The sequence below is a fragment of the Novipirellula herctigrandis genome (assembly GCA_007859835.1).
GTDB classification, from domain to species: Bacteria; Planctomycetota; Planctomycetia; order Pirellulales; family Pirellulaceae; genus Novipirellula_A; species Novipirellula_A herctigrandis.
The window spans coordinates 249,428-307,098 of the sequence record SJPJ01000002.1; the positions used below are offsets into that span (position 1 = coordinate 249,428).

43 protein-coding genes (2 of these 43 running past the window's edge) are annotated in these 57,671 nt (G+C 52.4%); 21 read left to right on the forward strand and 22 right to left on the reverse strand.

Annotated elements, in window-relative coordinates; translation table 11 throughout:
• The 5 genes from CA13_RS31735 to CA13_RS31755 form a co-directional block, all read right to left on the reverse strand.
• On the reverse strand, nt 1–1,707 hold the 5' portion of the coding sequence (locus CA13_RS31735) for a glycoside hydrolase family 97 protein (RefSeq protein ID WP_146404138.1). Its footprint begins 297 nt before the window's first position; only the first 1,707 of its 2,004 coding nucleotides appear in the window; its start codon is at nt 1,705–1,707; the stop codon falls past the left edge of the window.
• 174 nt (nt 1,708–1,881) lie between these two features.
• Nucleotides 1,882–3,231 (reverse strand): radical SAM protein, encoded by a 1,350-nt coding sequence (locus tag CA13_RS31740; RefSeq protein ID WP_146404139.1) that lies wholly within the window; start codon nt 3,229–3,231, stop codon nt 1,882–1,884.
• 66 nt (nt 3,232–3,297) lie between these two features.
• Nucleotides 3,298–3,717, reverse strand: a complete 420-nt coding sequence (locus CA13_RS31745) for an OsmC family protein (protein WP_146404140.1) — start codon at nt 3,715–3,717, stop codon at nt 3,298–3,300.
• A gap of 109 nt (nt 3,718–3,826) precedes the next feature.
• A complete protein-coding gene (locus CA13_RS31750) occupies nt 3,827–5,359 on the reverse strand; it encodes a vWA domain-containing protein (protein ID WP_419195227.1) in 1,533 nt (510 codons plus the stop codon).
• Between the two features lie 168 nt (nt 5,360–5,527).
• Complete coding sequence (locus CA13_RS31755) at nt 5,528–6,724, reverse strand: amidohydrolase family protein (protein ID WP_146404598.1); 1,197 nt, start codon at nt 6,722–6,724, stop codon at nt 5,528–5,530.
• Between the two features lie 118 nt (nt 6,725–6,842).
• On the opposite strand from CA13_RS31755, the gene CA13_RS31760 reads away from it, so the two are divergent.
• The 4 genes from CA13_RS31760 (at nt 6,843) to CA13_RS31780 (ending at nt 12,517) form a co-directional block, all read left to right on the forward strand.
• Nucleotides 6,843–9,068 (forward strand): protein kinase domain-containing protein, encoded by a 2,226-nt coding sequence (locus CA13_RS31760; RefSeq protein ID WP_419195228.1) that lies wholly within the window; start codon nt 6,843–6,845, stop codon nt 9,066–9,068.
• Between the two features lie 382 nt (nt 9,069–9,450).
• A complete protein-coding gene (locus CA13_RS31770) occupies nt 9,451–10,311 on the forward strand; it encodes a DUF1571 domain-containing protein (RefSeq protein ID WP_146404143.1) in 861 nt (286 codons plus the stop codon).
• A gap of 134 nt (nt 10,312–10,445) precedes the next feature.
• Nucleotides 10,446–11,117 (forward strand): HdeD family acid-resistance protein, encoded by a 672-nt coding sequence (locus CA13_RS31775; RefSeq protein ID WP_146404144.1) that lies wholly within the window; start codon nt 10,446–10,448, stop codon nt 11,115–11,117.
• A gap of 2 nt (nt 11,118–11,119) precedes the next feature.
• The gene (locus tag CA13_RS31780) at nt 11,120–12,517 is read left to right on the forward strand and encodes a glycerate kinase type-2 family protein (RefSeq protein WP_419195229.1); all 1,398 of its coding nucleotides are present in this window, start codon (nt 11,120–11,122) and stop codon (nt 12,515–12,517) included.
• A gap of 34 nt (nt 12,518–12,551) precedes the next feature.
• Here the strand turns inward: CA13_RS31780 and CA13_RS31785 are convergent, their stop codons facing one another.
• Both CA13_RS31785 and CA13_RS31790 read right to left on the reverse strand, forming a co-directional pair.
• On the reverse strand, nt 12,552–13,898 hold the full coding sequence (locus CA13_RS31785) for a beta-ketoacyl synthase N-terminal-like domain-containing protein (RefSeq protein WP_146404145.1): 1,347 nt from the start codon (nt 13,896–13,898) through the stop codon (nt 12,552–12,554).
• 123 nt (nt 13,899–14,021) lie between these two features.
• Nucleotides 14,022–15,167, reverse strand: a complete 1,146-nt coding sequence (locus tag CA13_RS31790; RefSeq protein WP_146404146.1) for an N-acetyltransferase — start codon at nt 15,165–15,167, stop codon at nt 14,022–14,024.
• 101 nt (nt 15,168–15,268) lie between these two features.
• On the opposite strand from CA13_RS31790, the gene CA13_RS31795 reads away from it, so the two are divergent.
• The 3 genes from CA13_RS31795 to CA13_RS31805 all read left to right on the forward strand — a co-directional run bounded on the left by CA13_RS31795 (nt 15,269) and on the right by CA13_RS31805 (nt 19,524).
• On the forward strand, nt 15,269–16,129 hold the full coding sequence (locus CA13_RS31795) for a TrmH family RNA methyltransferase (protein WP_146404147.1): 861 nt from the start codon (nt 15,269–15,271) through the stop codon (nt 16,127–16,129).
• Between the two features lie 264 nt (nt 16,130–16,393).
• A complete protein-coding gene (locus CA13_RS31800) occupies nt 16,394–18,118 on the forward strand; it encodes a pilus assembly protein N-terminal domain-containing protein (protein ID WP_146404148.1) in 1,725 nt (574 codons plus the stop codon).
• A 92-nt stretch (nt 18,119–18,210) separates the two neighbouring features.
• Nucleotides 18,211–19,524, forward strand: a complete 1,314-nt coding sequence (locus CA13_RS31805) for a hypothetical protein (protein ID WP_146404149.1) — start codon at nt 18,211–18,213, stop codon at nt 19,522–19,524.
• Between the two features lie 174 nt (nt 19,525–19,698).
• Here the strand turns inward: CA13_RS31805 and mqnC are convergent, their stop codons facing one another.
• From mqnC to CA13_RS31820, 3 genes are all read right to left on the reverse strand, one after another.
• Nucleotides 19,699–20,865 (reverse strand): cyclic dehypoxanthinyl futalosine synthase, encoded by a 1,167-nt coding sequence (mqnC, locus tag CA13_RS31810; protein ID WP_146404150.1) that lies wholly within the window; start codon nt 20,863–20,865, stop codon nt 19,699–19,701.
• Nucleotides 20,862–21,665: a menaquinone biosynthetic enzyme MqnA/MqnD family protein gene (locus CA13_RS31815; RefSeq protein ID WP_146404151.1), complete on the reverse strand. Its 804-nt coding sequence runs from the start codon at nt 21,663–21,665 to the stop codon at nt 20,862–20,864. Before CA13_RS31815 ends, mqnC begins: the two co-directional genes overlap by 4 nt.
• Before the next feature lie 93 nt (nt 21,666–21,758).
• Entirely contained in the window at nt 21,759–22,439 is a 681-nt protein-coding gene (locus tag CA13_RS31820; protein ID WP_419195230.1) for an RluA family pseudouridine synthase, read from the reverse strand.
• Nucleotides 22,440–22,749: 310 nt separating this feature from the next.
• Here CA13_RS31820 and CA13_RS31825 point away from each other — a divergent pair, with 310 nt between their 5' ends.
• From CA13_RS31825 to CA13_RS31870, 10 genes are all read left to right on the forward strand, one after another.
• The gene (locus CA13_RS31825; protein WP_146404152.1) at nt 22,750–24,150 is read left to right on the forward strand and encodes a DUF6513 domain-containing protein; all 1,401 of its coding nucleotides are present in this window, start codon (nt 22,750–22,752) and stop codon (nt 24,148–24,150) included.
• A gap of 131 nt (nt 24,151–24,281) precedes the next feature.
• Nucleotides 24,282–25,739 carry an anthranilate synthase component I family protein gene (locus tag CA13_RS31830; RefSeq protein ID WP_146404153.1) on the forward strand — a complete coding sequence of 486 codons (1,458 nt, stop codon included), beginning with the start codon at nt 24,282–24,284 and terminating at the stop codon, nt 25,737–25,739.
• Nucleotides 25,736–26,029, forward strand: coding sequence for a DUF167 domain-containing protein (locus CA13_RS31835; RefSeq protein WP_146404154.1), 294 nt, complete (start codon nt 25,736–25,738; stop codon nt 26,027–26,029). Before CA13_RS31830 ends, CA13_RS31835 begins: the two co-directional genes overlap by 4 nt.
• A gap of 138 nt (nt 26,030–26,167) precedes the next feature.
• Nucleotides 26,168–27,667, forward strand: a complete 1,500-nt coding sequence (locus tag CA13_RS31840) for a hypothetical protein (protein WP_146404155.1) — start codon at nt 26,168–26,170, stop codon at nt 27,665–27,667.
• 604 nt (nt 27,668–28,271) lie between these two features.
• Nucleotides 28,272–28,670 carry a hypothetical protein gene (locus tag CA13_RS31845; protein WP_146404156.1) on the forward strand — a complete coding sequence of 133 codons (399 nt, stop codon included), beginning with the start codon at nt 28,272–28,274 and terminating at the stop codon, nt 28,668–28,670.
• A gap of 41 nt (nt 28,671–28,711) precedes the next feature.
• Entirely contained in the window at nt 28,712–28,891 is a 180-nt protein-coding gene (locus CA13_RS31850) for a hypothetical protein (protein ID WP_146404157.1), read from the forward strand.
• Between the two features lie 124 nt (nt 28,892–29,015).
• Nucleotides 29,016–30,071 carry a metal ABC transporter solute-binding protein, Zn/Mn family gene (locus tag CA13_RS31855; protein ID WP_146404158.1) on the forward strand — a complete coding sequence of 352 codons (1,056 nt, stop codon included), beginning with the start codon at nt 29,016–29,018 and terminating at the stop codon, nt 30,069–30,071.
• A 2-nt stretch (nt 30,072–30,073) separates the two neighbouring features.
• Nucleotides 30,074–30,847 carry a metal ABC transporter ATP-binding protein gene (locus CA13_RS31860; protein WP_146404159.1) on the forward strand — a complete coding sequence of 258 codons (774 nt, stop codon included), beginning with the start codon at nt 30,074–30,076 and terminating at the stop codon, nt 30,845–30,847.
• Nucleotides 30,844–32,157, forward strand: coding sequence for a metal ABC transporter permease (locus CA13_RS31865; protein ID WP_146404160.1), 1,314 nt, complete (start codon nt 30,844–30,846; stop codon nt 32,155–32,157). The genes CA13_RS31860 and CA13_RS31865 overlap by 4 nt, the downstream gene beginning before the upstream one ends.
• 1 nt (nt 32,158) lies before the next feature.
• Nucleotides 32,159–33,484: a metal ABC transporter permease gene (locus CA13_RS31870; RefSeq protein WP_146404161.1), complete on the forward strand. Its 1,326-nt coding sequence runs from the start codon at nt 32,159–32,161 to the stop codon at nt 33,482–33,484.
• Here CA13_RS31870 and CA13_RS31875 read toward each other — a convergent pair.
• The 4 genes from CA13_RS31875 to CA13_RS31890 all read right to left on the reverse strand — a co-directional run bounded on the left by CA13_RS31875 (nt 33,481) and on the right by CA13_RS31890 (nt 39,402).
• Entirely contained in the window at nt 33,481–34,134 is a 654-nt protein-coding gene (locus CA13_RS31875) for an MIP/aquaporin family protein (protein WP_146404162.1), read from the reverse strand. The genes CA13_RS31870 and CA13_RS31875 overlap by 4 nt on opposite strands.
• A gap of 145 nt (nt 34,135–34,279) precedes the next feature.
• Entirely contained in the window at nt 34,280–36,832 is a 2,553-nt protein-coding gene (locus CA13_RS31880) for a glycoside hydrolase family 2 protein (protein ID WP_146404163.1), read from the reverse strand.
• A 54-nt stretch (nt 36,833–36,886) separates the two neighbouring features.
• A complete protein-coding gene (locus CA13_RS31885; protein WP_419195231.1) occupies nt 36,887–38,188 on the reverse strand; it encodes an outer membrane protein assembly factor BamB family protein in 1,302 nt (433 codons plus the stop codon).
• Between the two features lie 104 nt (nt 38,189–38,292).
• Nucleotides 38,293–39,402, reverse strand: a complete 1,110-nt coding sequence (locus tag CA13_RS31890) for a DUF368 domain-containing protein (RefSeq protein ID WP_146404164.1) — start codon at nt 39,400–39,402, stop codon at nt 38,293–38,295.
• A 155-nt stretch (nt 39,403–39,557) separates the two neighbouring features.
• On the opposite strand from CA13_RS31890, the gene CA13_RS31895 reads away from it, so the two are divergent.
• A complete protein-coding gene (locus tag CA13_RS31895; RefSeq protein WP_146404608.1) occupies nt 39,558–40,349 on the forward strand; it encodes an undecaprenyl-diphosphate phosphatase in 792 nt (263 codons plus the stop codon).
• 109 nt (nt 40,350–40,458) lie between these two features.
• Complete coding sequence (gene lexA, locus CA13_RS31900) at nt 40,459–41,058, forward strand: transcriptional repressor LexA (protein WP_146404165.1); 600 nt, start codon at nt 40,459–40,461, stop codon at nt 41,056–41,058.
• Between the two features lie 120 nt (nt 41,059–41,178).
• Here lexA and CA13_RS31905 read toward each other — a convergent pair whose 3' ends face one another.
• Together CA13_RS31905 and CA13_RS31910 are read right to left on the reverse strand one after the other, a co-directional pair.
• The gene (locus tag CA13_RS31905; protein WP_146404610.1) at nt 41,179–42,528 is read right to left on the reverse strand and encodes a sigma-54-dependent transcriptional regulator; all 1,350 of its coding nucleotides are present in this window, start codon (nt 42,526–42,528) and stop codon (nt 41,179–41,181) included.
• Nucleotides 42,529–42,541: 13 nt separating this feature from the next.
• Entirely contained in the window at nt 42,542–44,233 is a 1,692-nt protein-coding gene (locus CA13_RS31910; RefSeq protein ID WP_419195232.1) for a sensor histidine kinase, read from the reverse strand.
• Nucleotides 44,234–44,445: 212 nt separating this feature from the next.
• Between CA13_RS31910 and CA13_RS31915 the strand changes: the two genes are divergently transcribed.
• The gene (locus CA13_RS31915; protein ID WP_146404167.1) at nt 44,446–45,177 is read left to right on the forward strand and encodes a HEAT repeat domain-containing protein; all 732 of its coding nucleotides are present in this window, start codon (nt 44,446–44,448) and stop codon (nt 45,175–45,177) included.
• A 14-nt stretch (nt 45,178–45,191) separates the two neighbouring features.
• The gene (locus CA13_RS31920; RefSeq protein ID WP_146404168.1) at nt 45,192–46,781 is read left to right on the forward strand and encodes an SHD1 domain-containing protein; all 1,590 of its coding nucleotides are present in this window, start codon (nt 45,192–45,194) and stop codon (nt 46,779–46,781) included.
• Nucleotides 46,782–46,789: 8 nt separating this feature from the next.
• Here the strand turns inward: CA13_RS31920 and CA13_RS31925 are convergent, their stop codons facing one another.
• The 6 genes in view from CA13_RS31925 to CA13_RS31950 are tightly spaced (at most 27 nt apart) and all read right to left on the reverse strand, a layout consistent with a single transcriptional unit that may run on beyond the window.
• Nucleotides 46,790–47,791, reverse strand: coding sequence for a hypothetical protein (locus CA13_RS31925; RefSeq protein ID WP_146404169.1), 1,002 nt, complete (start codon nt 47,789–47,791; stop codon nt 46,790–46,792).
• Entirely contained in the window at nt 47,788–50,211 is a 2,424-nt protein-coding gene (locus CA13_RS31930) for a hypothetical protein (protein ID WP_419195233.1), read from the reverse strand. The genes CA13_RS31925 and CA13_RS31930 overlap by 4 nt, the downstream gene beginning before the upstream one ends.
• Nucleotides 50,208–53,831 carry a proline-rich domain-containing protein gene (locus tag CA13_RS31935; RefSeq protein ID WP_146404170.1) on the reverse strand — a complete coding sequence of 1,208 codons (3,624 nt, stop codon included), beginning with the start codon at nt 53,829–53,831 and terminating at the stop codon, nt 50,208–50,210. The genes CA13_RS31930 and CA13_RS31935 overlap by 4 nt, the downstream gene beginning before the upstream one ends.
• Complete coding sequence (locus CA13_RS31940; protein WP_146404171.1) at nt 53,828–55,903, reverse strand: BatA domain-containing protein; 2,076 nt, start codon at nt 55,901–55,903, stop codon at nt 53,828–53,830. Before CA13_RS31940 ends, CA13_RS31935 begins: the two co-directional genes overlap by 4 nt.
• The gene (locus CA13_RS31945; protein WP_419195234.1) at nt 55,900–56,886 is read right to left on the reverse strand and encodes a DUF58 domain-containing protein; all 987 of its coding nucleotides are present in this window, start codon (nt 56,884–56,886) and stop codon (nt 55,900–55,902) included. Before CA13_RS31945 ends, CA13_RS31940 begins: the two co-directional genes overlap by 4 nt.
• Before the next feature lie 27 nt (nt 56,887–56,913).
• On the reverse strand, nt 56,914–57,671 hold the 3' portion of the coding sequence (locus CA13_RS31950; RefSeq protein ID WP_146404172.1) for an AAA family ATPase. The gene runs 250 nt beyond the window's last position; the window shows 758 of its 1,008 coding nt (coding positions 251–1,008); its start codon lies beyond the right edge, outside the window; the stop codon is at nt 56,914–56,916.

A 57,671-nucleotide genomic window follows, 5' to 3' on the forward strand; every position in this document is an offset into this window, starting at 1 on the left:
TGTTTCGTCCCACGTCATCGGCAGCTTACCCAAAAACTCAAACAGGTCCGCCTTGGCCAGATAGGCTTCGGGACAATCTGGCAGAATAGAAAGCCCGGAAAAACAGATCATCACGCGAGCGGTTTCGGCGACAACGGTCGTGTCGATGTTCACAAAGACTTTTGGACGATCCCGGGCTGGGTTTTCAAGCGTGTACAAACCGTTGCACATGTCCAACGGCCCCGCCAATTGGTTCACAAACATTTGTTCGCAAAATGCACTTGGGGAAAACGCTCGCTTTGCGTCCGATTGGGAATGACAGAACTCTCGCGTCACGTAATTCGGAAACGTGCGAACGTCACCCGATGGCGGAACCGGACCATCATGGAAATCACAAAGCAAATGGTGCTCGGCGCATTTTTGCACGATCGTTCGCGTATCGAGAACCTTTCGCTGGCCATCCCCTTTCATAAAACCATACTTGATACCAGCCGCACCCCATTTTTGGTACAGAGCCAATGTTTCATCAAAAGGATAATTCAATCGGGCGATATCATTGAAATACAAAATGATGCCGACATCTTTTTTCTTGGCATAACGAATCAACTCGGCCACATCGGTTGGGTCTTCCCAGTTCGCTGGTGGTTGTTGGGGAACCAATTTCGGATTCTGCGGGTCGGGTTGAACAAGCAAATACGGGCGACTGGTGCGAGGATCCGATTTTGCATCGAATTCCAATCCGTACCAACCTGCGTCCAACACCAAATAACGCACACCGTACTCGCCAGCAAAATCAATGAACCGGCGCCAACTGGGCATATCCAACCCGTAGGTGAAACCGTCTTCGGTCGTCGCGCCCCAAGCTCGCCAATCCCACATCGCCAACCCCGGAACGATCCAATCGGGGTCTTGGATTTGACATGGTGGGTTCAGGCACTCAAGAACTGGCGAAACAATCAGATCGCCGGGAGTATTTCCAACCAGAAAAACTCGCCAACTTGTCGCATCACCGGCTCGGATTATTGAGTCCTTGAATGTTGCTCGAAACGCATAGTCGCCCGTTTTGCTTGCCGTCAAATCGATCGGAGCAATTTGCGAGATCGCCGCTTCCATCACGGCGGCACTGCGTCCCGAAGAAAACTGAACAGTTAGCGGCAACCGTGCAGCAACGTTTTTGCTCTTGCGAAATTTGCTGAGACTTTGTGGCCCGAGCGGATCATATTCGCCGGCATAGCACCATCCGGTTGCATCTTCGGCAAAACAAAATTCAGTCGAGTCATCCAAGAGTTTGATTTGAGCTGGCCAATTGCCTTCGGCCGGCAAACGATATCGAACCGCGATTGCATCGTTGAAGGCGCGAACTTCAATGACAAGCGTACGGCCATCGTCCCCAGGTTCAGTCAACGTCCAAGTCAATTGGTTAAAGTGGTTCCGATATTGCGAAAATTGCCCCCACTTGGGCCTGACCAATTCGTCCATGCTGCTTTGCTGAGCGGACTTGTGAACGAGCTTTCCGATTGGCTGCGGGCCAACACTTAATCCCAAACGGCCTGCCAAAAGCATAGGCTCTCCGTTCTTCGCAACTTCCCACTGCGGCACACCATCAACAATCTGCAGAGATCCTACAAGACTCTCATCGGGACTAGCAATCTTGACGGTTTCGGCCCATCCCTTCGATGAAAGACAAAGAACTGCTGCGAGGAAAATGGTGGCAAAGAAAGACTTCATTAGTGAGCTTCTATAGGTGAGAGTAAGGCAGGTTTTCATCGATGGTGAAAGGCAAATGTGAGCCGTATTCACTGGGCTCGCTAATTCACTGGGCTCGGAAAGCAAGCAACGTCTCAGTAGGGTCAGTGCAACCGCATGGCAAAATTTCGCTGGAACAATCCCTCAACTTGCGAACTAAGACGATGGACATGACCACATCACCTTAAAACCTTCGTCGGTGAGCCATTGAACAACTTCGTCAACCGATCGTTCATCAGTGACCGGGAATTGCTCGCCCAAGCATGCTTCCTCTTGTTCACTGTAGCCACCGGGTGCGGTCGAGGAACCGGCACTCATTTGAGTGATACAGATTCGTGCTAGTTCGCCACGGAGCTTTGCGGGTTCACGTGTCGACAAAACCAATTCGGCATCAGGAAACGCAAGCCGGCAAATGCAGTACATTCGCACCAACATCTCGTCCGAAATTTTGTATGGGATCGAAAAATTATCAGGAGCCTCGTGAATCCGTGGCAAACTGATTGCGAGTTTCAAATCGGGGAAACGGTCCTTCAAGTAAGCGGCATGACGCAGCATTGCGGTCACATCTTTCACTGGGTCGGCTAACCCCAACAATACTCCTACGCCAACTCGTGAGATCCCCGCTTCGGCGGCTCGTTCGGGGGCTTCCAATCGCCAATGGAACGACGCTTTGGGACCACGAATGTGGACCGTTTCATAAACCGCTTCGTCGTATGTCTCTTGATACAACGTCACGCTCTTTGCCCCCGCCTCGACCATCGCTGCATACGATTGGGTCGACTGAGCCGCGATTTCAATCCCGACCTGCAAACCGTCTTGGTCGAGTCCATTGATGAGTTCGCAAAAATATCCGGTCGACGTACGACTAGGGTAGTCGCCCGCCACGATCAATTGATGTTCGAAACCCCGCCGCTTCAAAATTTGCGACTGCTGGACCACTTGATCCAATTCCAAATGCGTCCGATTGATTTGCATCGGATACCGAAAACCGCAGTACGTGCAATGGTTGACGCATTGGCTTGAAACATACACCGGCGCATAAACAACCATGCGACGTTTTGCCTCACTATTTTCTGCTTCAGACACCGTGAAATGCTCATCCGTGATCCGCTTTGCTTCGGCAGTCAATTGGACGAGCGGATAATCCGAGTCGAACCAAGCGGATAGACTTGCTATCGCAGGCGAATCCAACAAAGTGCCACGAATGGCCTTAAGCGGCTGACGTGGGGAGCGAGCCTTCCCGTCACGCAATTGATTGGCATGAAGGTCCAACTCGTCTACTAAGGCTTGGTCCTGCTTGCTGAGTTTGCCGCGATGTTCGTTTCTCAATTGATAACGCCAACGATCAAGCTGTTCAGCTAACCCGTTTCGATCCGCGGCGGACGCATCGCCGTCGAGCATCGCCTCGACTTTTTCAATCAAATCTAGACGATGTTCGGCATGATGGTCAGTCTTTTTGATCCATTCGATGGAGTGGGTCAAATTGGTAGGCGTCGAGGCGGTCATTGGATCTTTCAAGAAGTTTGAGTCAACATCCGTCTAGCCTAGCGACTGATTCAAAATTTGTCAGCGTCACGACGCATAAACGAAATCGATCGGTGCGTCGATTTCCGGATGAAGACTTTGATGGACAGGGCATTGCCGCGCAGCTGCTTCAATCCTTTCTCGCATTTTGAGGTCGTCCACTCGTCCAGCCGGGACGGTCACAACCGTAGCCAAGCGTCCGATTCGGCGAACCGGGTCAGCGGCCATCTCTTTGGTGACACTAACGGTGGTGTCAGTCAGATCCACTTTGTGTCGTTCCGAAACCAAGCCCATAATCGTCAACAAGCAAGTGCCTAGCGCGGTCGCAACCAAATCGGTGGGCGAAAAGTCGGCCCCCGATCCGCCGTTGTCGACCGGTGCATCGGTCGACAACACACTGCCGCTTGGCCCATGAGTTGCCTGGGCGCGAAGGACTCCGAGATAGACCGCTTGGATGTTGACTGACATGGTATGGATTCGCCAAGAAAATGGTTAAGAAACGTGCTTCATCGAATCAACAACTTAGACCATTTCCAGCGATCGCAGTAGGCCGCAAACGCCTCGCCTGCGTTCCCGCCTAATGGCTTAATTCGGAGGCACTTTGCACTAAATCGACAAACTCGCCACGCAGTCCATGTTTGTCGGGGCCGCGTGATGAAGCGGCCACAGCAACAACATCCGCATAGGACCAATTCCCGCGATACTCACTTCCGCGTAGTAACATGCCGAAACCAGCAACGGCGGCAGCGAATTGGAATTCACGGTCTGCCGATTCAAATGTACCACCATCGTCCATGATCGGCTTTTCCATCAACCGGCTGACCGATTGCCCTGGAATCTTGTAGCGAAGCTTAATCGTCAATGTTTCGCCGCTGGATACGTTGTTGGTCACTTCGCGGGCTTGCTGGTACTTTAACGGATCGACACTCGTAGTCTGCGTTTCCCCTTCGTTTCCGCTTGGAGCAATTTCGTATAAAGCGGTCACCGTATGCCCGGCACCAATTTCGCCCGCATCTTTTTTGTCATCGTTAAAATCTTCGTTTCGCATTAGGCGATTTTCATAGCCGATCAATCGGTACGAAGAAACCAACTGCGGATTGAACTCGATTTGAATTTTGACATCCTTAGCGATGGTCGTCAGCGTTCCCGACAATTGATCCACCAACACCTTCCGTGCTTCGTTTGCGGAATCAATGAACGCGTAGTTTCCGTCCCCTCGCCCGGTAAGTTGTTCAAGCATTGCGTCATTGAAATTACCCATGCCAAATCCGAGCACACTAAGATCAATACCACTCTTGGATTCCTTTTCGATCAACCGCATCAACTCATCCGAACTACGGGTTCCGACATTAAAATCGCCATCGGTGCAAAGCAACACGCGATTCGTCCCACCGGGAATAAAATGATCGCGAGCGGTTTGGTAAGCCAGCCGAATTCCATCGCCGCCGTTCGTTGATCCACCAGCATCGAGACGGTCCAGTGCCATACGAATCGTTGCCGCTTCATTCGCCGGAGTGCTGTCGAGGACCAAACCGGCTGAACCGGCATAAGTGACGACAGCGATCGAATCATTCTCGTTGAGTTGCTCAAGCAGCATTCGCATCCCTTGCTTCAGTAGCGGCAACTTATTGGGCTGGTTCATCGAGCCAGACGTATCAAGGAGCAACACGAGGTTTGTCGCCGGGCGTTTATCTCGATCGATTTCGTAACCCTTAATGGCGACACGAACGAGACGATGGCTTTCGTTCCAAGGGCAATCCGCAATCGCAACATGGGCCGCAAAAGGATCGTCTTGGTCGGACGTGGGAGCTGCGTAGGCGTAAGAGAAATAGTTGATCAATTCTTCGATGCGAACCGCATCAGGTCGTGGCAACTGACGGATCCCGGTGATGTATTGCCGCACTTTGCTATAAGACGCAGTATCGACATCAATCGAAAACGTGCTCAGCGGGTTAGCGGAAACGGACAAAAAGGGGTTTTCGACGATTCGATCGTGACGATCACCCTGCGGATCCATGGCGGAGTTGTCGATCGGTTCGTCGAGAAACGCATCTTGGGAAAGCGGGGCTCGGGTGGAACTCTCAACCGCCATCCTATCGCCGATCGTCATGGGACCACTCTCCTGTCCACAGCCAGATAAGAAGAAGGCAAAGAGTACGAATGTAAAGATTGGGGGTCGCATCGTGATCTCCGGTGTGTGTGAGTGGCAGTCAATCGCTCGGCGATTACCAACTATATAGACGACGCGTCGGCTTGCTGTTTGGATTCCACAATCCAATCATTTTTCTCTTTTTCTATATTTCTCCACGCGTTCACTTACTCCGGGAATCAGCTTCGCAGCATTCTTCCAGTACAGATTTTCAAGCACTTCATCGGGCAGTTTAATGCCCGTGATCGCCCACATCCCTTGCGGTGGCGGCACCTTTTCGCTGTAGGGGAATGACTCGTCTTTGGTTTCAAAAAATCGCCAGTAATACCTCAACCGCTGCTCGGGCCATGGGCCGTCGGTTCCAAACAGGACTCTATCGGAATAACGAACATAGAATTGATGGGACGTGTAGGGTTGTCGACCTAATTCCGAAATTCTCGATGCCGAGTCAACGTACAGATTGGGATAGCGATCGAGCCATTGGCCGACTGTCTTTAAGTCTTCGGAGCTATTTGCCAAGTGAGCCCCAATGAAATTTGTATTCGGATGTCGCGCAATCACTCGATTGCGAGCGGCCAACAGCGATTCACGCGATGGAAAACCATCACCATAGAAGCTCCAATCGGGATGGCGGTTGAGTTCTTCCCAACGTTCATTTGATTCGTCAACCCGTTCAAAGAAAGCAGCGGGGTCCGCAGTATGAATCAGCACGGGAATCCCAAGTTCGCCGCACGCCGACCAAATGGGATCCCAACGCGGGTCATCGATTTCCATCAGCGATCCGTCCGGGTTTCGATATCCGAGTCCAAACCGCTTAAAAATCTTCAAACCGCTGATCCCGCCGACTGCGGCCTCGCGGATCTTGTCCGCCGTTCGCTCCGCAAACCCGTTTTCGTGGCACGCCCAGGTTGACGGATCCTCGTCGGTCCCCGAACCTTTCCAATCAATGTGGGCAAAAACCACGAAACGATCGCGGTAAAGATCCCAAAGATTGTTGCGATGTTCGATCAGTTGGTCGCCAAGTTTCCCGTCGAGCGAGACACAAACGGCAATATTATTTCGATCCATCAAGCCAACAAAATCATTAAGTGCTTTTTTGTTGCCATGTAGCTTGTAGTGAAGATGCGTGTGAACGTCGACGCAAGGGGATTTGGCGTTACCAATCCGATGAGATTCCGTTTTCAATTGGCTCTTGGGGCAAAAATTCCTCAGCAGCAACTCGTGTCCATCCCTACCATCCAAAGTCGCCGGATCAACCAAGGATGGCTCTTGAGCCGAAGCGATCAACGAATTCAGGGTGATAACGACGATCCATCCCATACGCATCGTGGCCGAGGCTGTTTTCTTTCGCGTCAAGGTAGCAGTCACGGCAAGATTCTCCGTTACAATAAAGGTCAATGAACTTCAGTAAATTCTGTGTGTATTGCTTTCAGGACGAACGCCGGTGAGTGAGGACCGAACCGAATACCAAACACTTGGCCACCAATCGGCAAGCAAAAAGTTGTCGATGCAGGCGACGACGCCACCAGCGGACGTTCCCGGGTACCGTCTGAAGCGGTTTCTCGGTGCGGGTGCGTTCGGACAAGTATGGGTCGGGCAAGATTTGAATACCGGCCGAGGCGTTGCGGTCAAATTTTACTTGCATCGTGGCGGTGTCAATTGGTCGTTACTTAGCCGCGAAGTGAAGAACCTAGTCCAGTTGTCCGCCGACCGCTATGTCGTACAGGTTTTGGAAGTCGGTTGGGATGCCGATCCGCCCTATTATGTGATGGAATTGGTTAGTGGCGGATCACTCGAAGAGCGACTCGAACGTGTCGGACACCTTAGTGTCCCCGAGTCGGTTGAAATGTTCAGCAAAATTTTGGTGGGACTGAACCATTGTCACGGCAAAGGTGTTTTACATTGTGACCTTAAACCGGCCAATATCCTGCTCGGTGACGACGACGAACCGCGACTAGCGGATTTCGGTCAAAGCCGCATGTCGCACGACCAAACTCCTGCCTTGGGGACGCTGTTCTATATGGCTCCCGAGCAAGCCGATTTGCAGTCAACGCCCGACGCTTGCTGGGACGTATACGCAGTCGGTGCGATTCTGTATCGACTACTCACCGGCGAGCCACCCTATCGCAGCGATGACGTCATCGACCAAATCGACACAGCTGGTTCCTTGCCCGAGCGATTGACGCATTACCGTGAAGCGATCCAGTCGAGTTTGCCACCAACGAAGCATTCCAAGGTCTCCGGCGTCGACCGGCAATTGAGCCGAATCGTGAATCGATGCTTAGCGGCCGAACCATCGAACCGCTACGAGAATGTGCAACAAATCCTACAAGACCTCGATCGCCGCGAACAATCACATTCGCGCCGACCATTGATGCTACTGGGTATCGTCGGCCCATTACTGATTTTGTTGGCGACCTGTATCTTTGCCGCGCGCAGCATTGACCATGCCAGCAGCAGCACTCAGGCGGCCCTCCGAACCGAAGCATCCGGTACAAATAAGTTAGCAGCAAAGTTTGCAGCCCGTACACTCGAAAGCGAGATCGAACGCTACTTTGATGCGGCTAGGCGAGAGACACAATCGAAAGTATTTCAGCAATTGCTGGTCAACACTTTCGAAGACAAATCGGTCAAGGCCGAGCGATTGACGATTGCATCGCGATCCGCGGACGAACAGGATAAGGTGTCCGCTCGGGAACGGATGCTTGACATCGAAGCTCGACTAAAATTGGATCAATGGCTTAGCGATCGGCTTGGTCGGTATAGCGACAACGGCGAATCGTCGCGACGCCCTCGGTTCGCAACCGTTTTTGTAACCGACACGTTTGGGACGATGATTGGAATCGCCTACGACAAACCGGTGACTCGCGAAAAGAATAGTGCTGGTCGGAACTTTGCCTTTCGAACCTATTTTCATGGTGGTCAAAACGACTTAGACAAATCGATACCGATCGAAGCGATCGTACCTCTGCAGCGAACGCACCTATCGTCCGCTTTCCCCAGTACGGCAACGGGCCTATGGAAAGTGGCGATTAGTACTCCGATCTTCTTCGATGAGAATAAAGATCGGCCAGACGCGATCTTTGTTGCAACGATTAACCTTGGCGATTTCCAGTTGCTGCAAAGTGAACAAGGGTCGAATTTGATCGCGGTTTTGGTCGAAGCACGCGAAGGCGATTTGCGAGGTACCGTGTTGCAACACCCGTTGATGGACATGCGTCGCGATTCAGGCAAAACCCTCGCCGATGAAAAGTACCAAGTGGATAGCAATTTGATCCAAGACATCTTGGAAGGTGGCGATATCGACTACCATGACCCGGTTGCGGATGCCCCCGACGGACAAGACTACGCCGGCGATTGGATCGTCGCCATGCAACCCGTTCAATTGCCCATTTCGGCGAGTGAACAGGATACGGACGAAGACGGCGAAATTGAGACCGACTTATTGGTACTGGTTCAATACCGATTGTCCAAGGTGATGGAACCGGTCGGAGAAATGAAAGCCATGTTGCTCTCCGAAGGGGCTGTCGCAATTACCTCGATCTTGATGGTGATGTTGGCACTATGGTTGTTCGTAAAAAGATCGACCGACACGAAGTCCGATACACCAAGCATCCCACAAGAGGAAACAAGCGGTCCAACCGGACACACCGAGACCATCGAGACTTAAACAATCCCTGGAGTCTGCCTGCACGGTACTGCATGAAGGTGAATCCGTTTGACGGGAATGCAAAGATGATTTCCGCGAGTCAACGGAAACGACTTTGCACAAACGCGGGGCTCAGGCCGCTATCGACCGAATACCAATTTGTCTTCCCAAGAGCGTTTGCAAAGCTAAGAGTGCTGGAAAGCTATCTCAACGGAATCCCGCTCGGAGCGCAATACGTCGTCATGGCCCAACGTCCATTTGGCGGCAAAATGCCGAGCCCTGGATCGTCCAATGAAACCGAACTCAAATGCAAGCATTCGTGATATTCGCCTGGAATCTTTTTTAGCAATTGTCTACGCTCACGTTTTGATGTAGGCAGGAAATTGCAATAAGGAAATCGCAGATGAGCAGAAGTCCACGATGGTTTCGCGGTGTTTTTACCGTTTCGTTGATCACTGGTTTCTTGGTTGGTTTGGCCGTCGAGCCTGCCGCTGCCCAACAGGCGACGGTGGTTTCCAACATCACCAATCGGACTCGCAACGCCGAGCATCCGCTCGATCCCGCTTTGGCGATGGCAAGCAAGAGTCTTGAAAACTTCCAAGCCAACGTGAAAGACTACTCGGCGCTGTTTGTGAAACGTTGCCGCGTGAATGGCGTATTACCCGACCTACAGTACGCGAATGTAAAGATCCGCAATCGGAAACTCTCCGCCGGACGTGTCGCCGTTCCGATGGGCGTTTATCTAAACTTCCTGAAACCAGAGGACGTTACCGGCCGCGAAGTGATTTGGGTCGAAGGGAAAAACGACGGCAACATGATCGCTCACGAATCGGGCATCAAAGGAATGATTAACGTTACGTTGGACCCAAACGGCTATTTAGCAATGCGCGGCCAACGACACCCCATTACTGACATTGGCATTGAAAACTTGTTGGTGAAGTTGATTGAAACGGGCGAGCGTGACCGTCAATATGGTGAGTGCGATGTTCAGTTCTATCGAAACGCGAAGATCAAAGAGACCGAGTGTACGATGCTACAAGTAGTCCACCCCGTCAAAAGACCCTACTTTGATTTCTATTTGGCGAGAGTCTATTTTGACAAGCAAATGAACATGCCCATTCGTTATGAAGCTTGGTCGTGGCCGACGACGCAAGGCGGCGAACCAGTGCTTGAAGAGGAATACACCTACTTGGATTTGAAGGTGAATGTCGGTTTCACCGAAGCCGATTTTGATATCCGAAATCCCGCATACCAATTTCGGTAGAGAACGGGGTGTTTTTTGTTTAGATGGTGACGTTTTTGATCGCATTGCGGAATGACCGCAAAGCGATCCATCATTATTCGGGTATACTGCGTTCTGCGGTTTGCTTGACTTCACCTTCACAGAAAACGAAAACCATGAACGACGAAACAAATCCTGTCTCCTCTTCCCATTCATTTTCGGACGATGCTTCCGTTCGCGACATCGTTCAAGCGCTTAGCAAAATTTGGTGGCTACCGCTTCTCCGCGGCATTTTCTTGGTTTTGCTCGGAATTTACGCTCTCATTCAACCAGGAATGACCGTCGCCGCGCTCGCTCAAGTGATGGGATTCTTTTTGATTCTCGATGGATCAATTGCGTTGGTCGCAGGTGTGATTGGCCAAGTCCCGTCGCGTGGTTGGACCATTCTTCGAGGCGTCGTTGCGATTCTGGTCGGTATCTTTGTCTTTGCTAACCCCGTTATTGTTGCCGGACTAACGGCGATCACGATCATGTACCTGATCGCATTCTCCGCCATTTTCACCGGTATCATGGAAATCATTGCAACCCTTCGTGACCACAAGGAAATCGAAGGCGACGCGGGGTTCATCTTTGGCGGCATTTTGTCGATCGCCTTCGGCGTTCTATTGCTGATGGCGCCATTCATGTTCGGCATGGTGATGGTACGCATCCTGGGCGTTTGTGCCGCTGCGGTTGGCGTCGCGATGATCATGTTGGCGTTTCGACTCAAAGGGATCGAAAAACGGATGGAATCGAAAGTCGTCGACGCACAAAGCCATACGAAAACGAAAGACGAAGCCAACGCTTAAACATGCCTACTTCTCCTCTGACAACAGCCCGTCAAGACGCACTTGCGATATGGAATGCTGCGGTCGACTCCGTTCGCGTCCGTCCTTTGGTGGCTTCACAGTTTGACATCGATCAGGACGGATTCTCCATTTCCGACTATCCGTTCCTTCGTGCTGACATTGACCGAATCATCGTTGTCGGAGGGGGGAAGGCATCGGGCGCAATGGCTAGCGGTCTTGTCGACAAACTTAATGGCCGGATACCAATCACCGGATGGGTCAATGTCCCCGAAGGCACTGCGGAGCTAACCTCCGGAACCACAGGCAAGATCCACATCCATCCATCGCGGCCTGCGTCGGTAAACGAACCAATGCAGGCAGGTGTTGAGGGGACGCAGGCGATTTTGCGCCTGGTGCAATCAGCAACTCCAAGAGACCTATGCATTGCGTTGATTTCAGGCGGTGGCAGTGCGCTATTGCCGGCACCTCGCAGCGGCATTTCACTTGCCGATAAACTGGCTGTCACTCGTTGGCTTAGCTCCCGCGGTGCGGACATTACCGAACTGAACACGGTCCGCAAACATCTTAGTGAAATCAAGGGTGGCGGACTGCTTCATGCTTGTCACGCCGGCGAATTGGTCACTCTCGTGCTGTCCGATGTGCTTGGCGATCCGCTCGACATGATCGCGTCGGGACCAACCGTCGAAGACACGACAACGCAAACCGATGCATTGGCGGTGCTGCATCATTTTGATCCTGATCATCAACTTCCCGATGCGGTTTATCGATTGCTGCAATCGGAACCTCCGCCTCGTCAACCGCCGCAATGCCGCGCGACCACGATCGTGATCGGCAACAATGCGGTCGCGGTAGATGAAGCTGGAATCGTTGCCGAGCGACTCGGTTACAATCACATCATGCATTCGGCCAACGGACCGGAAGCATCCGCCGAAGAGGTTGGCCGCAAGCATGCTGAAATGTTGATCAGCATGCTACGAAGCAACGAGACACACAAAGCAAATTGTTTGATCACCGGTGGCGAGCCAGTGGTTTGTCTGGCGCCCGAATCGATTCGAGGTCTCGGAGGAAGGAACCAACAATTGGTCTTAGCGGCATATCAATTTCTTCGCGGGTCGAACTTGTCGGATGCCGATTGGCAACGGATCGCTGTGCTTTCTGGGGGCACCGATGGGGAAGATGGGCCGACAGACGCCGCAGGAGCATTCCTGGATGCTGCCGTCCACCAAAGCGCAGTCGAACAATCGTTGGATATCGAAGACGCCTTACGCCGTAACGACGCCTACAACTTTTTCAGGCGTTGCGGAGGTCTAATTCAGACAGGCCCAACCGGAACGAACGTATGTGACGTCCGAGTCGGTCTCGTGAAGAATGACACGGCGTTGGACGAAGAAGCGTGTTGACCGGAATCGTTCAACCAAGAATTCTCTTTAAGACTTAGGCCTTGCGCATTAGCGTTGCGATGGCGTTGCCTTCCGACGTGTGATTGACGCAAATCGCATAGTCTTTTTGCAGTGGCTGTGCCGATCGATGTTCGATTGGATCCGACAAATTCATCGACGGAGGAATCACGTTTCGCGATAATGCTAGCGCGGCGACCAGAAGTTCCAACGAGCCGCTCGCAGCACCACAATGCCCCACAGCGTTAATCGGAGCCACCACTGGCACTTCGGGCAACATCGCGGTCAATGCAATTTGTTCTTGTTCGTCGATCACGGGATCGCCCATCGCATGACTGACCACAAAACCAATCTCGGTGGCGGTGATCTTTGCGTCCCTTAAACACGCTTCGATCGCCAACGAGATCGCTTTTGCTGACCCTCGAATACCTGGCACTCCAATTTTGCTCGATCGTTTTTCGAGCAACATGCCCTTGGACGCAACAAAACGAGACGCCGTAGCGACGATTTCAGCCAACGGAACCGCACCTCGTTTCTCGGCCGTTTGTTTCCCTTCGATAACAAACGCAACGGCCGCTTCACCGCCAACCACACCGGTGGATGCCGGGTCATGCGGACGAGACGACTTTGATATTGGATCGGCCACCGAGGCAATCGGCAAATCGTTTCGATAATTTATTCGCGTCGTGTTGATCCGCGTACCGACGCCACCGGTCACTATCCACGCAGCAACGCCACGTTGGATACATGAAATTGCCTCAATCATCGCCGCAGGCCCCGACGAGTCGCCGTGGATGATCGAGTTATTCGGGCCCTGTGCGTTGATCGCAATGCCGACGTGACATGCGGGCATGTTGGGCAAGTATTTGAGCATCCAAAGAGGCATCACTTTCCGCATCGCGGCTCCGCCAAATTGAGATTCGTCGATCTTGCCATCCTTATTGAGACAGCACTGGAAAGCTTCGGCTAATTCCGCAGGCGGACCGAAGAGCATTTCGCTGCCGAAGACGGTCCCGATTTGGTTGGGACCAATCATCCCGTCGTTGGTCGCCGGAAGTACACTCGAAAGCCCCGCATCGTCAACTGCCATCATGGCCGAGGCAAACGCAAATTGAATTTCGCGGCACATCACTTTGAGTGCTTTTCGCGGCTTGACGTACTGTTTGCCGTCAAACCCGATGACCGGTGCACCAATCCAAAGGCCATCTTCACAATCACCCGCAGGTGCGGGCGATATCGGGGGCGTGTGGCCGCCGTCATCACGATCGGCGAGCGAACGGATGGCGGATTTGCCGGTCAATAACGCGTCAAAGAACTCAGAATGGCCCATTCCGATCGGCGACACTACGCCCGCTCCGGTGATAACGATATTTTTTTCCGGCATAATCGGGCTTGGGGGCGGTTAAGAAAACTCGGTTCAGTGTGAGGTGGTCTAGCCTGCATCCCGTGGGGGAAGATTGACAAGTATGATTTCTAGCCGCAGATGTTGCTAGTGGTAACGTTTTTCTTAAAGTGCACGGTCGTAAAGTCGATGCGTTTTGGTTTGAGTCGCGCCCCCGCGTTCGACAGTTCCCTTGGAAAGCCGATTGCTTTCAAGAATCCACGAAAACTCGCCGATCTGGATGCCGTGTTCAATCGCATCGGGCAAAATTCGCGACAACGTGACCAATCCAACGCCCCATTTCTGGTACTTGGGCAACACGTTGGTGCTAATGAGACGCAAACGGTCAATTTTCCGTTTTCCCATCAGCAACCGCAGCCATCCGAAGGGAAACAGGTGACCATCGATTTTGCGGATCACTTGGTTGTAGTCAAGCAATCCAAACCCGGCCCCGATCGGTTTTCCGTCAATCTCGGCGATGCTAGTCAGTTCCGGCACAATCAAGTGTTTCAGCCCCGCACTTTGCTCGTCAATTTCTCCTTCACTCATCGGCACGTAACCCCACGTTTGCTGCAGCGATTGATTATAGATTTCCAAAAAGGTGCGAACGTCTTGATTGAATCGCTTCCGATCGATCATTCGGCATTTCACATTGAACCGCTTGGTCGATTCTTCGACGATGAAAAGCATTTTTGGATCAAGCGACTTCAAGATATCGATATGAGCTTCGTAGCTGTAAACGTCTTGCGTTTTTTCGAACCCGGATGCTAGGAACAATTTTTCGTAATACGGCAGGTGATAAGGAATCATGAAGGTGGGTGGGGAATCGAAACCGTCCACGAGTAACCCGACTTCGTAGTTCAAACTTGGATGCACTGGACCACGGACATCGGTCATCCCTTGTTCACGCAGCCAATCCAATGCGTGATCGAAGGCCATTTGGCTTGCCGCGGCATCATCGTACGATTCAAAGAAGCCCACAAAACCTCGTTTTTCTTGATAGCGTCGATTGTGTGCGTGGTTGACGATGGCCAAAACGCGCGCGACCGGGCGTCCATCGCGGCGAACCAGGAACGCTTGCCGATCGGCGTCATCGTAGAAGGGATGGTATTTAAAACCAACGATTTTCCGTCTCTCGGACCAAATTGGCGGAATCCAATGGGGGTTGTCTCGATAGACATCCCGCTCCAACGCGAGGAACGCTTTTTGATCCCGCCGCGACTCAACCGGAAGACACTGTAACGCACCGTCGTTTTTTTGCTGGTTGTTCATTGTCGCGGTTATCCTAGAATTCTTTCTTTGTCCATCAAAGCGTTGATTAGCACTATTTTAAAATCTCCAAACACTTTTTTGCCGCCCCGACACGCAACCTTATGAGCCAATCGGAAACTCTCGTCCTGCAAAGTCTCGCCAACCCTACGGTGCGTCGTCTAGTGCGATTGCGAGACAATCGTACCCGACGGCGCGAGAAACGTCTGCTTGTGGACGGATGGCGAGAAAGCCAACAAGCGATCCAAGCTGGGCTTGATCTTATCGGGCTTTACACCCCAGAAACATTGGACACCCGCGAAACATCGATCCCCAGTGACCACCAAACTGATGTGGATGATACGGCCTCCGTAGTTTTGGCAACGGCCCAGACAAGCGGAAAGCTGAGACGGGTTTCCAATGCCGTGATGAAAAAAATCGCCTACGGTGATTCCGACCGCGGCGTAGTGGGTGAATTCGCGGAGCCTCAGCGAAGGTTTGAGGATTTGCGTCTCCCCAAAGCTCCAATGCTTTTGGTACTCGACTGCATTGAAAAACCGGGAAACATCGGTGCGGTGTTCCGTTGTGCCGATGCGGCGGGGGTCGACGCAGTGATTTTGTGCGGAAGCGGCAGCGACATCTATAATCCCAATGCCATTCGTAGCAGCTTAGGAACCGTTTTCCGGATCCCCAGTGTGGCTGCGGCGACGGAGTCCGAGGTTGCCAAATTCCTAATTTCACAAGAAATCAAGCCATTTGCGGCTCGCGTCGAATCCTCGTCGGAAATTTGGTCAACCGATTTTTCAGGCTCAATAGCGATCCTGATCGGCAGCGAAGCGAACGGTCTGGGCGATCGTTGGCAATCTTTTGGCGGCGAACCCGTTGCCGGGGTGAGAATCCCGATGTGGGGACGCGTTGACAGCCTCAATGCGTCGGTTTCCGCGGCGATTCTGCTGTACGAAGCGCGCCGACAGCGAAATTCCTAACCTTTTTTGTCACGTTTGCGATCGGGGCACCGCACGGAACAAGTGGCCAAAGTCCGCAAATAATCGCTGAAAATCGTATTTTTGCTTCGATCGTTGCAACCGTACCGATCGGTACACGCGCTCGAAGCGTCAGAATCGTTAATGTCGGGGCAAACCGAATCCGATACTTAGAGCAACCGGATGTCGGTTGCTTTTTTGCATCGACATCTCTTGGTGTGCCGAGGGGGGCCCATCAATTCGATCGCTCGGACGCAAGGATGCGGCATGCGTGACGTAAAAACGACACAAAAAATGAAACAACGGACTCACCGGCGAGCTGCTTTAAGCTTGCTGATATTAGCTGCTGCGACGACCGCCTATGCGGTTGATCCGGTTGCCGATGGAAAAGTGAATCCACCTTCACCATCGGCAAGCATGCGAATGCTGCCACCATTGCCACTTCAACCAATCCAACAAGTCGCAAACAATGTGGTTCAAGTGAATCCATTTTTTAGCGACGCATCGTGTCCAGCAATGGATTCGGCGGTTCAGTTGGCTTCGGGGGATGGTGGACCTTCGGTTCGTCTCAAACCTATCGGTGCGGCAATAGGCCTGCATCCCATTGGCAGCCCAAAGATGTCCGGCACAGGCACTTCGGCGATAACGATCGAAGAGATGCCGCCAGCGGAAATCAGGTCGAATCCGTTAATCCGTTCGGCTCACCACGAGAACGACGAATTGGTCGAAGCGACTGCCGAAGCATGTGAAAACGCGACGACGCAGGCAACGCAAGACGCCAACACGGTGGTCAGCGAAGCCACCGAATTGGCGTTCCGTCCGCCTGCACAACTTGCAAACGAGCCAGCACCACCACCGGTGCAAACAGAGGCTCAGCCCCCGTCTCAAATAGCAGCAACGCCTGAGCCAGCAGCAACGCCTGAGCCAGCAGCAACGCCTGAGCCAACCGGGCTGCCAGAGCCAGTCGTCCTTGCCGATGCCAGACCGCAACCGGCCACCGCACAAGAGACCAAAGAAGAACCCGTTTGCTTCTCGCTGAGCGACGACAGCGAAGCGTTTCCGGTGGCGGATCCATCGCCACAAAGCTCGGAACAGACCGCACTGATGGACCTAATGCATCAAGACGAAGCACCCGAGGAAGCACCCGAGGAAGCACCCGAGGAAGCACCCGAGGAAGCCCCCGAGGAAGCCCCCAAGGAAGTCGGTGTGGGCGGACCAAGTGTGTTAGCATTGGACGCAACAAATGACGCGGTTCAATTGGCACCTGCTAAACCGATCATCGTTCAACAGGAACCAACGATTCGGGAAGCTGCCCCGATTGGCGACCAATCCAAGACAGCGACGCTAAGCAAGAAGCGTTATCGTCCGCCAGTGGACGTTAAAGCTCCGCCAATATCAATGGAAAGGCCTGCGGTAGATCGGACCGCGTCGATTATTCGACCGTCGATCAAAGCAGTAGAGGCTCCGCGTTTGGACAGTCCGAACCGGCAATCGATGGTGATTCGAGGAACCGAATCGGCCCCATCGACCGCGGGTTCACGACAACCCGTTCCGCTTTATATGAACCGTGCTCAAGTACGATCATTGACGATCCACGGCGAACTGCGGCGTGTGAGTGTGCAGGATAAAAATGTTTGCCGAGCGTTCGCTTCGGGTTCCAATCAGATCAAACTGATCGGAGCCGGCAATGGCGTCACACGATTGGTCGTGTGGGCCGACACATCGGGGGACTCACGAACCAAAGTGCGGCACTTTGACATTCATGTCCAAGACGCAGTCGACGCAACGGGTGATTCGATCCGTCACAAGATCGAAATTCTAAACCGCACGATCGCGAAGGCGTTTCCACAAAGCGATGCCCGTGTGGAAACAGTCGGAAACGAGCTTGTTATTCGTGGCGATTGTTCGAGTGAACAGTCGGCGAAGCAGATCGTTCGGATGGTTCGCAAAACTTGCTTGGTTCCCGTTCGTGACGAACTCGGCGTTCGCTAGTTTCATTCCATTTTCAACCTAACAACCCTTTACCAACCTGTCACACCCTGCGGTGTCCTTCGATACATCCGCGGTATCTACGAGGTTCGATCATGAAGATCCGTTCAATTAAAAAACGATTCGGTAGCACAGCCGTTCGCACGCTTGCGGCTTGCGGGCTTCTGGCTGGCAGCTTGGTCGCTTCCAACGCTCACGCCCAATCAGGTTTGGTAAACGCGTTTGAGACGCCTGCAAAGGCAACCAACGTTCAGCAAACCGCCGCGTCAAATTCACGGTCGATCAAACACGGCGACCAAGAATTCGCAGTAATGACGGCCGAAGGCGTTCCAACAGCAGCAAGTGCTGGACGGGTTGCGACGCTGGGAAGCATGCCTACGAGTGAGCTCAACGGTGGGGTGACCCAAACCAGCTGCTTATCGTGCGGAACCTCCTGCGGCGGCTCATGCCCTGGCGGGTCGTATGGTGGCATGTATGGCGGCTCATGCAATACCGGCAGCTGTGGCAACTACGGCGGATATGGATCATCGATGGGCGGTGGATGCGGAATCCCATGCCGACCCTATCGCTTCGCGATGGTGGAAGCCCTGTACATGGAACATCAAGGCGATGCGCCTCAGTTACTAGGCTCGAATTTCCAAAGTGCCGAGTTTGACTTTGAATGGGGATCAAGAATCACCGTCGGCATGGTTCCCGATTGTGTTCACGGGATGGAAACCACGTTTGTTGGCCCATTCAATTGGGACTTGCAATCCTCATCGACCTTCACACCACCATTGGCGTTCGACACGGTTAGTAGCGATCGGCTATTAGGGCCGTTCATGGCACCATTCACCGACGTCGTCGCCGACCGAGCCACTTACGAAGCCGATTACTGGAGCATCGAAGCCAACAAGACACTTGTAGGTTGGGATGTCGCCAAACTGTTGATCGGCGGTCGCTACATCGACTATGACGAACTGTATCGCTACGGATTCTCGAATGACACCGGCGAACAAGCGGTTCTTCAGAGCGAAACCGAAAACTCGCTTTACGGTATGCAGGTTGGTCTCGACATGCTGTTCCCAACATCGTGCCACGGCTACATGGACTTTCGTGGACGAGCGGGCGGCTACTTGAACTTCGCGGAGTCCGACGTACGCGGATTCAACACTGCCGGAGCAACCGTCTTTGCAAATGACGACGACCTCGAACTCGCAGGCGTCTTTGAGTTGGGAGCCGGATACCGTTACGAACTGGGCGAAATGCTAACGCTTCGAGCAGGCGGCGAAATGTGGTACGTCACCGGAATCGCAGACGCACCAACACAATTGTCCAACGTCGTTCGACGAGGATCAGGTCAAAGCATCGCTATCGACGATGACTTTTTCGTGATCGGTGTCAACTTCGGTGCTCAGATGAAGTTCTAGAAAGTAACGACACGGAACATCGCAACAATCAAAGGCTAGGTTGAAAGACCTAGCCTTTTTTCGTATTCCACTCGGTCAACACTGCCCAACCGGGGCCAACACTGCCCAACCGGGGCCAACACTGCCCAACCGGGGCCAACACTGCCCAACTGGGGCCAGCCTCCGGCGGACGCCTCACATCAACTGCACAAGCTTGCTTCCGCCAACCGCCTCTCGGGCAGCTTGGCGGTTGGCATCGATTGCTTTTCGCTCTTGCTCGTGCGATACCAGCTCGTATCGCACATTCCGCTGGCGGGCCTCGTAACCCGATTCCTCAATCGCCTCGCGGATTTGGTCGAGTGTCAAAAAATGGACCGTCCCAGCTTCGGCAACGACGTTCTCTTCCAACATCAAACTGCCCATATCGTTGGCACCAAACTGCAATGCCAATTGACCAATCTTCAAGCCTTGCGTCACCCAACTGCTTTGTAAATTCGGCACGTTGTCGAGGAACAAACGTGACACCGCCAATGTCTTCAAATACTCAAAAGATCCCACCGGTGAAATATGATCTAAATCCGTATGGTCCGGCTGGAAGGTCCATCCAATGAATGCAGTGAATCCGTTGGTTTCATCTTGTAACCGTCGAATACGATCAAGATGCTCGATCCGCTCTGCCAATGTCTCGACATGCCCGAACATCATCGTCGCACTACTGACTCCACCGAGTTGATGCCATACTCGCATCACATTGAGCCAATCGTCCGTCATGACCTTGCCGCGCGTGATCTCGTTTCGAACGCGGTCCACTAGAATCTCGGCACCACCACCCGGGATACTCCCCAAACCAGCATCCTTAAGTCGCTCAAGGACTTCCTCGAGCGGCAAGTGGTTGACTTTGGTGAAGTGATAGAGCTCTGGTGGACTAAACCCGTGGACATTGACATCGGGGAACGCCGACTTGATGTCACGGAGCATCTCTTCGTACCAATCCAACTTGAACTTCGGATGCAATCCGCCCTGCAACAAAATTTGGTTCCCGCCAAGGTCAACCGTTTCTTGGATCTTCGCCAGCAATTCCTCACGCGGTAGCACGTAACCATCACTACTCTTGGGACTGCGGTAAAACGCACAAAAGTCGCAAACCGCTGTGCATATATTCGTGTAGTTAATATTCCGATCGATGTTGTACGTTCGATAAGGTTCCGGATGCATGCGCCGCGAAACCGTATCGGCCGCCAAACCGAGCGATGCTAGATCGTGACTTTCGAGTAAACGTTGGCCTTCATCGGTCGTCAACCGCTCGCCATCAATCGCCTTGTCAAGAATGTCACGGATAGAAGAAGGAACAGGAGCAATCATGAGGAACGTAAGTCAATCGAGGAATCGTAATGTGGAATTAAATCAAGGGATACGGCGCGGCGATGAAATTCAGCCAAACCGTTCTGCTCGCCGACGCCAAAAGTGTAGTGCAAATTTTCGGCAAAGTACCGGAACAAGTCTTCGTTAGTCAGCCCATGAGTCGCTGCGTCACGAGCAGCAATTTCTTCGAGCGAAGCCAAACCGTCGTCACGTGACGCTTCGAGCCTTTCGCTCAGCCCGCTCGTATCGACCCCTGGCCGAGCAACCCATAGCGCGAACACAAAGGGCAATTCTGACCAACGACACCACCGGTCGCCAAGGTCCCAAATTTCGCGATAACAACGTGGCGGTGGATGCATCGCACGATCACCGATAAGTAGGACTGCGTCGGCATCGACGTGTTCGGGCGATTGGTCGATCGATAGTGGCACAATTTCGGGCCGCAGACCGTGCATTTCCCAAAGCAATACTTGCACCAATGCAGCACTGGTTCGGCTTCCTTCATCAAGCGCAAGCCGCCCTATTTGATTCGCTCCGACGCGGCTGAGCAAACGAACGCTCCACACCGGACCGCGACATGCGATTACGGCATTGGAAACCATTTGGTAGCTTCGCTCGGCCAAAAATTCGACCGACGGAATCAACGCGACGTCCAATTTCCCTCGTCGTAGATCATCCGCCAAGCGACTCGGCAAATTGAACGTAAGCTCACCGAAACCACCTAGCCGCTCGCGCAGCCCATGAACCAACGGTTTGGTGTTAAGGTAAGAAACCGCACCGATTCGTAAGTGGTTTTTCATGGAAGAGTTTGTTACGCGAAAAAAACAAGGATTCGGACACACTCTGAGAACCGAAATTGCATCGCCCCCGCAACCGCCGTGCCGGTGCGTAGCTTACACAATTTGAAAAAATTCGTCTGCCTCGCACTTTACCGTGACGATAACGCCCGTTTGGGGGTGATGAAACGAGATCGATTCAGCGTGCAGCAATATCCGCTCCGAATCAGCACCCGCAATCTCCGTCGGTAATTCGCGGCCTCGGTAGAGCCTATCACCCAAAATCGCGTGGCCTCGCATCGCGGCTTGGATTCGCAATTGGTGCATCCGCCCGGTATGCGGCTCGAGTCGAACAAGCGAACAATCGCGATCCTTCGAATACCCGAGCATCGTCATTCGCGTTTCCGCCCGCTTTGCCCCCAAGCATGTCGCCTCGCAGACTTCTCCACGCGCTTGATCAGGAACCTTTCGGATGAAGTCACACCACGTTCGCTGCTCTTCGGGAAATTCACATTTTCCACTCACCACCGCGAGATAGTGTTTTTGAACTTTTCGAGCGGCAAACTGATCGCTCAATAATTTGGCAACCCGTTTTCGTAGTGCCACTAACACAACACCGCTGACGTTGCGATCAAGACGATGAACCATCGCTATATAATCGGACCGACCGGCAAACTGCATGCGAAGTTGTGTTTCGAGGCTATCGACGCCTAGTGGTGCCTGCGTCAAAATGTCAGCAGGCTTTTCGACTGCGATCATCGACTCACTATCCCAAAGGATCTTTACTTCACGTTTCACTTCCGAACCATCCAACACCAGGCTGCTTCAATGAGCGCACAAAAAAACGAGAGATCCCGGCCACGACGACAAATGGCAAACCATTTATCGATCGACGAATCTCTCGTTAAGCTAATTTGTAAAGTGTCGTGCGTTTCCGTCAAGTGATGAAATCGGTCAACGCAATCAGAACGATCTACAGCGCAGCCCCATCAAGGACCAACGCAAGCATCGAAAACGCTTTACAATCAACCTCTTCAATCATCGACTAGGCTTTGCACATCGACACACGCTATTGCTCTAATGACGCCCCCTGATCGCGTACTGGTTTATGCTAAGAACGATTCAACCCTGCCCTGAACACCACTACTATTTTGTGACCGGCAAGCTTGCCGAACCCATGGTTCGTGAGACGGTCGATCGGCTCGCGAAACAATTTGGATTCGCATACTCCATTGGCGTCATGCCGATCACCGTAGCAGCGTTGATCACTCCCAAGTGGCTGATCCGTCATTTGAATCCACCATCCATTGCAACGCACGTCGTTGTCTCGGGCCATCTCGACACAGGGCACAACGAGCTCGACTCGCAAGTCCAAATACCCGTAATTTACGGCCCAAACGATTGCCGCGAGATGGCGGCAGTCTTCGGAGAAACTCGCTCGATCGATCCGCCGACAGACTACGACATCCAAATCATCGCCGAAATCAATCATGCACCGCGACAAGACCTACAATCCGTTGTATCGCGAGCCGCCCAGCTGGTTTCATGCGGAGCAAACGTGATCGACTTTGGTTGCGACCCTTCGAATCGGTGTCTCCAAATCGGCGACTACATCGCTGCATTGGTCGATCAAGGGATCTCCGTTTCGGTCGACACTTTCGATAGCTGGGAAGCCGCCGAAGCAACACGGCATGGTGCTTCGTTAGTGCTATCGGTCAATTCATCCAATCGCGATCAAGCTGTTGATTGGGGTGTCGAGGTCGTGGCGATTCCCGACACTCCTTGCGACAAAAAAAGTTTTGAAAAAACTATCGATTTTTTATCGAAACATGGTGTAACGACACGATTGGATCCCATTTTGGAACCGATCGGAACTGGTTTTGCAAACAGCTTGCTCCGCTATACCGAAACGCGCCGCGACTATCCCGAACATGAAATGATGATGGGCATCGGTAACTTAACTGAGCTTACCGAAGTCGATTCGGCGGGAGTGAATTTTTTGTTGCTAGGTATTTGTCAAGAACTTGGTATTCGCAGCGTATTGACTACCGAAGTGATTAACTGGGCCCGTTCATCCGTACGCGAATGTGATGCGGCGCGGCGACTGGTGCACTACAGTGTGAAAAAACGAGTGCCACCCAAGCATTTGAGTCACGATTTGGTGATGTTACGCGATGCGCGTCTTCATCCCTATACGAAACAAGCGATCGAATCGCTTGCAACATCGATTAGAGACAACAACTATCGAATCCTTGCGGAAAACGATTCACTTTATTTGCTGGCTGCAAACGTGTTGATTTCCGGCAGCGATCCGTTCGAGATGTTCCAAGAATTGCTTGATCGACCTGAATCCGATAACGTCGACGCTGGACATGCATTTTACTTGGGTTACGAAATGGCAAAAGCCTCACTCGCGTTGCAGTTAGCAAAACAATACAACCAAGATCAATCCTTAGACTGGGGACTTTTGACGGAGCCTGAAAACCGGCACCGAATCAGGCGCAAATAGTCGCCTCACGTCGAATGCAGCTCAAACGACTCTCCAATGTCGCATTTGGCGATTGGCATTTTCTATTGAACCTCGTCTACACTGAACCTCGTCTACACTGAACCTCGTCTACACCATGATTTGCTTACACCATGATTTCCTCGACATCGCACGCAGAAGCGTTTCCTGTTGTTCGACGACTGCCACCGAAATTTTCCATTTCGGAAGTTTTTCCTGCGTTTGCTTCGCGGACAGGGTGCCTTTGGTTTGATTCCGTCCCTTCAACCGACCTGTCGTTGGCGTCCGGCTTGTCGGGCGATTCAAGTTTGCCGCTTGCTCGCTATTCGTTCTTGATGTCCGATCCAATCGACACATTGATTGCCCATTGCGGTGCCAACGATCCTTGGCCCGTGCTCAACCGATGGGTGAGTCGACTGCCATTAATGCCACGTCACGATTTGCCCCCCATGCAAGGCGGTATCGCAGGTTTAATCGGTTATGAAGCGGCAACCTGGCTTGAATCGGTAGGCTTATCGCCCAACGAGGACTTTCCGACCCCCGCGATGTCACTCGGTCTTTACGATTGGACCATCGCAACCGACCATGCCCAAAAAAACTCGTGGCTCATTAGCCAAGGGTTCACGGCAAACAACGAGCCGAAAGATTCGCCCAGCGAACGCGAACATCGAGCCATCCGCCGCGCCGATGAAATCGAGACGATCATTGAACGCGCAATGCGGGTGGCCCATTCAAAACGTGAATCGGACGCGGTGGATTTCGAAGGTCCATCCGAATCGGTCACAAGCAATTTTTCGAGCGAACAATTTCGCATTTGTGTAAGCACGATCATCGACCGCATCCGAGCGGGTGATTTTTTTCAAGCCAACTTGGCTCAACGACTTTTGCACCCCGAAACGCTTCCGCCACCAAAGCTGTATCAGCGACTACGTGCTGCGAATCCAGCACCCTACAGCGTATTCTACCACGGCGACGGATTTGACGTGCTAAGTAGCTCGCCGGAGGCGTTCTTAAAACTTAGCGACGGAACCGTCGAAACCCGTCCGATCAAAGGAACGGTTCCTCGCACCGGCGACGTGGCCAACGACCAAATACTCGCCAATGGGCTTTTACAGAGCAAAAAGGATCGTGCTGAAAACATCATGATCGTTGACCTGATGAGAAACGACTTGTCGCGAGTTTGCACCGACGACAGTGTTCGCGTTCGCAAGCTGTGCCAAATCGAGCGTTACCAATTCGTCCAGCATTTGGTATCGATCGTCGTAGGAAAATTGCGAAATGACCAAAACGTTGTCGATCTATTAAAGGCATGTTTCCCAGGTGGCAGTGTCACCGGAGCCCCAAAGATCGAAGCGATGCGAACGATTGCCGAATTGGAACCACACAGACGCGGTCCCTACTGTGGATCGATGGGGTACATCAGTTGCACGGGAGACGCCGAATTCAACATTTTGATTCGCACCATTACGTCGACCGGCGGCTATTGGCAAATCCCCGTTGGTGGTGGCATCACCGCCCGAAGTGTTCCCGAGGCTGAAGAAACTGAAACGTGGACCAAAGCCAAGGGACTACTGCGAGCATTACCGAAATGATTCAAATCGAAGCGAAAGCCAACGATTGCCTTTTTCAAGTACATGTGACACCGAAGTCAAAACGGCCATCGATCGGTGGGTTGCACGATGGTGCGCTGCGGGTTTCTGTAGCGGAGCCCGCGGATAAAGGAAAAGCGAACAAAGCAGTCACCCAAGCAATTGCGTCGCTGTTGAAAGTTGCCAAATCACGGGTGGAAGTGCTCAGAGGGGAAACCTCACGGCGAAAAACGATCCGAGTCCGCGACGTGACGATCGAAGAACTAAAACCGATTGCGGACCTAGCACTTTGACGTTGCTTAAGGCGGTAATCAGCCTCCTTCACCCGATAGCCTCAAGGCGCACGATCAATTACAGTGTGACCCACTAGCAATTGTCTCGTGGTGAGGATTCGATACTCCCCAAAAGCCTATTTCAGCCAGAGTTCCTGCATGAACATCCAAAGTTTTCTCGAACATCACGGTATCCTTCGCAATCCTTTTGCTGAAGAAGACGCTCAAACCGATCCTGTTTTTAAAGAACATTGCATCAGCAACGCTTACCATCCGATTTGGGACAAGGTCTATGGTGACCCAAGCGAGCCATCGACGTCGATCATTTTCGGCCCCAAAGGATCGGGAAAAACAGCCATGCGACTGCAAATCGATCGCCATCTCGCTCGCTACAACGATGACAACCCTGGCAAGCGAGTCTTTGTGATCCATTACGATGACTTCAATCCGTTTCTCGATCATTTTAGCGAACGACAACGAAGACGAATCAGCAAGAAACCAGAAAAGGTGCTCGAGAATTGGAAGCTCTGGGACCATGTGGATTCAATCCTTTGCATCGGAGTTACCGATTTGATCGACCGCATTCTTAAATCGGGTGCGAACTCTGGCGATGGATCTCTCGATGATGCTTCGATCCGTTCATTTGACCGGACCCATTCTCGCGATCTACTGCTGCTGGCAAGTTGTTATGACCAATCGACCGAATCGTCTTTTAACACCCGCTGGAACTCGTTGCGTAAGTACTTGCATTTCACAAATTGGAAAACCAAGATTCCGTTTTTTGGTGCGATTGGTTGGTCGTTGCTAAGTGCTGTGTTTGTCGGATGGCTCTACTCTCGTCCTGTTGCCGAAGGGGCATCCCGCAATTTGCAGATCTTCTGGCTACTCCCAATTCTGCTGCTGATAGGATGGCTACCGTTTTTGATACGAATGATCAAATGCCAACTGGCCGCAATTGGAATTCATAAACACATGCGAGTTGGCAAACGAGAAACCAGCTCAATGCGAAAAATGCTACAAGAGATTCCTGCATCCGAATTAGCAAGCCAACCCTTGCCGCGATACGACCGAACTGATGATCGCTATGAATTGCTTCATAAATTCCAAAGCATTTTGAAGCACCTGGGATACACCGGCATCATCGTTTTAATGGACCGAGTTGACGAACCACACATGACCGGAGGCAAGCCGGAAAGAATGCAAAAGTTTGTTTGGCCACTACTGGATAACAAGCTGCTCAAGCATCCAGGGATGGGCTTCAAAATAATGTTGCCTCAAGAGCTGCATCGGGAAATTGAACGCGAAACTCGCGAGTTCCACGAGCGGGCTAGACTCGATAAACAGAATGTGATTCCGGCGTTCCAATGGACTGGTGAGGCACTCTACGACCTAGCCCGCGCTCGAATGATGGCATGTGGGGCAGAAGGCCGATCGCCGGAGCCAAGGGATTTGTTTCATGATGACGTCAGCTACCAACGGATGCTAGCAGCATTTCAATCGCTACGAGTGCCACGACATCTTTTCCGGTTCTTGTACCGGGTACTGGTCGATCACTGTAACCGCTATACCGATTCGCAGCCCGAGTACAAAATCAAGGCTGAAACCTTTGAAACGGTTTTGGCCGTTTACGGGCGTGACAACGATCCTAGTTTTAACTGAATCACATGAATGTCGGCCCCTCGATAGAGGATTTTTCGCGGGGGTTGGTGGGGATTGGTGATTTTGGTAGGTTAAAGGTCATCAGCATGACATCCATGCATGACAAATCACAACCTTCATTCAGTGTGCGAACGCTGACAGAGTAAAAATTCTTATTGGGAGCAGAAACTAGGTGGGTACGAAGCGAACAGGCAAAGGCCGACGAAAAGTTGGACGGAAAAAACGACGTATGCGAGCAAAGATCCGCCATCGTAAGAAATAGTGTGCTCTAAAGCAGACAGAAAGCTCGGACTTTTTTTAGTCCGAGCTTTTTTTTCACCGCTGCCACTACCCTCCCCCCCGCTCGAGGCAGTTGCCTTCCCCGGCTTACTTGCGAACATTACGGATGCGTCAGATGCCTAAGGGAGGTCCAATGCGCAACTAAATTCCCATCACCAAATTCATGCCATTTCGGGCCCTCGATTCATGGTGATATGAGCTCCGAAATTTGACATGGATCATCGGTTGCGCAGGATCGCTCGGGTGAGATTTCTTCTTTTCGACCTTTGGAAAGCTGTGACTTTGGGTCGGGAAAATTCTCGGTATTCATACAAGGATGGAGTATATGGTTTCGGAACCTGCGGTTTTTGAGCAAATCCCCACAAAACATGCTGTTGTCGTAAACGTCCTGCCCGAAACGTCGGAGTCATGGAGCCATCGCAGTCGCTGGCACAATGAATTGCACGCGGCAATCGAACGCGAGACTCAAGGCCGAATAAGAGACTTAATGGTCGGCTGGGAAGATCAGATGTCGATTGTCGAAGCGCGATGCGATGCCTATTACGCGGTTCAATTGAGTCTCTGTGCCGCTCGCGCCTTCCTCGACCAAAGCCAAGCCAAGCCTCCGGTTCGATTGACGTTTGACGTCCGTGGCCATTGGTTGGAGCTCTTTATTGTTTCCGCAGCGGAGGCGGTGGAAACGGAACGCATCGAACCGCCAGAATTGGTTTTTGCTCGCTCTTAAGTGTCGAGTTGAACCCGCCGAATTTTAGTACGTTTTATGTCGTGCCACGAGCAAAAACTCTGAATCACCATTGGCGATTTGATGCCATTACCGTTCGACTCGGGATGCAGGAGGGTTTTGTTGCGTCAAGGGCGATTGCTGCCGGACGAAACGGCCGAGGCAAGCCGTTTTTCACATTGGACAAATGCGCCGTTGGACGTTACGGCACGTTCTTCATGTGATTGCCTTCCTATGACCGCGAGTTGACGCTCGGTGGCTGATGCTTCCGATTGAAACCTGAATTACCCTGACGAAATGCTTCAGCATCTCGCAGGGAGTCGGTACTTTCGGCTACAATCGTCGACTATGTCTACTCAAATTTATCAATCAGTGTTGTCGCGAAATTTCATCGCGACGCTCTTCTTGTTTGCCATAACTCTGTTCTCAATTTCGGGTTGTTCCGAAATCGATACGGATCGGACTCGCGAAAGTGCAGTTTTCGATGGCGAGTATCCGATTGCCGTAACTGCGACGGTAGGCATGGTCGCCGACATAGTAAAAAGGGTTGGCAAACAGCATGTCACCGTCACCCAATTGATGGGCGCTGGCGTTGACCCCCATCTCTATAACGCTCCTCGCGATGACGTGTTACGGATCATGGAAAGTGATGTGACCTTCTATTCGGGGCTAAAACTGGAAGGAAAAATGGCCGACACATTAGTCAAATTGGCTAACCAAAAACCTGTCGTCCCGGTCACGGAACAGATCGACCGATCACAATTGCTTGAGCCCGAATCGATGCATGGCCATTACGACCCTCATGTTTGGATGGACGTTCAGGCGTGGGCCAAATGTGTCGACGTGATCGCTTCGACATTGTCTCAATTTGATCCTCAGCATTCCGATGACTACCGAGCTAATGCGGACGCCTATCTAAAGCAACTTGAAGAGCTTCACGCATATGGCCTCAAAGCGATCGGATCGATTCCTCCACAAAGCCGAGTGCTGATCACTTCACATGATGCGTTCAACTACTTTGGCCGCGCTTATGGCTTGGAAGTGCTAGGTGTCCAAGGCCTCTCAACCGAATCCGAAGCCGGTTTGCAGCGCATCAATGAATTAGTAAACATGATTGTGGAGCGAAAAATCAAAGCGGTCTTTGTCGAGAGCAGCGTTTCACCAAAAAATATCCGAGCATTAATTGAGGGTGCTGCGGCCCAAGATTACGAAGTCAAAATTGGCGGCGAGCTTTTCTCGGATGCGATGGGAATCGATGGAACCTACGAAGGAACCTACGTTGGCATGCTCGACCACAATATAACGCTTGTCGCTCGTGAACTTGGCGGCGTGGCGCCGCCCGATGGCTTTCTAGGCAACCTGGCACACGCCGAATCGCGTTCGATCGAGAAAGAGAGTCCATAGCGATGTCGAAAGAATCGATCCCGCTATCGGTTTACGATTTAACAGTTGCTTATCATCGCAAACCGGTAATCTGGGATGTCCAATTCAATATCCCGCCAGGGTCGCTTGTTGGGATTGTCGGCCCCAACGGTGCGGGGAAAAGCACGCTGTTAAAAGCAGTGATGGATTTGATCCCCAGTGCTTCAGGGCGTGTGGAAATCTTTGGGCATCCCTACCGGGACGTCCGCCACCGCGTCGGCTATGTGCCACAACGCGAGAGTGTCGACTGGGATTTCCCCATCAACGCACTTGATGTGGTCGCTATGGGCCTCTACAGCAAAATCGGATGGTGTCTTCCCGTTCGAAAGAAACATCGTCAAGCGGCTCTAGAAGCACTTCGGCGCGTTGGCATTGCAGATTTGGCTTACCGGCAAATCAGTCAACTTTCGGGTGGCCAGCAACAACGGACCTTTCTTGCGCGAGCACTTGTTCAAGACGCAGAATTGTATTTGATGGACGAACCATTCGCGGCGGTTGATGCCGCGACGGAGCAAGCGATCGTCGAAATTTTGCAGGATATGAAAAGCCGCGGCCGAACGTCGGTCGTTATTCATCACGACTTACAAACCGTCCCCGACTATTTCGATTATGTCGTGATGCTTAACATGCGCGTGGTGGCTCATGGTCCGGTGGAAGAGGTTTTCACGAACGACAACTTACAGAAGACCTACGGCGGTCGTTTAACACTGTTGGATGAAGTCAGCGAAGCGATGCGGCGTCAGGAGCGAACGCTGTGAGTTGGCGTGATCTACTGTTATTGCAGGACTACAATACCCGCGTGGTGGTATCGTCGACGGCGCTATTGGGCTGTGCCGCTGGCCTGGTTGGCACGTTCACGCTACTACGCAAACGGGCGTTGATGGGCGATGCCCTCAGCCACGCCACTTTGCCCGGAATCGCATTAGCTTTCATCATCGCAACGGCAACCGGACACAACGGAAAATCGCTCACGGTGCTTCTATTTGGGGCTTGTATCACGGGATTGATGGGTGTCGCCGTGATTCTGGTGCTGCGAAATTCGACTCGGTTAAAGGAGGACACGGCGCTTGGTGCGGTTCTCAGTGTCTTTTTCGGAGCTGGCATGGCCTTACTCGGTGTGGTCCAGCAGATGAAAGGCGGACACGCCGCTGGACTCGAAGCGTTTATTTATGGAAAAACCGCTTCGATGGGCTTTAACGATGCGATGCTGATTTCCGGAGTGGCGTTTGTCTGCGTTTTGGTCTGCCTACTTCTGTTCAAAGAGTTCAAGCTGCTTTGTTTCGACGAAGCGTTTGCCGGTTCGCGTGGCGTCCCGATCGTCCTGCTCGACCTAGCACTGATGGCGCTCGTCGTGATGGTATGTATCGTGGGACTGCAAGCAGTCGGTTTGATTTTGATGATCGCATTGTTGGTAATCCCCGCTGCCGCCGCGAGATTCTGGACTCAACAGTTGTCGACGATCGTGTTCATCTCGGCTGGACTTGGTGCAGCCGGCGGAATGACGGGCGCCGCGATGAGCGCTGCGTTCGCCAACTTGCCTTCGGGGGCGACGATCGTGTTGGTTTGCAGTCTGTTCTTTCTCTTTAGTATGGTCTTCGGCACGAATCGTGGTGTGCTAGTTCGGTTCCTTCGCCGTCGGCGAATGAACCGCTCGGTCGCTCGCCAACACCTTCTTCGTGCCATCTATGAAGTACTCGAATCGAGCGGTGACTTCGATCAACGCGCCGTCTCGTTTGCGTCGCTTCTCGATAAACGCAGTTGGTCCGCCAAACGATTGTCTCGTTCAATTCAAAGCGCCGCGCAGGACAACTTGCTTGACCAAACCGATGGTCAAGTGCATTTAACGGACGAGGGAATCAACGAGGCATCACGCTTAACGCGGCAACATCGACTATGGGAACTGTACTTGATCACCTATGCGGAAATTGCCCCAAGTAAAGTGGATCGTGACGCGGACGCGATCGAACATGTGCTTGAACCCGAAGTCGTTTTGGAACTGGAAGCCTTGCTAAAGGCTTCCCATGCCAATGTACCGCCAAGTCCTCACGCTTTAGGAACGGAGTCTTAGCATGTGGGTTGCACTTCGTTGGGATTGGAACCTAGATGGTTGGATTATCACAGTCGGCGTCCTGAGCGCTGTCGCCGCCGCATTGCTAGGGAATTTCTTGGTCTTGCGGCGAATGAGCTTGCTTGGCGATGCGATCAGTCATGCGGTACTGCCCGGCTTGGCCGCTGCGTTCATGATCACCAGTAGCCGTAACAGCTTGCCGATGTTTTTGGGCGCGGTCATCGTCGGCGTTCTGACGGCATTTTTTACCGAGTGGATTCGAAGTGTCGGTGACGTGGACGAAGGTGCTTCCATGGGCGTCGTCTTTACGTCGCTGTTCGCACTTGGGCTAGTAATGATTGTGCAAGCGGCGGACCATGTCGATTTGGACCCCAGTTGTGTTTTGTATGGTGCGATTGAAATGACGCCGCTCGATAAAATATCGGTCGCGGGTTTCGCCGTTCCGCGTGCCGCACTTTCCTTGGGGATCGTTGCGTTGGCAAACCTTGCATTCGTGACCCTGTTCATGAAAGAGCTGAAGCTGAGTTCCTTCGATCCTGCCCTGGCGACAACCACCGGTTTCAACGCGACACTTATGCATTACTTGCTGATGATTCTGGTCGCAGTGACAGCCGTAGCTAGTTTTGAAAGTGTCGGAAACATCTTGGTAGTCGCGATGTTTGTCGTTCCGCCCGCGGCGGCCTACATGTTGACCGATCGGCTGACGACAATGATCCTAATCAGTGTCATCATTGCGGCATCCTCAGCCGTGCTTGGTCACATCGCAGCCCTGACCGTGCCCGGTTGGTTTGGTTACCGCAGCACCACCACGGCCGGCATGATGGCAGTGGTTGCGGGATTGATATTGCTGTTTGCCGTTGCATTTGCCCCCCGCCACGGCATCGTTGTCAAACGAGTTCGCCACCACTTGCTCGGTTTGAGCATTTTGGCGGACGACGTAGTCGCTTTGTTATATCGAATGGATGAACGAGGCGAATCGTTACGATTAAACGCAAATCAATTGGCCACTGTTTTTCTAGTTGATCGTTTTTCCATACGAGCCGTCTTGCGTTGGCTGCGACTGCGAGACCAAATCGAACGATCCAGTGATGGCTACAACCTGACCAATGAGGGACGTACCCGCGCCCAAGGACTCATTCGCTCGCATCGGCTTTGGGAACAATACTTGGTTACTCTTGCTGGCATCGACGCGGATCGCATCCACGATAAAGCGGAAAGCTTGGAACACTTTACCGATGCTGAGTTGCGATCGCGTTTGGATCAGGAAACCAATGCACCGACGGTTGACCCGCACGGACGCCCGATCCCAAACGAAGAGCGAAGTTAGTCATCGCCATTACATATCAATTGGCAAATCGGCACTGCGGCAAGCATCCCCAAGATTGTTGCGACAAGGTAAATCCACAAGTGCTGAGTGTTCCCGCTAATGATTGCCGGCCCCATCGACCGAGCCGGGTTCATGGACGCACCACTGATTGGGCCGCCAAACATCGCCTCGAAACCAACGACACTGCCAATCGCTGCGCCAGCCATGATTCCTTTTTCTTTCGCTCCCGAAGAAACGCAAAGGATCACGAACATCAACATGAACGACAACACCACCTCCAACACAAAAGATTGCCAAACGGAACCATCATAGGGCAAGGTGGAACCAAGCGTCGGGTGATCGGGAAACAATATTTTAAGGAAAATCGCCGCCATTGTCGCGCCAATGCATTGACAAACAATGAACGGAATCACGTACTTTGCCTCAAAGCGTTTTGCGACCCAAAAACCGATCGTTACAGCAGGATTAATGTGAGCTCCGGAGATATCACCAAGGGCATAGATAAGGGACATCACAACCATGCCCCAAACTAACGCAACACCGGCGTGACTAATCATACCCTCACGAACGTCATTCACGACCGCTGCGCCGCATCCCGAAAACACCAAAATAAAGGTACCTAGGATTTCGGCAGTATACTTTTTGCTCACGCGCTCACTCGAATAGGAAAGAGGCAACAACGGGTATCAAAAAAAGAGATGTCATTGGTAACAACCGCCGTGCACTCGCATCGGGTCGTTGCGTCCCAAACCAATTCGAAGCAATCCTCCGCTGACACATTGTGGATCGATTGGCTTAATCAAGTGTTGCTTTTGGTGTCAAGCGGTTGTCACCACCGAACCATTTCGCGCGTTCCGCTCCCCAATACTCAGGAAAGAACCGATAGTAGTCCGCGGTTGGGAATTTGGCTTTATGATCGCGGTATCTCTGTGATCTCTGTTGAGCTTGTTGACGAGCCGCTTCCTGGTCACCGACAAAAAGCATCACTTCGTTGTAGGAGACTTGTTTGCCATCTTTGTCAATGAGCCTAGCGACGACTTTGAATGTGTCGCCCACTTCGCCGGCGACTTCCCAAGCGAATGCGTCAATCTTTCGTGAACTATCTCGGTTCACTTCGTCGACAGCAAACCGATTCGAAGCGATCTGATTTCCTTTCTGGTCGATTACCTCCGCCTCAATATTACAGCCCTCGAACGTCTTATCCAAATCATTGACGACCCATAGGTTGACCTCGCCGGTTTCCCCGGACTTCCATCGGCGTTGTTTCGTCTCGATCGAAACTAATAGCGGTTGGCAAGCTCGTTTGACATAGTCGTACGACAACTTTGGTTCTTGGAAATAATCAACAATGCCCCACTTCATATCAGGTGCGAAGGTAATAAAATGACAAATCGAAATCGCACTCGACTTTGGTTTCCGCCGCCGCATGTGCTCAATTCCCCACTGGAAAATCACCCCCTGCGAAACCTGAGTCGCGGCAACAAAATGCTCTAAAGTATCGGTCTGTGTGTCACCAACGACTTGTTCGTTCAACGCAATGAACGTATCGAGGTCGGCCCAGTGAAAGCCCCAACTTGGACCGGGTGGCCAAACCTCGTCGGGCGGAATAAATTTGCGTATGCTGTCGACGTTTGGAGCCGAACTGATCGCAAATTCGGGGATCACTGCGAAGTCCCACTCAGCGATGTAGTCTTCTAGTAGTTTACCACCCATCGCATAAAACAAGTAATGAGTATGGCCACTATCTTTAGGGCCACCGAGGCCGCGTTGATGCAGCATTGCCGGCCAATCCAGTGGAGAAGTCGTGACGTAAGGCAAATCAGTGAAAGGCCGAATTGCTTCACCCAAACCGACCAAGAAGTCCGCGTTGTACTCTAACCCTTGCGTGCCAAAGAACATTTCCTCGCCCCCTTCGAGCATCACAAGAGACGGGTGATGACGTAATTGCATGATCATCGAAACACCTTCGGCGAAGGTTGCTTCACGAAAGGCTTCATCCTCAGGAAGTCGCACCGATGCAAGCGGCAAAAGGTCTTGCCAAACCGTAACCCCGAGTTCGTCGCAAAGGTCATAAAACACGTCCACTTCGGATGGGTGCCACCCAAAAATCCGCAGGTTGTTCAAATTGGCATCTCGCGCCATTTCAATTAATTGGCGATACTTTTCGTCACTGTTTCGGCCATAGAAAATGTCGGGCGGGCCACCCCAACTAGCCGATCGCATAAACAATCGCTTGCCATTGATTAAGAAAGTCCATGGATTGCGAACCTGTTCTTCGCTGTAACCAGGATTGCGCTGCATCCGAATTTCGCGAATCCCAAACTTCGTCTCGGATTGGTCGGACAAAAAACCATTGGAATCGATCAGCGTGGTTTCAACCACATATCGGTTTGGATCACCAAGCTCCCAAGGCCACCAAAGCTTCGCATCAGGGACCTTCATCGACAATGTTACCGTTCCTTCGACGTGATCGCTTGGCACCGCGATTTCGACTTCGACCGGTTCGGATTCAAATCCAATCCCCTTGATCACCGACCGAACATTCAATTCGGCAAACGCGTCTGGGTTTTCCCTATAAAGTGAAACTTGCACATCCACCGTTGCCGAACCATCATCATGGATCGTGGTTTTGGGATAGACATCGGTAATGCGAGCGTCGCCAGTTGCCACGATCTTCACCGGCTTCCAAATTCCAATCGGAGTCAAAGTCCGCCAATAGTCTCCATGCCACGCAAACTTGCGACCTGCGACCTTTCGGTAAGACCTCGGTGGCGGATCAAGTTTGAGGACTAAACAATTCGCTCTCCTGTCATCGCGATAGAGAAGGTGTTCACTAATTTCAAATTCAAAGGGTGAGAACATTCCTTCGTGGCGACCAAGTGATTTACCATTGAGCCACACTTCGCATCCATAGTCGACTCCCTCGAAACAAACATGGATCGTTTTGCCTTGCCACGAAGCGGGGACTCCGAATTGGCGTCGATACCACCACTCTTTCTCCATCACCCACTTTGCACGCAAGGCGTTGCGACCGTAATGGGGGTCGTCGATCTCGCCCGCACGCCAAAGGTCTGTGTAGACGTCGCCTGGAACTTCGGCACCGTTCCAATTGAACGTACTCGGACAGACTTCGCCAAAGTACTCGTGGAACCCTTCGATTTGCCCTTGCCCAGGCCGAATCCCCTCCATTTGCCATTGCTGGCCACTGAGATCGAGAACCAACCGACCGGAATCAGGGTTTGGTGACTGCTCGGACTTCGGCTCATCAGCGATCAACGCTCCGGTCGCGACAATGCAAAAAAAGGAGACGACCAAGTCTGCCAAACGAAATGTCTGCAAGAGGTTCATGGTTCTTCTGCTACAGTGAGAGTTAATAACCTTGGTGGAAACGACCAGTTCGCATCACGGATCCATCGTTCGGATACAGAATAGATGCTTGGTGGAACGCAAATAAAGACTTCCGTCGGAAATCGCTGGCGAAGCAAACACCGATTCGCCGAGCACATTTGTTTGCACAGGCTCCGCGTCATCCTTGGTGGCATCAATGATCTTGGTAATACCGTCGTCGGACGTGAAATAGACCAAATCGTTAGCCGTCACAAGCGATGCACTGTAGTGCCGGCCTAATCGAGCACGCCAAATACTCGATCCACTATCCGTTTCGAAACAATGGGCCGTGCCACGATCATCGGCGATAAACAATCGATTACGAACCACGATTGGCGACGGCACATAGCATCGAGCATCTCGAATGTGCCAGCGCACGTGCGACTCGGTAACATCGCCGATACCTCCCGGGCGAATCGACATAACATGGTAAGTGGGAAAACCAGCGGTGAGAAAAAAACTTGTCCCATCATCCACCATCGAAGCGACAAATTGCTCTGTCGGCCCTTCGATCCACCATCGCAACGTACCGGTCAAAGCGTCGAATCCAGCGACGCGTTTGCTGCCGGTCAATATCGCTTGCATCTCTCCGTCAAATTCGCGCAGTAGAGGCGTGACGTAACTGCGTGTCCTGTGGAGTCGCCGTGTTTTCCAAATGATCGCACCGGATGTTTTATCAAGCGCCACCAAATATGACTCTCCATCGTGATCGCCATTCAGGATGACAATATTTTGATACACGATGGGGCTAGTGCAAAAACCATGCATACTCGAAAAAGGGCCTACCTGAACCAACCAGCGCTGGTGCCCCTGGTCGTCGTAAGAAGCGGCGACCATTTCACCAACCTCGACATCCGATTCACCATTCACATTTTTTGCATCGCCTTGGACGAGGAACGTCACAAAGACATTATTTCCATCTGCCGCTGGCGTCCCCGATGCATAGCTATTGAGGTTATGTTTTCTTTCAAGCGGCGACGAGGCTACGGCGCGAGACCACAGAACCGAACCGGTCTTTTTGTCCACACGGTGAAGCATCCGCTCGTGTGTTTGTTCATTACAGGATGTCAGAAAAATCGATTGGCCCGAGACAATCGGCGAAGAGTATCCTGAACCGGGAATCGCCGTTTCCCAAAATATGTTTTTGCCAGTCTCTCCATCCCACTGCGTAGGAACATTCGACTCCTTGCTCGTTCCATCTCCGCGTGGTCCTCGCCATTGCGGCCAATCTTCGCTGCGTGTAGGGACCAAGGGAATCGTGCAGAAGCAGGCGAACATCATCCAGCAACAAAGCCGTTTTACTCGAAATCGTCTCATTGTGGTTGCCTGCCGTAATGCCAATCTAAAATGTTTCGCTCTTGAAAGAAGCGGCACGTAAGGATCATGGTAATTTAGCCTTTCTTACGTCCAACGCTACCGTGCTAAGCTTTCAGTTCCGTGGTTCGATTGGCGACATTTTCAATGACGATTACCGCCGCCGCGGCGAAAACCGCCAATCCAACGAGCATTGCGATGCTGCCGGTCCATTGGCTCGGCGAAACGAATTTCATCGTTCGAAATTTCATTTCAAGATGAGCTGTTTCCGGCGTTGCGGCTTGTAGCGGCCACAACCTTCCCACGCTCCCGATCATCAAGCCGATCAATGATGCCATCGTGCTGCCGCGATGGTGTTCGAGCAGCCAGCGAAGCAAACGCGAAAACGCCAACAGTCCAAATGCACAGCCGCTTCCAAATACCGCGATTTGCAGCAACGCATCGAATGTAAATTGGCCATGGACGGCGTCCTTGATCAATCCGGTAATAGGATGGTAAACGCCGAGAAGAAGCAACACAAACGCACCGCTAATTCCCGGCAAGATCATTGCGCAAATCGCAATGGACGCACTCAAAAACAAGTATGGCAAACTCATGTCACCACCCGCTGACGGAAGAAACGAAATCGCCATTGCAACGGTGACGCCCATCAGACAAGCGAAGACTTCCTTTGCATGCCACACTCGAACGTATCCTTTGACGATCCAAACACTGCCCACGATCAGCCCAAAGAAAACAGCAAAGGTTTCAGGTTGTTTGTGATCGAGTAGCCAATGCATCAGTCCAGCAAGGGTCAACACGCCGGTAGCGATGCCGATTCCGAGTGCAACCAAGAACCGGAAGTCGATATGGTAGGCTGCCTCGCGAAATTCAAATCGAGTCACTTTGCGGATGAATTCTGAGTCGATTTCGCTGATCGCTGAAATCAAACGCTGATAATGCCCCAGCACCAACGCCACCGTGCCGCCACTGACCCCCGGAACCGTGTCGGCCGCTCCCATGCAGAAACCTCTCAGCACATTCACGACATCCCCCAGCAAAGAAGAGGGCCCCAGTAAAGAAGAGGGCCCCAGCAAAGAAGAGGGTTCGCTTGAGGCATCGTGAACATTCGAACGAGCCTCTTCCTTGGCAGGATGAAGTTCGTCGGCAGGATCCAATTCATTGTCAGGATCTGGCGGCACATTCGGTCCAGTCGTCACAAAACTCTCCGTTGACATACGTTTGGCTCTCTCATGATCCGCCAGCGACATCCAGACTTTCCGGATTGCCGTGACGAGCGATACTGGACAAGAGTGCCTTCCGAAGCGACAAATTGCAATCGTATATGTAAGTTTTGTTTTAACTTCTTTCTCTTCTCCCTTTGTCAGGACCTATCCAGCTCGTGCTCCAAATCATCATCTTGGCGATCGTTCAAGGCATTGCGGAATTTCTGCCAATTAGCTCTTCGGGCCATCTCGTCGTGCTTGGCGCCATGATGGGCGAGCTGAGTGAATCGGCCACCATGGAAATTATCCTGCACGCCGGCACACTTGGTTCAATCTTGGTGATCTATTGGCGGCGTATCCTCGACCTGCTGACTCGTGACCGCCGCGTTATCGGCTTGATGGTAGTGGGAACCATTCCCGCAGTCATTGTCGGGTTAACAATCAAAGAAAGCTTCGAATGGCTATTGCGAGATCCGCTTCTGGCTGGCGCGATGTTGATCGTCACTGGTGTCTTTTTGGTCATTTTGGGACGACTTCGTCCTCGCGATGGAAATTACCAACAACTTAGCTACCTCAGTGCTTTTCTGATCGGGTGTTTTCAAGCCTTTGCTATCTTACCGGGCGTGAGTCGAAGCGGCTCCACCATTCTCGGCGGACGACTTTTCGGTCTCAAAGGCGACGATTCCGTCACATTTTCTTTTCTGCTAGCAATCCCAGCAATTTGTGGTGCCACGGTTCTAGCAGCCAAAGACATCATTAAAGGCGAGGAAGTGGTCTCGTCGCTTCAATATTCAACGACGCAAATGCTTGTGGGCGCAGTAGTTGCGTTCTTGGTTGGATTGGTGGCATTGAAATGGCTGATTGGTTGGAGCCGGCTCGATCGGCTCCATTGGTTTGCTTATTGGTGCATTCCAATGGGGATCCTGGTCATCATCGGTTCAGTAAAAAACTTGCTGTAGTGCCTTAAACCACGCGTTTTCAGTGTGGACGAGCGTTTAGTGTGTTGTATAATCGATCTCACTTCCACCCCGCTCCTATCTCTCGATACTCGCCCAGAAAAGGTCCAGCATGTCATCTCAACTCACTGACCGGCAACAGAATGTCTATAACATGATTCGGTCTTTGATAGTAAAGCGGGGCTACGGACCGACCGTTCGTGAAATTGGTGAACATTTTGGAATCAAGAGCCCCAATGGTGTCATGTGTCACCTCCGTGCGCTTGAGCGTAAGGGCTTGATCACGCGAAGCCCGAACAAGTCGCGGGCAATCGAACTGACCAGTGCTGCGGATCGCAGCGGACATAGCTTACCACTGGGTGGTGTTGTATCGGGCAAGCCTTCTCGTTTGGTATTTGAAGAGAACGACCGCGTGGACTTCAGCGAGATGATTTTCGAAGAAGACCGTTTTGCGTTACAAGTCTCGGGCGATTCGATGGTCGATGCAAAGATCGACGACGGTGACTATGTGATCGTTCGGCGACAAAGCCAAGCCGTTCCTGGCCAAATGGTTGTCGTCGAGAATAGCGAAGGCGAATCGATGCTCGGGTTTTATTTTCCCGAAGCAAATCGGATTCGTATCCAAGCCGCCAACAATGCAGTTCCGCCAACCTACTTAAACGATGCCAAGATCGTAGGAGTTGCTGTCAGCGTGGTTCGGCCAAATATTTAGTTAACCTTACCTTAAAAGATCTTCGGGGCACCATCGGAACTTGCTTTTGCAGGTCGTTCCCCTCACTCGAATGGGCCCCAATCGAAAAATCACAATGCGGACTTGCAAGTGCGGCAAATGCTACCCCGCTTGCTTCTTCTCTTCCGCCGCGGCGATCTTGTTGTAGAGCGTTTTCAGACTAACGCCTAGCTCTTCCGCCGCCGCAGCTTTGTTTCCGTCGTGACGCTCAAGCGCCCGTTCGATTGCCACCATCTCTAGCTGACGCAGTGACATCGGTTCAGAATCACGCAGCTCTTTCCTGAGTTGCCGTTTTCCGAAGTGACGTGGCAAGTTTCCTGTATCAATCGGGAACGAATCGCAAAGAATCGCCGCATGCTCAATCACATTGGCTAGCTCACGGACATTCCCTGGCCACTGATGAGCCTTCAATTCTGCGATCGCTTCAGGGGAAAAGAGTTGGTCATCTTTTCCGTCAGTTCGGTGACGGCGAAGCAAGTGAGTCGCTAGCGGGATGATATCCTCAACGCGGTCTCGCAGTGGCGGTACTTCGATTTCGAACGCGTTGATGCGAAACATCAAGTCTTCGCGAAAGGTGCCCTCTTCGACCATCTTTTCCAAGTCGCGATGAGTGGCGCATATCACGCGTACATTCACATGCACGGTTTGATTGTCGCCAAGTCGACGGATATCGCCCGTTTCGAGAACACGCAATAGCTTCGCTTGCATCGACAAAGGCAACTCGCCAATCTCGTCCAAAAAGATGGTGCCTCCGTCAGCCACTTCGAAAAGTCCAACTCGCGCCGCATCCGCTCCGGTGAACGCACCTTTGCAATGACCGAAAAGTTCGCTTTCGATTAGGTTTTCCGGCAGCGCGCCACAATTGATTGCCACGAGTGGTTGGTCTGCTCGCAAACTCGAATCGTGCACGGCCCTAGCGACCAACTCCTTTCCACATCCAGTCTCACCTCGGACCAATACGGTGCTTTCGGTCGGCGCCACCTTTGCGATTAGCGTACGAACCGAGTGCATCGCTTTGGCATTGCCAACCATCTTCGAATCGCCTTCGGCGCGAAGCAATCGATGCTGCAATGCAGTCAGTTGACGTTTGGTTTGCCGTCGTTCAGCGACTCGCCCCAAAAGCCCAGCCATATCAGCCAAGCGACATGGCTTGGTCAAATAGTCATAGACTTGGTAGTGGACCGCCGCGATTGCGGTTTCGGTCGTCGGCTTGCCAGTCATAATGACCACTTCAATTTCAGGGCGAAGCTCTCTCGCTTTGGCGATCACTTCGATGCCGCCGAGTCCCGGCATATTCAGGTCGACGAGCAAACAATCAAAGGGCTCTTTTTCAAGTGCCGCAACGGCGGTTAATCCATCGGGACACACGGTGACACTATAGCCCATCCGCGGCAATTCGGATCGCATTAGTTCCTGCAGATTCTTTTCGTCATCGGCGAACAAGATGTGCATCGCCGGACGTTTCTTAGGCTGCTGCTTTGGCTGACTCATGATTCCATCCAAGGGTATGACGACTTTGCGTCGGGTAGTCTTCGTTTTCACTCGATACGGGCAGAAACAATTTCATCATCGCTCCACGTCCTTCGCCTTCGCTATGCGGAATCAACGATCCTCCATGCTGCGAAACAATTCGATACGTGATACTCAGCCCCAAACCGGTCCCAGTTCCATCGCGGCGTCGAGTAAAAAAGGGCTCAAACAAATGCTTGATCACCTCTTCACTCATTCCACATCCATTGTCTTTCACTACGACAATTGCACCTGATTCGTTCCCATCGATTTCAATGTCAACCGCACCCTCCGTTTCGACACTTTCGAGCGCGTTGGTAATCAGGTTCAAGATAACTTGACGAATTTCTTGTGAATTGACGTGCGCGCAAACTTGCTGACTGCTATGGGTGCGAATCGTTTTGCATCGATACTTGCCGACCGTACGAACCATCGCAACAATTTCTTCGACCAATTCGGTCAAATCGGTTTGCGATCGTTGCACTTCGCCAAGCCGACTAAAGTCGAGCAGACGTTCGGTGATTCCTTTACAACGAAATGCTTCGTCTTGAATCCGCCGAAGGTTCATTCGCATCGCGTTGATCAATTCGTCGTCAAGTGAGACACTGTTTGGCGAATCAACTCGCATTCCGATCGCATCTTCGACGCGTGATTCGAGAGCCTCGGCACTCCAAGCGATGGTCGCCAGCGGATTATTGATTTCGTGAGCAACGCCGGCCGCAAGAAACCCGACGCTGGCCAATTGTTCGTTTTGAATGACTTCTCGCGTTCGCTCTTGAACTTGACGGTCGAGGTCCGAGCAAACAGTTTTGAGTTTCGTATACGCCTTCTTAAACCGCTGAGTCATCCCGTTCATCGCCATCGCCAACTCGTTTAGCTCGTCGGTCGTCCCCAAATCAATCCAATGATTCAATTGACCTCTGGCAACCAACCGTGACCCATCAAGCAGCGTTTGAAATGGTTTGACTACCAGCGAATGAAAGCACCAAAGCAACAACACAACCATGGCAACCGAAACGATCGTGCACACCCAAGCGATTGAGATCCAAGTGCGATATTGGCCACGCACATCATGGCTGAACGCCGCCATCCCGCCATGAATCAACGATAAATGTTCTTCTGTTAAATCGACAAGCGAATCGAGTCGATCCGACAGCTCGCTTTTCCGTGCGTAGTCCATCGAATGCGGCTGGCGATGAAACGCTTCGAGAGCCTGGACCATTTCTTGGATTTCGCCAAGACTGCGTCGTTGGCGTTCGGCGTCAATGAGAAGATCCGACTCTTCCTCGACACTCGAAACCGAAATAATGTCTTCGTAAAGTTGGATGCGTACTTCTAAATCCAACAGCGTTTGTAGATACCGCGATCGTTCGATCTCCGACAACGGATTGTCAAGCAAACCCGCGTCGATCATACCGCCGTTATGCAGCAAGTCGTTCATCCGGCTATTGCTATCGCGAAGCGTCTCAGACAAACGATTCAAATCGTTGGCGTAAGGAATCTCCGTCGCCCGCTGGCTAATCGAGTTGGCGAGACGCCGATAACGATATAGCCCCCAGAACCCGCTGAATGCTAGCAACAAAACAATGGTTGTTAGCAGAGATAGAGCTGCAATAAGTTTAGTACGAATAGAACGTCGACGCAGCACTGGCTCACCCTCCTTGGCTTGATCGAGTGGAACCTCTTATTCCACGTTTTCTTTAGCCTATCGCTTTGCTCGTTTGGGGACAAGACGAAACCCGACAACACCGACGAACCCAAACACGCCATGACGAAACTGGGGTTGGTTTCGACCGGCGTGGTTTGTTACACGCAGTCGTTGCACCAGAACTTTCGGAAATCCATCTACCGAGAACTCGAATGACATCTTGTCACGAATCCCCGCTTCCAAGGCGGCGCAAACTGTCGATTTGCCTCACCATCGTCGCGATTTCTGCGATCTTCCTACCGCTTGGCGGCTGCCAAGATGGCCCCCTCTACGCACTGAAGGCGGTCAATCCTTGGTTTGTGATGAAGGAATGGCGTGAGGATGAAGCATTTGGGATTACCGATCATGAACGTCGAAACCAACTTGCCTCGCTCGCTGAATCGATCGAACACCTTCCCGAAGAACGCCAAAAATATTGGTCTGCGCATCTCGCCCAAATCATGGCAAATGACCAAAGCGCGGAAATGCGACGACTTGCGGTTCTGGCAAGCGGAAAAATTGCCACAGCCGGTGACGCTATCGCATTGGTCGAAAAAGGGCTCGACGATGATAGCATGAAGGTACGGATGGAAGCCTGCCGGGCGCTCGGTCGAATCGACGACGAAGAATCCTCGCGGATGCTCGCCGCCATGGTGGGAACCGAATCCAACCAAGACGTTCGCAATGCCGCGATAGCCTCGCTCGCTCAACACAAAAACCCCATCTCGGTCAACTCGCTTCGTCTTGCATTGGCCGATCGAAACCCTGCGACTCGAGACTTGACGATGCAATCGCTTCGCGGAGTGACCGGGAAAGAGCTTGGGAACGACCCCGATGTATGGATCGCAGAGCTTGATAAAACTAGCGACGAAATGCTCAATGGCTCGTCAACGCTGATGCGATAATGGAATGAATAACAATGTATTCTGACAATCCCTTTTTCCACTCCCATCATCGACAGATGATGTTGCTACTGTTCGTTTCACTCACTATCTCGATTCCCTGTTTCGCGGACGATCCGATGCGAATTTGGGTCGACGATTCCGGTTTGCATTCGATTAAAGCAAGCTTAGAAACGATCGAAAATGAAGAAGCAGTGCTAGTTCGGCCCGATGGAACGCGAGCTCGCATTCCGATTGCGAAATTGAGTGTAAAGGATTCCGAATACGTCGAAGCGTGGCGAATCAATCCGCGAGACAACACGAATTTCCTGCGGTCTTCGCCGCCCGTTTTCCCCGAACTGAAACCGGGACCGATCGTGGAACTGCCACGAGCAACTCAATTGTTAACCGATGGTGAACCACTCTCGCCAATCATCGGTCTACTGGAACCGGCCGAAGCTACGCTGCCCGAAAGCATGCCTCCCGATCCAACTCCAAATCGAGTCAATATTGGGCTTGGTGCAAAATCACTTGGCCGAATCCATGCATATGACCGTTGCTCGGATCCAATCGTGATCGACTCCGAAGGTCATCAGTTCATGGCAGCCTCGATAAGTGCCGGCTTGAGTTCTTCGCTTGGCACCAAAGCGAATCGATTAATTCGATTTGAACCAAAAACAAATCAATTGGCCACCGTCTGGACATCCGACGCACCCGTTTCACTACTTGACCACCATGGACCAAGCGGTCGATCCTTGGTACTTGATGGTCATCAAGTTCAAGGAAGTGGTGGCCAGCTTGCCGTCGCCACCGGATGGAACGACGTGTCGTTGTCAATCCGCTTCCATCGTGCATTGCCCATGAACGAATCGAACGACCAAAGCCGGGTACTTTCAGGCGGGCATGTTCAGTGGGCTAGGTGGGTTGATGACGAGCACATCGTCGCTGCGATCGATTCACAGATTGGCGTGTGGAATTTGTTCTCGGGTGAGCTGAAACATTCCATTTGTCGATGTGCCTCAAAAGCGACGCCCGCGATATCCCCCGGGCGGCGTTACATCGCAGTCCCCGACACCGGTGGCGTATCAATCTACCGAACAACCGATGGCGAAAACTTGGGCCGATTGCCAATCGAACCAGGACGAATACCAAGCGTAAGCTATTCGCCACGCGGCGATTCGTTGGCGATAGTATCCCCCAATCGGTTGCGAGTATGGGAATTGTCTACCGCAACACTACGTGGCGAGGTCAAGTCACGACGGTCGTTGGGAAAAGGATCGCCCGTTTGGATCGATACCGACTTGGTGTTGTCATCCAATGGCGTGTTGATGAGCCTATTTCGCGGTGTGCCAATTTGGCGATACGAACTAGCCGGTGCAACGATTGCCTCGGTTGCTCTCGGCGTGGGCGGATCCAATGTCGGCATCATTCGTCGAGGCGATGAAGCAGAAATCGCTATTGCCAAGATCCCCCACCAAACCGCCAGCGATGCAATGCCGTGGGTCGACCGAAAGCTATCCATCCAAGGAAGCGACAATTGGAGCGTTGCTGGCCGAAGCGTCTGGAACAAGACCGGATGGAGCGATCGCGATATCCGCTACGCAGGACTGGAAAACCCGAGTCACTGAGAACAATTCTATTCGCCCGCTTCTTGCCGCGATTCTGCAGCTTGATAGATTTTAGCCAAACGAACCATTAAGGGTTCAATCTCATCGAGGTAGGCTGCTTCACTTAACTGCGATTTGCGAATCCGAATTTGATCAAGGTCTCGCTCGATGGCATCCCGTTGAGTTTGCTCTTCGATCGTTAATCGCAATCGATTCTTATTAGCGACGAGAGTGACACGGCTTGCATTTCGCCCGTCAAGCTCAACGTCGTCTTTTGCTTTCTGCACACTGCGCACGCCACGAAACATGGTTGCGGGTGTACCAAGTCCATCCCCATTGTCATCGACCAAAGCATGTTCCGTGACGATTCGATCCTCGGATTCATAGAATGCACGGACCTCTGCACTCGCTCTTAAGAAGGCCTCTTGCACCGAGACTTCTTGGTCATGATCAAGATCCGACTCGATGGAACCAATCGCCTTGGAAAAGTATTCACCGAAGCGTGCATAGTTTTGCTCAGTGCCACTCTTCGTCGCTGTCACGACGATTCGGTTCCTGCCTGACAGCGCGTTGATAAAAGGGCCGCTCGAAGAACTGCCGTTGATGATCACAAGCGGCCGTTCAAATCGATCGAGCCACTTTGACAAATCGCTGGCGGAAAGGTCAGGCCCACGCAGATTGAACTTTGCCACTCCCGATGCATAGGTTCCATGCCCAATCAAGACAATCCAAAGCGGCGCTATCGTGGTTGTCTCGGATGCTTCAATCGCCCTTTTCAGAAGTTCGCGATCGGGAACATCGTTTGCAGGTTCTTTGTTGGCTGGAGCATCACCAATTCGAGTCACCTTGGCTGTTGAACCCTCAGCGATCCTTGTCCATCGATCCGCGGATTCACCAAACCCGACCGAGTACGTTGGTTCGCCTGGTGCACCTTGAACAAGGAACACTTCGCTCACGCCCTGACACTTTGCTGGCACAGCCAAAACAATCACGAAACAAAGGGACAACACCAAGTTGATCAATCGATTCATGCTAGCCCTTTCCAACGCCGAATTCCCCATTCACCACACAAGCATGCGATCGCAGTGATCATCACCCATGTTCGATGCCAAAGCGGATAAACCCATGTTTCAGAGATCGGCATCCGCCGGTTCGGTAGATCCGAAGCGAATGCCGATAACTCGCTATCATCAATCACTTCACCACCAGTTTGGTCGGCAATCTTCGTCAGTAACTTTCGATTCAACGACAGATCGCTGAACTCCGACGTGACAACTTGTGACGAGAATCCCGTTTGAGCTGTTCCGACGTGGCTGCCATCGGGTGCTAACGTGGTCACATCGACTAAGCAACCACCGGTTTCTCGTGTCCAATACTCGGACGAGTAAACGCCTGCAGACCTATCGTCCGCGGTTGCTAAAAGGGTGAACGGTTCGCCTCCAGACGGGGTGATTTTCAATTCAACGATTGCATTATCTAGCGGTAAGTAAGCTTCGTCTCGAACAGTGACCACAATTTTTGCAGGAGCGTTTACATCGTCACTCGGCTCCACCGTTGCATCAACCCTCCGAGGCACTTCGCCGACGAGCCAATGTGCGATTTGCCGCCACATCTGAGCAGGGTCCTCACGATTATTGTCACCGGCATCCTTCTCACCACGCCGCATCGACCAACGCCACAAATCGCCAATCGGCATCGCCGCGGTGCGTCCTTTTCCGAATCGCTGTGTCACTAGCCCTGGCATCGTTTGTCCGTCACGTGTTTCCACCGACAGAATCGACGACGCGCCGGGTTTAACATCACCGACGGCGTTGAGCGTTGTGAAAAAAGGCATTTTCCGAAGTCGATTTTGCTCGGACGCCTCATTGTCGCGAAGCCGAATCCAGGGCTCGAGCATCCCCTCGCGTGAGATTTGTAATCGGTACTCGCCGGCGCGGCTCGGTTTGTCACGGCGGGCCGCATACACCGCGGACAATTCACCGAGTGGGCTGTCCGCGAACGCCTTACCGTCGAAGGACTCTTGACCGCCGAGCATCATGAATCCCCCACCTCGGGAACCGACGAAACGCCGTAAGAGCAGTAGTTGATCCTGACTAAAAAACGAGGGCTCGATGTCATCGAGAATCACCGCTTGGTAGCTGAACAATTCCTCGGCCGAGTCGGGGAAACCGTCGCTTAATTCTTCCGATTCTTTCACTCCGAGTCGAATCATTACCGGTTCGTCGTACTGTTCGGCAATTTCCTCTTCATCCTCGCCGAGTCCTTGGAACAACGGATTACTGCTGGTTACCCCTTGATCGCGAAAACTAAACTTCGGTTCTTTATTGGCAATCCGTATCAGGCCGACGAGTTGAATCTCGGCATCTTCAGCCAAAGACCGACGCAAAAATTTGAATTCCCAGTTCGGGCGGCCTGCGACATATAAAATCCGGTACGGACCGCTTTTTCGGTCGACCGTTATAATCCGTTGATTATTCACGAGGGTCGCTTCCGAGGAACCGGCCGATGGGTCTTTGTCCCCAGCCATTTCCATTGACTCGCGATCAACTTCACGAAAAACGATCGCTCGATAAAACGAGACTCCGCTTTTTTCAGGCCGAAACTGAAAGGTGACTTCTTGTGGACGCCCGTCCTCGCTTGCCGCGAGCGATTGCTCTTCGACGAGATTTCCGCTAATTGCATCGCGGAGTTGAACGAACAGTGGTTCGTCTGGGATTTCCGCTCGCGTAACTTGGACTCGCACGGTCATCGGTGCCGACTCAAAATCCGTTTGCCGAATGCTTGTACCGGTAATGGCTACATCCCGTAATGTTTCTTTTTGAGAATTCAAGACAGGATACACGGGAAATCCTAACGTGGACCAATCAAAATCGGCTGATGGTGCGTCCGTTAGGTTCCCGTCGGTGAATAGCAGAACTCCGCCAACCGGTCGCGATAGAAAGCGTTCTTTCACCGCACCAAGACTAGTCGCAAGCGAAGAGGTGTACCCGTCAGGCGTTAAATCCTTTTGTTCCAAATCGATAGGTTTGAGTGAATCGTCAAATGCATAGTCGCGGACATCGAAGTCTTGGGCCAATCGAATACGCCAACTGGATTTTGGATCAAGACGACGTGCAGCGCGCTCACTGCGTGATTCCGAAGCATCATCGGTTTTAAGCGTCATGCTGCGACTGGTATCAACCAAAATTGGCAGTATGTTCGCTTTCGGTTGAGGACGAGTCCCGCTTCGCATTGGCTCGAGCAAGCAGATTGCGATCAGTCCAATCGCAGCGAGCTTCAACACCGCCGCAATCAATCCGAAAACTCCAGACGCACGATTTCGCCAATAGTTCCAAATCGTCAATAAGGCAAGTAACGTTACGACGACCACGATGGGCCAAACCCAATCGGGTGACCCCCAATAGATTTCCTGTGCAATTAAGCCTGCGATGCCCGTTACCGCCATTGTCATCGCCCACTTCCAAGGTTTTCGTAATATCGGTGAACCGCGTCGGCATACTCTTTGGGAACGGGGTCACGATCGATGGGCACCAGAGAATTTTTCTCGGCCGAGCGACGCATCCATTCCTCTTGGACATCGCGGCGAAGCTCCCTAAGAGGCTTGGCGATCATTTCTTCCACCAAATCCCATTGCGGTGCTTCCGATTTTCGCTGTAGGTCGACGCGGATATCACGGGCTCGGTCACGAATGCGATTCGCTCGAGAACGAAGCTCAGGACTTTCAAGCATTTCCTCGACATCACGCAATCGATCACTCCAATCACGGAACCCATTGCCCGTGATCGGCGATCCACTAGGACTATCAGCCGCGAGTTGCGTGATGGAATTCCCAGCCTGCTGATTGCCCGGTTGCTGATTGCCCGGTTGCTGATTGCCCGGTTGTTGGGGGTCGGACTGCGATGGTTGTCCATTCTGTCCTTCGTTCGGTTGCCCGTCCTGTTGCCCACTCGGCTGTCCGTTCGGTTGTCCCCCCTGTGCCTGGCTGGGATTTGCTCTCAGGCTTTGCGACTCACTTGGATCTCCTTGCTGATCACTTGGTGGCCCTTGCTGATCACTTGGATCTCCTTGCTGATCACTTGGATCTCCTTGCTGATCACTTGGTGGCCGTTGCTGATCGCTTGGTGGCTGCGCTGCTCGCATTTCGTTTTCGAGAGTTTCCGTCAATTGGTCCAATTCGGCTAGAGACCGTTTCAAGCCTTCGGTTTCGTCCCCAAGCACCGCCGATGCAGCTTCCTCGAGGCCATCACTGAGTCCTTCAATCCCTTCGCGAGCCATTTCCTCGGCTACAGCCGCTTGTTGGTCAAAGCCACGGCGCAGCAACTCGCTGGTTTGTCCCAAACGACGATCGATTTGCCGCTGCTGCGATTCGCGGAAGGAATCGTAAAGTTTCTCGGCTAAAAGGGGTTCGGCTTCTTCGGCCTGCTCTATCGTTTCTTGCATTTCCTGCTGCAGCTCTGACAATTCTTCGCGTTGCCTCGTGATCTTTTCCTCAATTTCTTGTTGAGGCTCACCATCGCGAAGTCCCGAAGATTGGTTCTGTTGATCACGCTGGATCAACTCAGCCAACTCCCGTTGCTGTTCTTCAAGTTGCTGTGCATCCGAGCTCATTTGACGCATTGCATCGTTGAATTGGCCCGATGCTTTTTGACGAAACTCGTCACGCATTTGCTCCAATTGACGTTCGGCTCGCTTGCCTGATGAAAGCGCTTTGGAAGCATCCTGTTCTTGGAGTGCTTCAGCCGCTTGGCGAACATTTTCGCGAGTCTCCTGTAGTTGTTCGCTGGCCTGTTGCATCGCCTCTTGATTCTCGGGCGATTGCATTCGCTCGGACATTTCATCGGTCTCTCGCAGCAACTCTTGCTGCTGCTCACGAAGACGTTTCAATTGCCGCTCCACCTCTGCCTTTTCTTCGGGTGTTTTAGCTGCTTCAAGCGAGGATTGTAGTTGTGCGATTTGCTTGTTGAGATCTTCTTGTCGACGGGCCAACTCTCGCAGGCGGCTCAAAATTTGGCGATTTTCACGTTCTTGTTGCTGCTGAGGATCATTCGTTTGAGCTTGTTGCTGGGTTTCGTAACGATTCTCGTCTTCGTCAAGTTCCAATTCGTCAAGCTGTTGCTGGCGGCGCCGCTGAGACGCACTACCTGAACTACTTTGATTCTGTTGCTCTGACCTTGAGACTTCGAATTCACGAGACCGCAATTTCAACAATCCCGCATACGCCTCTTGCTCGGCAGTGAGAGCCTCGTTCAGCGAATCTGTCCTATTTCCGCCAAGGCTGCGTTCCAAAAGCGTGATGGCCGATTGCATAGAAGCACGCGTTTGGTCAACGAACAAAATCGACTTTGAGTCGTCCACTTCTTGAGCAAGCTCCTCCAGTTTATTTAGGGCCTCGTTTTGAGCTTCCAGTACAAGCCCGACACCTTCAAATGATTCCTCTTTAAGCGTTTCGCCAACTTGATCTCTTATCACTCTCCAAGTCGCGTTGATGATTTCCTTTTGCAGGTCCGCCAATTCCTCGGCCTCCTGTCCGCTGGGGCTTTGCTGTTGTGATGGCGGTCCGCTCGGCGGTGCTTCGCCTTCGCGAAAGATCTGTTCGAACGGTCTGACGTCAGCGAAATACATATCGCTTTCGGTTCGACGTAACAGACCATCGGGGCCGATATCTTCGGCGAACAAGTGATAAGCAAACAATTGATCGGGCTCGGCACCGAGTTCCTCGAATTCGATCAAGTGTGACACTTTCTCACTGGCACCGCGCGAGACATTCTCAGCGAGCACCACTTCATGGTTTTTCCCAACGAACGAATATGCCAATCCAACTCGGCGGATCCCAAAATCGTCGTACACTTCGGCGGCAATCGGGAACTCTTCCAACGGGGAAACCGAAGTATCACTCGCAGCTGCAATTTTTAGCTTCGGAGGCACATTCGGTATCACTCGCGAAACCAATTCGGCGGGATATTGGTTTTGGCGTCCTTGTGCGTCGACCAACGAAAGGGTGAATCGTTGACTTACTCGCATCTCGATCGCCGCGGTCATGGCCGTATCGGCATCGGCGGACGAAACCAACGCAATTCGCGTCCCGCCCTCTTCGACCAATTCCGCCGATTGGACTGGCTTGTTTAAAAAGCAAATCCATTCCAATTGGGTCCCTTCGACGGCCGCCACCCGTACGGTGTCTTCGACTCGCTTGTCATCTAATTGTGTGTAATCGGGATAATCAAGTTCGGCGTCACTGCGCACAAGGGCGGGGAACTCAAACACCTCGACCGAATAAGTTTCGCTCTGCCAAGTCGGCGCGACAATTTGATAGGTAAAGGGTTCCTCTACCGACGAAACGAACCCACCAAGAATCGGGTCCTTCAAATTCTGTGTCATGGCTATTCGTCGCTCGGCCCCGTCGGACGCAGTCAAAACTAATTCGGCGTCCGGTGGAACCGAGCCACCAAGTTCTTCTGATAAAAAGCGTGCAGTAACCACCAAACTGTTGCCCCGCTCGACTTCGGTATCGCCCGGTTCGACTTTCACCGTCCACGATTGACTCTTTGGCATCGTGGCACCGGCACGACGTTGCGAGCCATCGGCGAAAAACAACATGGCCAGCACTGCAACCATCAGGATAACGGAACCAAAACCAAGAAAGCGGCTCAGACGCATTTGGCTCGATGGGACCGCTTCGGCCCAAGAATTTTCGCGTGAATGATCCGAGACTTCACGGACAACTTGCTTTTGCAGAAAACCGAGTGCCTGCTCTTCATCCATTAAACTGATAGCCGTTAGCAGTCGTTGCTGGAGCGACGGAAAGGTTGTTTCTATTTCACTGGCTACTTTACGAAGGTTTCTGAAACTACGGAGTGAAATCGCCGCAGCGACAAGGATCGCAAAGACCGCAAGACCCCCAAGAGAGATTGCCGTTGAAGTGCCAGGTAAATTGCCGCTGCGCACCGACGGTAATATCAACGCACCTAGCAGTGTCACCAAAATCGCAATCAACGCGATAAGCCATTGAAACCTTCGCTTACGAAAACGGCGACCGACGTCGGTGACACGAGTTAGAAGTGTATCGTTCATTGGCGAAGCTCTCGTTTTGGAAAGGCACCCCACATCGTTTCTGCGGCTAAGAATCCCAACGCCGCGAAAGCGAACCATCTCCACAATTTTTGGTTATTTTCCAATTCCACATCTCGCTTTTGGCGAGCATTCGCTTGACTCGCCTCGATCGTATCGGCTTTGCCAAGTGGAATTCCAAATCGTTCCAACGACGCGGGATCAAGTGGATCGACCCGACTTTCGGATTCGGCAAGGTTGACGGCAATCCGTTCGACCGTCGTTCCATCGGTGTACTGGTAAATGCCCGGCCGATCCATCGATTCTAGGTCTGACAATTCGGCAAAGGCAAATTCGGTACCGTCGGGTCCAATGATTCTTGCCGTCTTAGAAGGTTTCCAATCCACCGGATCACCGACGATGGATGATGCCAAAGGGGAAAGCAAATGACTGCGAGAATCAAAAAAACCGAACATCAACGGTAGAAACTTAGTCGACAGCGCCAACTGACTCGCATCAGGTTGCCATCCCGTTGTCAGAATCCAAATCCCCCCCGTTCCTATCGCTTCTTCGGCGATGGCAACGTCGCCATCATCGAAATTCGCTAGACGCCGGACCTTCTCAGGCAATGGGTCGAGCCGTCGATGTGACCAAAAACGAATCTTGGAAAAGTCGTTGAATTGTGGGTCCGCCATGCTTTCAAATAGCGAGCTATCGAACTCAATGTTTGACAACATGGCATAGTCATCCACATTCGCTTCGGACACGGCGATGGAGTCGTCTGCCAAAATCGCTTTCAACGCACCGTTCCAATCCGTTTCCGCATCGCCTAGCACGCACAGGACCCTTCCGCCGCTCGCTGCATATTGACGAAGCAGTTTGCTACCTGCGGAATCAATTGCTTTGGTGACAATGACCAAGGGTGTCGTTTCGGGGTTAAGAAGCGTGGCCTCAACCTTCTCACTCTGTTCGACCGACACGGTTCGTAGCGAATCGCTAAACGGAACTCGCATCAAGTAGTACAGCAAACTCTCACGAGGCGGGTACGACCGAGCGTCATTGCCAACGAACAAAACCTTCAATGTTTTCGGCTCGGGGGCAACAAGAAAACGTTGATTGTCAAAAGCATTCTCGTCGTTCTTTAAGACGAGCGATGTCACCTCGCTTGTTGGCTTGGACATCGAAACCACTCTCGATTCACCCGGTGGAACCTGAACGGGCAATTCCGACGCCGCTTGCAGATCACTACTTTGCCACGCCACGCGGAATTGCGATGTTGCAGCTTTTGGGGAGTTCGAAACACGTAGCCGCACACGATCATTTCCTGCGTCTGTCTCTTCCACCATCGTAGGCAGTATTTGTGCCCATGCATTCGAGTTTGTGTCGCCACGGGCGATTTGAATATCCACCGGTACATTTTTGGGCCATGGGAACGACTGCAAACTTTCGATTTCGCTTCCCGATTGCAGGTCTGTGATCAAGACAATCGACGAGTGCAACTGTCGCCCGTTTGTTTCTTGGGACTCGTCGACTTCACTTGCTAGCTCGGCACTTCGCTTGAGAGCGGAACCCAACTGCGTCGCTCGCCAAGATGGTGTAAGCTCCTTGATGATCGATGTTGCCGCTGCTTTGAGTTGTGGCAGCGCAAGCGTGTGAGATTGTTCAAAGCCAAAGAGTAACTCAGTACGCTGGTCAAAGGCAACGATCGAAAGCTCGGTTCCCGGTTCAAGCGATTCGATGGCTTGCAATGCTCTTTGGGTCGCGTCGGTCCACACGCCCGGCCGCTGCAGACTAGCACTTGTGTCGATCACCAGGACAGTTCGACGGTACATCGTATCGGCATCGGCAAGCGATGTGGATCGAAGGAAGGGGCGGGCAAATGCAGCCGCAAGCAGCAACAATGCGGTCGCTCGCAACAAAAGGAGCGGCCAATTATCGAGGCGACTTCGCCGCGTTAATGTCGGTGGCGTCGGCCTCAGAAACATTAGCGAACTGAACGAAACCGACGCTTTAGGTTGTTGACGGATCAAATGAAACAGAATCGGCAATCCAATCGCCAATCCGCCAAGCAAAAATAGTGGTGCAAGCAAACTCAAGTCGCACCTCTGCTGCTTGCCGATCGTGACAACATGCCTGCGCGGGCAGTTGGACGCGTCCGGCGTTGTTGGGACTGGACTAAATGGAATAGCGAATCGTCAAGCGGTTGGTTCGTGACGATCGGGTACAAATCAACAGCCAGAGAATCACACACCGTTTGTAATTGCTCTTGGTGCTGCTGAAACGCTTTTTGGTAATCGTCTCGCGCCGCATCGGGATCGAGGTAAATCTCACGCCCCGTTTCCATGTCGATGACCATGCTAGGTGAATCAAGTTGGAAGTTGACTTCGGTGGGATCTAGAATCCGCAGAATACCAACCTCGTGGCCTCGAGAGCGGAGGTAAGCCAAGTTGGTGCGAAGCGAATCGACGGGTGTCAACAAATCCGAAATCAGGATCACCAGTCCGCGCCGACCGACCAGAGATGCAATTTGTTTCAGCGGAGCATCAATATCGGTGCCTTTGCCGGAAAGGGGACGCGATAGAACACCAAGCATTTGATGTAAATGCCCGGGCCGACGTCGTGCAGGAATAAAGTCGGCCACTGCTTCATCGAACGTCATCACACCGACGCTGTCTCGCTGCAACGTCAGAAAGTAGGCGAAGGTTGCCGCCAACGTCCGGGCGTAATTAATCTTCGTATATTCAAGCGAACCGTAGCCCATCGACTGGCTTTGATCGACGACCAAGTAACATCGGCGACTCGTTTCGTCCTCGAATTTTTTAATGAAGTAGCGATCACTACGAGCGAAACGTTTCCAATCGAGTCCTCGCAGGTCATCGCCAACGGAATAGGGCCGATACTCAGAGAACTCGACGGACGAACCATGTAGAGGACTGCGATGCAGCCCATTAAAAAAACCCTCCACAACCGTTTTGGCTCGCAATTGCAGATGCTTGATACGCATCACCGCCGACGGATCGATCGATTCGCGGCGCGGATGAGAGAGCGGTGGTGTCGGATTCGCTTTGGGCATACCCATTTGTCTATTCTGCCGGAACCGTCGAGTCTATTTTGCCGGAACTGTCGAGAGGAGTTGATCGATGACATCTTCGATCGTGACCCCTTCGGCTTCCGCTTTGTAACTAAGTAGCACACGGTGGCGGAGTGCGGGGTGAGCGAGGGCCCGAATGTCTTCGAAACGGACGTGAGCATTCCCCGCCAAAAGAGCTCGTGCTTTGGCACCAAGAACAAGTGTTTGCGCGGCTCGAAGCCCTGCACCCCAACTAACGTAGTGATTGATAAAATCGGGAGTACCATCGCGGTCCGGACGCGTCGAGGAAGCAAGCCGCACTGCGTATGCGCCGACTTCTTCCGCAATCGGAACTCTCCGAACCGCTTCATGGAAACGCAGCACGTCTTCACCTGTAAACAGCGGCTGAATCGGCTCCGCTCGCGTTGCAGTCGTTTGCATAACCACAGCAAGTTCTTGCTCGGCTGGCAAGTAATCGATCAAGACATTGAACATAAACCGGTCAAGCTGAGCCTCCGGCAGCGGGTAGGTCCCCTCCATTTCAATCGGGTTTTGCGTTGCCAACACAAAGAACGGTTCATCCAGTTCATATCGATGCCCCGCGGCAGTGACCTGATGTTCCTGCATGGCTTCGAGCAGTGCCGCTTGCGTCTTCGGTGGGGTCCGGTTGATTTCATCGGCGAGGATTACGTTGGCAAAAATCGGTCCTTTGACAAACGTCATCCGCCGGCGACCATCGGCGTTGTCCTCGAGAATTTCCGTGCCGGTAATGTCCGCTGGCATCAAATCGGGTG

Excerpts from the sequence above, each read along its gene's own strand:
- CA13_RS31825 (WP_146404152.1), top strand. The coding sequence starts at position 22,750 with ATGCTAAGAACGATTCAACCCTGCCCTGAACACCACTACTATTTTGTG.
- CA13_RS31945 (WP_419195234.1), bottom strand. The coding sequence starts at position 56,886 with ATGGGTATGCCCAAAGCGAATCCGACACCACCGCTCTCTCATCCGCGC.
- CA13_RS31845 (WP_146404156.1), top strand. The coding sequence starts at position 28,272 with ATGGTTTCGGAACCTGCGGTTTTTGAGCAAATCCCCACAAAACATGCT.
- CA13_RS31740 (WP_146404139.1), bottom strand. The coding sequence starts at position 3,231 with ATGACCGCCTCGACGCCTACCAATTTGACCCACTCCATCGAATGGATC.
- CA13_RS31830 (WP_146404153.1), top strand. The coding sequence starts at position 24,282 with ATGATTTCCTCGACATCGCACGCAGAAGCGTTTCCTGTTGTTCGACGA.
- CA13_RS31795 (WP_146404147.1), top strand. The coding sequence starts at position 15,269 with ATGAGCCAATCGGAAACTCTCGTCCTGCAAAGTCTCGCCAACCCTACG.
- CA13_RS31890 (WP_146404164.1), bottom strand. The coding sequence starts at position 39,402 with ATGTCAACGGAGAGTTTTGTGACGACTGGACCGAATGTGCCGCCAGAT.
- CA13_RS31785 (WP_146404145.1), bottom strand. The coding sequence starts at position 13,898 with ATGCCGGAAAAAAATATCGTTATCACCGGAGCGGGCGTAGTGTCGCCG.
- CA13_RS31755 (WP_146404598.1), bottom strand. The coding sequence starts at position 6,724 with ATGCGTATGGGATGGATCGTCGTTATCACCCTGAATTCGTTGATCGCT.
- CA13_RS31770 (WP_146404143.1), top strand. The coding sequence starts at position 9,451 with ATGAGCAGAAGTCCACGATGGTTTCGCGGTGTTTTTACCGTTTCGTTG.
- CA13_RS31775 (WP_146404144.1), top strand. The coding sequence starts at position 10,446 with ATGAACGACGAAACAAATCCTGTCTCCTCTTCCCATTCATTTTCGGAC.
- lexA (WP_146404165.1), top strand. The coding sequence starts at position 40,459 with ATGTCATCTCAACTCACTGACCGGCAACAGAATGTCTATAACATGATT.
- CA13_RS31800 (WP_146404148.1), top strand. The coding sequence starts at position 16,394 with ATGCGTGACGTAAAAACGACACAAAAAATGAAACAACGGACTCACCGG.
- CA13_RS31870 (WP_146404161.1), top strand. The coding sequence starts at position 32,159 with ATGTGGGTTGCACTTCGTTGGGATTGGAACCTAGATGGTTGGATTATC.
- CA13_RS31805 (WP_146404149.1), top strand. The coding sequence starts at position 18,211 with ATGAAGATCCGTTCAATTAAAAAACGATTCGGTAGCACAGCCGTTCGC.
- CA13_RS31925 (WP_146404169.1), bottom strand. The coding sequence starts at position 47,791 with ATGAATCGATTGATCAACTTGGTGTTGTCCCTTTGTTTCGTGATTGTT.
- CA13_RS31905 (WP_146404610.1), bottom strand. The coding sequence starts at position 42,528 with ATGCACATCTTGTTCGCCGATGACGAAAAGAATCTGCAGGAACTAATG.
- CA13_RS31745 (WP_146404140.1), bottom strand. The coding sequence starts at position 3,717 with ATGTCAGTCAACATCCAAGCGGTCTATCTCGGAGTCCTTCGCGCCCAG.
- CA13_RS31835 (WP_146404154.1), top strand. The coding sequence starts at position 25,736 with ATGATTCAAATCGAAGCGAAAGCCAACGATTGCCTTTTTCAAGTACAT.
- CA13_RS31860 (WP_146404159.1), top strand. The coding sequence starts at position 30,074 with ATGTCGAAAGAATCGATCCCGCTATCGGTTTACGATTTAACAGTTGCT.
- CA13_RS31750 (WP_419195227.1), bottom strand. The coding sequence starts at position 5,359 with ATGACGATCGGCGATAGGATGGCGGTTGAGAGTTCCACCCGAGCCCCG.
- CA13_RS31915 (WP_146404167.1), top strand. The coding sequence starts at position 44,446 with ATGACATCTTGTCACGAATCCCCGCTTCCAAGGCGGCGCAAACTGTCG.
- CA13_RS31840 (WP_146404155.1), top strand. The coding sequence starts at position 26,168 with ATGAACATCCAAAGTTTTCTCGAACATCACGGTATCCTTCGCAATCCT.
- CA13_RS31780 (WP_419195229.1), top strand. The coding sequence starts at position 11,120 with ATGCCTACTTCTCCTCTGACAACAGCCCGTCAAGACGCACTTGCGATA.
- CA13_RS31880 (WP_146404163.1), bottom strand. The coding sequence starts at position 36,832 with ATGAACCTCTTGCAGACATTTCGTTTGGCAGACTTGGTCGTCTCCTTT.
- mqnC (WP_146404150.1), bottom strand. The coding sequence starts at position 20,865 with ATGATTGCTCCTGTTCCTTCTTCTATCCGTGACATTCTTGACAAGGCG.
- CA13_RS31790 (WP_146404146.1), bottom strand. The coding sequence starts at position 15,167 with ATGAACAACCAGCAAAAAAACGACGGTGCGTTACAGTGTCTTCCGGTT.
- CA13_RS31920 (WP_146404168.1), top strand. The coding sequence starts at position 45,192 with ATGTATTCTGACAATCCCTTTTTCCACTCCCATCATCGACAGATGATG.
- CA13_RS31855 (WP_146404158.1), top strand. The coding sequence starts at position 29,016 with ATGTCTACTCAAATTTATCAATCAGTGTTGTCGCGAAATTTCATCGCG.
- CA13_RS31935 (WP_146404170.1), bottom strand. The coding sequence starts at position 53,831 with ATGAACGATACACTTCTAACTCGTGTCACCGACGTCGGTCGCCGTTTT.
- CA13_RS31930 (WP_419195233.1), bottom strand. The coding sequence starts at position 50,211 with ATGACAATGGCGGTAACGGGCATCGCAGGCTTAATTGCACAGGAAATC.
- CA13_RS31815 (WP_146404151.1), bottom strand. The coding sequence starts at position 21,665 with ATGAAAAACCACTTACGAATCGGTGCGGTTTCTTACCTTAACACCAAA.
- CA13_RS31885 (WP_419195231.1), bottom strand. The coding sequence starts at position 38,188 with ATGAGACGATTTCGAGTAAAACGGCTTTGTTGCTGGATGATGTTCGCC.